Raw genomic sequence first — 56460 nt, forward strand, 5'->3', positions numbered from 1 at the left:
TCTTCCGCGTTCCGGAACCACTCCTCCTTGGCTTCCGCGTAGCCTTCGGTGGTTGCGTCGCCGGCATGCTCGGCGGCCAGCCGGCGCTTGAGGGCCAGATAACCGGCGGCGGCGCCGGCATCGGCGCGCAGCCAGTCCCGGAAGCACAGGGCGAACCGCCATCCGGGCGACCCCGCAGCCCGCACATGCAGGTTCACGTCGCGGCCGGGGTCGGCGCTGGCATGGAAACGCTTGTACCAGTCCTCCGGCCGCGGGTGGCCCGGTTTGGGGGCATCGGCGGAACTGCCCGGAACGAAGGGGAACCCGGCGGCCGACAGGAGCGGGGCAAGGGCGTCTGCCGCGGCCAGGTCAGGGACAGCGAGCTGGAGGTCGATGACGTCCTTGGCGTCGAGGCCCGGGACGGAGGTGGAACCGATGTGCTCCAGGCTGAGGCCGTTGAAGTCCACCGCGTCCTGGCGGGACAGGGCGGCACGGATCCGGGCCATGATGCGCCGTGCCTCCTGCGGCCATTCCGGGCGGGACGGGAGCAGGACGGGTCCACCTTGCCGGGCGGCGCGGACCCCCTGGGCGATGTTCAGCGCAAAGGGCTGCAGGCGTCCCTTCCAGAGCCGGTCCACCTGCTCCAGCAGTTCCGCGACGCTGCCCGAATTGTCCAGGACCACGTCCGCGGCGGCCAGCCTGTCCTCCCGGGACGCCTGGGCCTGGATGCGCGAGCGGGCGGCCTCCGCGGTCATCCCCCGGTGCTCAAGCATCCGCTGCACCCGCATGTCCTCCGGGGCGTCCACCACCAGGACCAGGTGGAAGTCGCTCCCCTGGCCCGTCTCCACCAGCAATGGAATGTCCTGCACCACCACGGCGTCGTCCGCAGCAGCTGCCACCATGGCCGCGGCGCGGGAACGGACAAGCGGGTGGACAATCCCGTTCAGGGCGGCAAGGCGTTCCGGCTGCCCGAATACCACCGCGCCGAGACGGGCACGGTCCAGCCGTCCGCCGTCGTCGAGCATCTCCGCACCGAACTCGGCCACGATCCTGGCCAGCCCCTCCGTACCGGGCTCCACAACTTCACGGGCCAGCGCGTCCGCGTCCACCAGCACGGCGCCCAGCTCCTTCAGCCGCTCGGCCACCAATGACTTCCCTGAGGCGATTCCGCCGGTCAACCCGATCTTCAGCACGGCTCCCACCCTATCTCGCCTGACTAGACTGGGGCGGGTGCATGAGCAAGAGAGCAGGGCGGCGTCCTACACCACCCTGGCCGCGGGTCCGGACTTCCGCCACGAGCTGGAGATCAAGCGTTCACGCTTCATCACCGTCCTCCGGCGGGCAGGCACCGAAGAGGATGCCCGTGACCTGGTGGCAGGCCTCCGCCGGGAGTTCCACGACGCACGGCACCACTGCTCCGCTTTCATCATCGGACCGGACCGGGACATACAGCGGTCAAACGACGACGGCGAGCCCTCCGGGACGGCCGGAATACCGATGCTGGAGGCCCTGTCCAAGAGGGAGACGGCACCCGGAGTGGCGGACCTCAGCGACGTCAGCGCCGTCGTCGTGCGCTATTTCGGGGGCGTGCTGCTCGGGACGGGAGGCCTGGTCCGTGCCTACTCAGAATCGGTCTCCTCAGCACTGTCGCTGGTGCCCCTGGTACGGCGCCGCCGGCTGCGCATCTGTTCCGCGGCGGTACCCCACGCGGCAGCGGGCAGGCTGGAAAACGACCTCCGCGCTGCCGGCTTCGTGATAGCCGAAACCAGCTATGGCGCCCGGGACACCGTCCTGCGCCTCGCCGTTGCCGATAATACGGATGCGATCGCCGCCGCCGCGGAACGGCTGCAGGTGCTGACTTCCGGCGGCGTTGGCCTGGCGCCCGAGGGAACGGAGTGGGTGGATGTCGCGCTTGCCTGACGTGTCCCTGGTGGACGTGGACGACGCCGTCATGGAGTCGCTCCTGGCGCTCGCCAAGCGGGACGCATCACCGGACGAGGTGGCTCCCCCGCTGGGCGGGCCCGGCTGGAACCCGGAACGCACCGCGTGGTTCCGCAGCTACCACCGGGCGGCGGCTGAAGGCCTGGACGGGAAGGCCGGCGAAAAATCCTGGGGCATCCTCTGCGGCGGGGACCTGGCCGGATCCATCCGGCTCCGCCGCCTTGCACCGGGCCACGGCGGGTCCGGCCCTGAAGACGGGGCTGTGGCTGAGACGGGCATCTGGCTGGGCAGAGGCTTCCGGTCCCGGGGAATCGGGAGTGCCGCGCTGCACCTGGTGCTGGCTGAGGCCCGGAAGGCAGGACTGTCCAGGGTGGTCGCCCGCACGCTGGCCGGCAACGGAGCGGCGCAGCATCTGCTTGCGTCGGCGGGCGGGCACCTGCAGCCCGAAAACGACGGAACCGTCCTCGCCGTCGTCGAACTTCAATCCGCCGGTTAACGCACAATGGGCCCCTGCTTCCGCAGGGGCCCATTGTGTCAGCCCGGAAATCCGGGCCGGCGGCAATTAGTTGCCGGTCAGCTTCTCGCGCAGGGCGGCAAGAGCCTCATCCGAAGCCAGGGTGCCGGCGCCGGTGTCGGCGGCAGCAGGCTCGGAGGAGTAGCTGGTGGCGCCGGAGTCGCTGTCACCGGACGTTGCAGCAGCGGCGTCATCGGCAGCGTGCTGGGCAACCTGCTTCTTGTGGGCCTCCCAACGGGTCTGGGCGTCAGCGTACTGCTGCTCCCAGGCGGCGCGCTGGTTCTCGTAGCCTTCAAGCCACTCGTTGGACTCGGGATCGAAGCCCTCGGGGTACTTGTAGTTGCCCTCTTCGTCGTACTCTGCAGCCATGCCGTACAGAGCGGGATCGAATTCGGTGCTGTCGGCGTCGACGCCCTCGTTGGCCTGCTTGAGGGACAGCGAGATGCGGCGGCGCTCGAGGTCGATGTCGATGACCTTGACGAACAGCTCGTCGCCAACGGAAACAACCTGCTCGGCCAGCTCAACGTGGCGGACAGCGAGCTCGGAGATGTGGACCAGGCCTTCGATGCCGTCTTCGACGCGGACGAACGCACCGAACGGAACGAGCTTGGTGACCTTACCCGGAACAACCTGGCCCAGGGCGTGGGTGCGGGCGAAGGTCTGCCACGGATCTTCCTGCGTAGCCTTGAGCGACAGGGAGACGCGCTCGCGGTCCAGGTCCACCTCGAGAACCTCGACGGTGACTTCCTGGCCAACCTCGACAACCTCGGACGGGTGGTCGATGTGCTTCCAGGACAGCTCGGAAACGTGAACCAGGCCGTCTACGCCGCCCAGGTCCACGAAGGCACCGAAGTTGACGATGGAGGAAACGACGCCGGGACGGACCTGGCCCTTTTCCAGCTTGTTGAGGAAGGTGGAGCGGACCTCGGACTGGGTCTGCTCGAGCCATGCACGGCGGGACAGAACAACGTTGTTGCGGTTCTTGTCCAGCTCGATGATCTTGGCTTCGATCTGCTGGCCGATGTACGGAGCCAGGTCGCGCACGCGGCGCATCTCGACGAGGGATGCGGGCAGGAAGCCGCGCAGGCCGATGTCGAGGATAAGACCACCCTTGACAACCTCGATGACGGTACCGGTGACAACACCGTCTTCTTCCTTGACCTTCTCGATGTCGCCCCAGGCACGCTCGTACTGAGCACGCTTCTTGGAGAGGATCAGACGGCCTTCTTTGTCTTCCTTGGTGAGCACCAGGGCTTCGACCTGATCGCCGACGGAGACAACTTCTCCCGGATCAACGTCGTGCTTGATGGACAGCTCGCGGGAGGGGATGACACCTTCGGTCTTGTAACCGATGTCGAGCAGTACTTCATCGCGGTCGACCTTGACGACGGTACCTTCGACGAGGTCTCCGTCGTTGAAGTACTTGATGGTCGCGTCGACTGCTGCGAGGAAGTCCTCAGCGGTACCGATGTCGTTAATGGCGACTACGGGGGTACCGGGCTTCTCGGTGGAGGTGATGGTCATGTAGTAGGGGCTCCGTTGTGGATAGTTAGTCGGTCAGGCAAACCGGCGCGCCCGCGTTATGGAACGCAGGCGCGATTCGCGGTGAATCCGACGGATCCTCCGGGTCATCCTGATTTTGTGGATTTTACAGAACGTGCACGTGGTACACGCCCGTTTATTCTAGTCGCCGCCGCCAACAAGGGCAAAAGCGGGCAGGTACCCCTCCCCTTTCAGAAGTGGGTAAGGCAGTGGGTGGCCCGCTCCACCGCGAACATCTGGCGGGCCTGCAACGCCGCGCCGGCAGTGTTTTCACGGATTTTCCCTGCCGCCGCCAAAGTCACCGGGCAGACACCGCCGAGGTAGATGGAGGAAAGCGCGGAGACGTCCAGTGCCAGGTCCGCGGGGATGCCTTCCGGGAGGCGTTCGACGGCGGCCCGGCCCCCCTCAACTGCCAGGGCCCAGGTTCCCGCGGTGAGCCCGAGCGGGTCATTGAGGTCCAGCACCAGCCTGCCGTCGGCCGGATACTGCCGGGCCTCGAGGGCCGCGGCGGCGTCCAGGACCCGGAGCCAGAGCATGTCCCTGCTGTCCGACGAGTCGATGCAGCGGGGGTCCGTGAGGGCCCAGGGCAGGGGGTCGTCCAGTGGAGCTTCGCCCCAGGTGACACGTTCCACCAGGTCGATCGCCGCCAGGAACTGCCAGAGTTCGAGGTAGGCATCGTTTGTGGCCGCCAGCAGGTCCACCACTTCCACTGTGTAGGGCTTGGTGTCCCAACCAAGGAACTTGTACGAGACGTAGCCGTCCACGTCACCGCCGGGCCCGTAGTGGAGCGCCACCTTGACGGCGGGGTCCTCTTTGCCGTCGTGTCCAAGTGACCCGGACGCCAACTGCCGGTACCACTCCTGCCGTCCGATGGACCCCGGGGTCAGTCGGTGCACGCGGGCGAACACCACCGGGGCCAGCTCCAGCAGGGCCTTGGGGTCGGCAACCTCCACGGAGCCGGTGGGCTGGTGCTCCAGGGTGAACCGGGTGGTGGTGTCAACCTTCAGGGAGCGCTCGAAGCTCGCCACCCCGTAGCCGAACCTTCCGTAAATGGACCCCTCGGAGGCAGTGAGTGCGGCCATCGCCACGCCGTCCTCCTTCGCGAGCCTGAGGTCCTCGCTCATCATCCGCCGCAGCAGACCCCGCCGGCGGTGCGAGGTACGCACCGTTACCGAGGTGACGAGTTGCGTCTCCAGTGTCCTTCCGAACCCGATGTTCAGGGTCTTCCGGAGCGTCGCGAACGTGGCCACGGGAACTTCTGCGGGCAGGGATCCAGGAGCCACGCCGCCGGTCTGGTAGGCGCCCGTCAGGACGCGGCCATCCACCTGGTAGGTGGCGAGGGCCTTTTCCACGTGCTCGGGCGCGCGGGTGGACTCGTGGAAACCGAATGACACCGCCCGGGACCACGTGGTGGCTTCCTCATAGCCGTCGTTGCCTTTTGAGACCGCGCCAAAGCGCCGGATTTCATAGTTGCCGCTCAGATCGCCCATTCGTCCGAGCCTAGCCAATTCATCCGGGGCCTGACCAGCGCAAACAGCCGGGCTGCACGTTCAGAGCGGGCGGACGGGCTGGCGCAGGATGGTCCGGAGTTTTTCCGGCGCCACTTTCCGGGGGTCGCTGAGGTAGATCTCGTGGTGCGGCCCGGCGAATCCGTACCCTTGGGAGGGCATGAATTCACTGTGCAGCCGGTGCAGGGCGGGCCCTTCATCGTCGTAGCTGCCAATGTGCAGGATCTGTACCGACAGGCCTTCGTCCAGGGTCTCCAGCCGCAATGCGTCCAGCCCGGCAACCCCCTTGGCAGCCGCCTTGGCCACGCCGGACTGCAGTTCGGCGGGGCCGATCCAGTCGGGCTGCGGAACCATCATGATCCACTTCCAGCTGTCCTTGTCACGGGTGGTGAAAGCCTGGGGGTCGTCCGCGGTCCACAGGCCTTCCAGCGGTCCCACCGCGTAGTCCCGGCCAGCGCTTTTGCTGGCGAACCTGATGGCGTAGGACACCGAGTACAGTGCTTCCAGCGCCGCAGCGTAGGCGGGAGCAGTGCCCGGGTTTCCCTGCCCGTCCACCATCAGGTACTGGAACGGCGGGACGGTGACCACCTCGAAATCACGGGTGCGGGGCGCGTACAGCTCCTTGAACTGCCTCCGGACGTCGTATTTGTCCATCGCCCCGCCCCCGTTCGACTCGCGCTGGCGGTCAGTGTCCGGCGTCGTACCAGCTGGGACCGACGCCGATCTGGACTTCCAGGGGCACGCTGAGGTCCGCCGCGGCAGCCATCTGCTCCGTGACCAGCCTCTCCACCGCCTCGCGTTCCCCGGTGGCGACTTCGAGGACCAGTTCGTCATGGACCTGCAGCAGCATGCGGGATTTGAGCCCCTGGGACTGCAGTCCGGCGTGGACTCCCAGCATGGCGCGCTTGATGATGTCCGCGGCCGAGCCCTGGATGGGGCTGTTGAGGGCGATGCGTTCCGCGTTTTCCCGCAGCTGCCGGTCGGTACTGGTGAGGTCCGGCAGGTAGCGCCGACGGCCTTCGATCGTGGCGGTGTACCCGTCCACGCGCGCCTGGTCCACCACGCCGCGGAGGTAGTCGCGGACCGCGCCGAACCGGTCGAAGTAGTCCTTCATCAGGGTGCGGGCCTCGTCCACGGAGATCTCCAGCTGCTTGGACAGGCCGAAGGAGGTGAGGCCGTACGCGAGCCCGTAGGACATGGCCTTGACCTTCGAGCGCATGGCGCTGGTGACCTCGCTGGTGGGCACGTGGAAGATGTTGGAGCCAACGAAGCGGTGCAGGTCCTCGCCGTCGCGGTACGCCTGGATCAGGCCCTCGTCGCCGGACAGGTGCGCCATGATCCGCATTTCGATCTGCGAGTAGTCGGCGGACAGCAGGCATTCGTAGCCGTCGCTGACCACGAAGATCCCGCGGACCCGGCGGCCCTCCTCGCTGCGGATGGGGATGTTCTGCAGGTTGGGGTTGTTGGAAGAGATGCGGCCGGTGGCGGCCACATTCTGGGCGTAGGTGGTGTGGATGCGTCCGTCCTCCGCCACCGACTTCTTTAGCGACTCAATCATCTGCCGGAGCTTGGCCGCCTCCCGGTGCGCCATGAGCTGGACCAGGAACTCGTGCCCGGTCTTCTCCAGCAGGTTCTTCAGCGACGCGGCGTCGGTGGTGTAGCCGGACTTGATTTTCTTCGTCTTGGGCAGCTGCAGTTCGTCGAACAGGACCGTCTGCAGCTGTTTGGGGGAACCGAGGTTGACCTCGTGGCCGATGGCTGCGAACGCCTGCTCCTGGGCCTGGTCGATGACCCGGGCGAGGTCAGCGAGCTGTTCGTCCATGCGGTCCATGTCGATCCGGATGCCGGCAAGCTCCATGTCCGCCAGGACCCGGCTGACGGGCAGCTCCAGGGTGGACAGCAGCTCCTCCGCCTTGCGCTCCTTGAGCTCGCTTTCGAAGTACCGGCTCAGGGAGAGTACGACGGCGGCTGCCTGGACGAGCGCGTCGGCGGCGGCGGTATCGTCCCCGTCAAACGACAGTTCCAGCTGGCCGGCTTTGGCGGTGGCCGCGGAAATTCCGACGTTCAGGTGGTGCTGGGCAAGTTCGTCCAGCTCGTAGGAGCGGCGGTCCGGCTGGATGAGGTACCCGGAAATCGAGGTGTCGTCCACCACGCCTTCCAGTTCCAGCCCGCGGGCAGTCAGCGCCTTCAGGGCGGCCTTGAAGCCGTGCATCACCTTGGGCGCTTCGGGGTCGCGCAGCCAGCGGGCCAGCACGTTCTCCGTTTCGGCATCCTGGCCGGAGAGGTCGATGTAGGCGGCCGCGCCGTCGCGGACGATGGCCACGGCTGCAGCATCCTCGCCGATCCGTCCCGGGATGAGGTCCACTGCGAGGGCCGAGCGCTGCCCTGCACCGGCCGCCAGGAACGCCTCCAGCTCGGCGGCGGTTGCGGGGGTGGTGTACTCCGGGGCGTCGATGCTTTCGCGTTCCGCGGCGGGCGCGTCCTCTTCACTGTAGAGAGCGAAGAGGCGGCTGCGGATGGTCTTGAACTCCAGCTGGTCGAACAGGTCTTCCAGGGCTGCCTGGTCCGGGCGGGGCTGGTACAGGTCGTCAAGCGTGACGGGAAGCTCCAGGTCCGTGTGGAGCTGATTGAGCATGCGGTTCCGCTTCACGTTTTCGACGTTCTCGCGCAGGGCGTCACCCACCTTCCCGCCGATGGAGTCCAGGTGTTCCAGGACACCTTCCAGTCCCCCGTAGAGGTTGATCCACTTGGCCGCGGTCTTCGGGCCGACGCCGGGCACGCCGGGAAGGTTGTCCGCCGTCTCCCCCACCAGGGCGGCAAGGTCCGAGTACCGGGACGGGCTGACGAAGTACTTGGCCTCGATGGCAGCGGCGTCCATCCGGGGGATGTCGCTGACGCCCTTCTTGGGATAAAGGACGAACACGTTGTCCGTGATGAGCTGGAACGCGTCCCGGTCGCCGGAGACCAGCAGCACCTCAAAGCCAGCCTTTTCGCCCATGGCGGCAAGGGTGGCGAGGATGTCGTCCGCCTCGTAACCCGGCAGCTTGATGGTCCTGATGCCCCAGGCCTCCACCACCTGCGCGATCAGGTCGATCTGGCCGCTCATCTCGCGGGGGGTCTCGTTCCGGCCGCCCTTGTATTCGCTGTACTGGGCCTTGCGGTGGGTGGTCTCATCGGAGACGTCAAAGGCCACGGCGATGTGCGTGGGCTGCTGCTCCTTGATCAGGTTGATCAGCATGGAGGTAAAGCCGTGGATGGCGTTGGTGTGCTGCCCATTCATGGTGGAGAACTTGTCCGCGGGCAGGGCGAAGAAGGCACGGAAAGCCATGGAGTGGCCGTCCAGGACCAGGAGTCGCGGCTGGCCTGTCATGGGGACCACGGGGGCTGCGGTGGCTGAAACCGACTCACCGGCGGGAGCAGGAATCTTGTCCTTCACGACGGTGCCGCCCTGGGCACTTCCGCCTTCCAGGGCAGGGTCCTGCGGAAGAACTTCGGACGGGAAAGGGGCCGGTTTGGTTGTTTCACTCACAGGTGCCAGCCTAGTTGGCATGATGGACAATTTCACGCCCGGCCCCTTCGCGGAGGAGCTGGCGGCGGCCGGCGTTCCGGACCACCTGCATGGCTGGCTGGGCCGGTACGGGATCGGCGCGCTGGTGGTGAAGATGGGGATCCGGTTCCTCGAGATGAGCCCTGAACGGACAGTGGCCACCATGCCGGTGGAAGGCAACACCCAGGTGGCCGGCATCCTGCACGGCGGTGCGCATGTTGTGCTGGCCGAGACACTGGGCTCGTTTTCCGCGGCCATGCATGCCGGCGATGGCCGGCACGCGGTGGGGATCGAGGTCAGTGCCACCCATCACCGTTCCATCTCAACAGGCATGGTGACCGGGACCTGCACCGCCATCCACCTGGGCGGGACCCTGGCAACGCACGAGATCGTCATGACGGACGGACAGGGCCGGCGGCTCTCGACCGCGCGGATCACGAACCTGATCAGGAAGAACGCGCCGGCAGGGCAGTAGCCGGGCGCCTGGCCAGCTCCGGCAGCGGGGAGCCGCTAGGAACTATCGCGGTTGAAGTGGTAGCGCAGCTCCACCACGCCCCTGCCCAGGGTGCGCGAGGCAGCCAACTCAAGGGGCGGCGTCGGGCCCGCCAGCGGAAGCAGCCGCTTGCCGTCGCCAAGGACCACCGGGATGACCGAGAGGATGATTTCGTCCAGCAGTCCGGCGTCGGCGAACTGGGCGGCCAGGTTTCCGCCGCCCACCACCCAGACGTTCCTGCCTGCAGCGTCACGCCGGAAGTCCTCGACGAACTCGCCCACGTCGCCCCGCACAAAGGTGATGTCCGCCCCCGAGGGTGCGGAATACTCGTGCCTGGTGAACACATAGCTCGGCGTCCCGGAATACGGCCACTTATCCGGTTCGTGCGCCATCAGCCAGGCGTAGGTTTCCCCACCCATGACGACGCAGCCCACGTCCGCCATGAACGCGTCGTAGCTTTCGGATCCGCCCTCGAAGCCGTCAAACTGCAGGAGCCAGCCGAGGTCGTCGGTGGACGTGGCGATGAAGCCGTCCAGCGAGGCCGCGACAAAGTACTGGAAGCGTGGCATGCGCCCAGCCTAGCCAAAGCCGCCCGGCGTGGACAGTGTTCCGAGCCCCCGTCCGGACTAGCCGGAGAAGTACGGGATGATCAGGTACAGCCCGAAGAGCACGGCCAGGCCGCACAGGCCGAAGCACACGTACGCAAACGACTTCTTGATGCCGGGCGATGCCTGCTGGGAGTCGGCAGCGATGGCGGTGAGCCGGACACCCAGCGAGTACAGGGTCACTACGGTAACTGCGGCTATCAGGGTGGCACCGGCCACGGTCACGAGTTCCAGCCACTTCATCGCCGGGGCTCCTTCGGGTTGGTGGCGTCGGCGTCGGCTTGTGCCTCGGCCTCTTGCTGTGCCTTGTGTGCCTGCGCCCTCGCACGGGCCATGGCCTTCTTCTTCCTGAAGCGGACAGCCTGGCCGGCTTCCTCCACTTCAATGGCGTTGTGGTGGCCCACGGCCGACTTGCGTGAGTAGAAGAACATGAAGAGTACGGCGGCGGTGCCGGCAACGGCCGCGATCAGCACGCCCACCACGCCGGTCTTGACCAGCAGGGCGGTGAGGGCACCCACGATGCCCGCGGCGGGCAAGGTGAAGAGCCAGCCGAGGGCGATCTTCCCCACCATGCTCCAGCGGACGCTGGTGCCCTTTCGGCCCATCCCGGAGCCGATCACGGATCCGGAGGCCACCTGGGTGGTGGACAGGGCGAAGCCAAGGTGGGAGGACGCCAGGATGGCGGACGCGGTGCTGGTTTCGGCGGCGAACCCCTGGGCGGGCTTGACCTCGGTCAGCCCGGCGCCCATGGTCCGGATGATGCGCCAGCCGCCGGCGTAGGTGCCGATGGCGATGGCGAACGCGCAGGCGGCGATGACCCAGAAGAGGGGGCCGGAGCCGGGCTCCTGGGTGCCGGCTGCAATCAGGACCAGCGTGATGATGCCCATCGTCTTCTGGGCGTCGTTGGTACCGTGGGCCAGCGCCACAAGGCTGGAGGTAAAAATCTGTCCGGTGCGGAAGCCGCCGCGCTTCTGGGTGAGCTTGCTGCCCGTCTCAGGATCGTGGCGGGACGTGAGGGCATAGGCGAGGCGGGTGCACACATACGCGACGATGCCGGCGATGAGGGGCGCGAAAATCGCGGGGAGGATGACCTTCTGCATGAGGCCCTCAAGGTTGATGGAGTGGAACCCGATGCCGGCAATCGCCGCGCCGATCAGGCCGCCGAACAATGCGTGGGAGGAACTGGACGGCAGGCCCTTGAGCCACGTGATCATGTTCCAGAGGATGGCACCCATCAGTCCGGCGAAAATAATGTCCGGCGTGATCTGGATGCCGTCCGAGCCCTCACGGATGATGCCGCCGGAGACCGTCTTGGCCACCTCGGTGGACAGGAAGGCGCCCACCAGGTTCAGGATGGCAGCCAGGGTTACCGCGGTTTTCGGCTTGATGGCACCGGTTGCAATGGGGGTGGCCATGGCGTTTGCGGTGTCGTGGAAGCCGTTCGTGAAGTCGAAAAATAGTGCCAGCGCAATGACCAGCGCCACCATGAAGGTGATATCCACCTGTTGCCCAATCTGCAGAGTCGACGTTCGGCAGTTTCTATCCCCCGGCTGCTGCCTTGGACAGCATAATTCACCGACTGTTCGTGTGGAATGAGTTGCGGCGTTTACCAAACCGGCGGGAAACCTTATCGATCGTACGCGTCCGGGCCATCAGGTCAAAACATCGGTTGGGTCAGGAACGTGCGGACCGCCGCCAGTTCAGCCGGTGAAATCCCCCGGCGCGGATGAGGCGAAACAAGGCGGATCCGCCTGCCCAGCAGCCGCGCCCACGCTTGCGCCTCCGCCTCGAAATCCAGCTGGTCATCGATCCAGGCCACCGCGTCCGGACCCGTCGCTTCCACATCGTCCTGGATGGCGCGCAGCTTCCACCAACCGGTTCCGCCCGACGGCCCGGTTGCCGAGAGATAGGGCCAGCTGCCGCCGTCGAGGCTGATGGCAGGGCACAGGTACTGCGGAGCAAGTTCCTCCCAGCTGGTGAGCCAAACACAGCGGACCCCGTCGGCCCGGGCCAGCAAATTCAGCCCGTCCACCAGTTCCCTCGCATAGGCAACGGGCAGGAGGCCGGCATCCACGTGGCACCACGCTGAACCCCATCCTGTGGTTCCCTCCGGGCCAAAAGGGCAGATGACGCCGTCGACGTCGATATAAAGCGTGCGGCCCACGCTGCCTGCCTCTCAGTTCCGGCGGAACTCCGAAGGCTCCCGGCCCGTTTCCAGCCCGGGAGCGATGCGCTTCTTCAGCGCGGCGACAGTCACCTCCGGCAGGACGATAAGGCCGTCCAGTTCGCGCCGCGCCCGCTTGTACGCTGCCTGGCGCTCGGCGGGGGTGGCGGCCTGGTTCTCCGCGATCATCAGCAGCTTCCGGGCGGTGGCCAGCCGCTCACGCTCGGGTCCCGTGAACTTGCTGTCCCTGATGCGCCGGGCTTCCCGCTCGGCCACATCCAATGCGACGGCGAAACTGTTAACAGCCTGCCGGTAGGCATCCAGCCGGACAGGTGAAGTGATCTCCGTTGCAGTTTTAGGCCGCTGGCCGTCGGCCTCCCGCTTCGCCCGCAGGAATGCCACGGTCAAGGGTTCCCGGACGTCGGTCATGAGCGGAAAATCGATGAGTTTGCCGACGTCCAGTTCATAGTCCAGCCAGCGCCGGTTGGTGGCGTCATGGGTTGCCATCAGGGCTTCCACTTCCGCCGTTGACGCCTGCTCCGCTGCCAGGTGCTGGTTGCGCAGCTTGTACAGTTCCACCCGGCGCTGGTGCCGGCGTTCACTGGCCTTGCGCCAACTGCTGGCCCAGTGTCCCGTAAAGGCAGCCAGCGGGAAGACCAGCCACCATTTGTCAGACAGGAACTCGAAAAGGGACTCCACCCGTCCATCGTCGCAGGCGCCGCAGCGCGCCTCAAGGAGGATTTCCGCCGGGACAACTTCCCCGGGGAATGATTCCACGGGGAGACAGTCCGGCCAGGATCAGGCCGGGCCGGTGGTGCCCTGGGCGGCGTTGACGTTAACCAGCCAACCGATGCCGTAGCGGTCCGTGCACATGCCGAACACATCACCCCACGGGGACTTCTCCATCGGGACGGTGACCGAGCCGCCGTCGCCGCTGAGCTTCTCGTAGTAGCCCCGCAGCTCTGTCTCGTCCTCGCCGCTGAGCGAGATGGAGATGGCGGACCCCTCACGGTATTCCATGCTGTTCGGGGTGTCGGCGCCCATGAGGACCAGCCCTTGCGGCGTGGTCAGCATGCCATGCATGATCTTGTCCGCCTCCGAGGGATCCTCGCTTGCCTGGTAATCCCCGAACGTGCTGACGCGGAGGTCGCCGCCGAACACGGACTGGTAGAAGTTCAGGGCCTCGCGGGCGTTGTCACGGAAGCTGAGGTAAGGGTTGAGGATGGTCGGCATGGTTGATCTCCTTAGTGGGGACTGACACGGTGAAACCAGACAACATCCTGCCCCAAAGAAGGGCGCGCTGGTAGGGGGTTTGGCGCCTTCGTGCAGGCACGGCCGGGTGCCACTAGGCTCGGGGCATGGCCAGATACTTCGATGTTCATCCCCAGGATCCCCAGCCCCGGGCCGTCACCCAGGCTGTGCGCATCATCCTCGACGGCGGGCTGATCGCCTACCCCACCGACTCCTGCTACGCGCTGGGCGCGCAGATGGGCAACAGGGACGCCCTCGACCGGATCCGCAGCATCCGGCAACTGGACGACAAACACCACTTCACCCTCGTCTGCCGTGACTTCGCCCAGTTGGGTCAGTTCGTGAACATCGGCAACGACGTGTTCCGGAGCATCAAGTCCGTCACCCCAGGGAGCTACACGTTCATCCTGCCCGCCACCCGGGAGGTTCCCAAGCGGCTGCTGCATCCCAAGAAGAAGACCGTTGGCGTCAGGATCCCGGACAACCGGGTGGTCCAGGCGCTGCTGGCCGAGCTGGGTGAGCCGCTGTTGTCCAGCACGCTCCTGCTGCCGGACGAGGAAGACCCGCTGACCCAGGGCTGGGACATCAAGGAACGGCTGGACCACCAGGTGGATGCGGTGATCGATGCCGGCGACTGCGGAGCCGAACCTACCACCGTGGTGGACTTCTCCAGCGGCCTGGCGGAAGTTGTCCGGCACGGCGCCGGAGACGCGTCCCGGTTCGAGTAGGTTCCGGTTGCGGTAGCGTACGACGGCGGCCTGCCGGGTCCGCGGCGCTGAACTTCTTCCGGTAGCTGGCGTGCGTCGATGTGACGGCGGGCCATCAGGGTCAGGCTGATAGGCTCCACGAGCGGCCGCTGGGGCCGCCAACTAAATGGGGGAATCGTCTCATGCGCACCAAACACCTGCTCCGCCTTTCAGCCTGTGGGGCCGTCGTCGCGGCCCTGGCAGTCGCCGCACCACTCCCGGCCCATGCGGCCAGCACCGAAGGCACGGAAACGACGTCCTCCAGCGAATGCACTGAACTAGCGCCCGGCGTCATCACGTGCCTGACCATGGAAGAGCGCCGGATCAAAGTGGTTACACCGTCGGGCACTGCAATCCTCCAGGGGTACCGGGAGTACTCGGATGCCACGACTTACCCTGGCGGCTCGTGGTCAAGTGATGGGGCACGGAGATACGTTGCCGTTTTCGGATCGTCGATAGTCGTTCCGGACGGAACCGTTTACTTTGACCCGAAGGTGACCAGGGTCGATGGTTGGGACATTCTGTCCTACTCAGATGGCCTGAATTGCGTACTGGACACAAATTACGTCGAGGTCAACGGCGCAAACGGCTACAACCACAGCACCGGGACTTGCACCACCAACTAAGCCAGGTTACTTGAGGCCCGCTCCGAGCGGAGCGGGCCTTGAGCATCCTGCGGTGAAGGAAACGACGTCGAGGCACGGATGGTTTTCCACATAGCGCTCTTGCCTGGACCGGATTGTCAGGGGTCGCTGGAAGACTTTGTTTATGGAAGCGGTTGGGGCGTCGGGAGAGGTAACGGCGGGGCGCGGCGGTGTCCCGACCATCGCGGATGTGCTTGCTCTGCTCGCTTGGGTGCCTGTCGCTACTGATGGTCCGGGGATGATTGACCAGCTGCGGCAGCTCGAGGACCTTAAGTCCCTGGCCGGCGCCCGGCAGGCCGATATCGCTGTTGCCTTTGACCTGTACCAGCGGCGGGAGCAGGCCGCGGCGGGTGTTCCGGCCGAGGAACTGGGAGTAGGTGTTGCTGCGCAGATTGCGCTGGCGCGGCCGGGAATCGCCACTCCGGGGCGGACGACTCCTTGGGATGGCGAAGGCGCTAACGGGGATGCCGCGGACGCTGGGCGTTCCGGTCCGGGCATTTGAACGAGTGGCGGACCACCCTGATCATAAAAGAGACAGCTTGCCTGACCGTGGAGGACCGGGCAGCGGTCGATGAGGAACTGGCCGCCGATACCGGCACTTTCGACGGGGCCGGGGACCGGGCCATCACCAGCGCCGTCCGCACCGCAGCGTACCGGCGTGACCCGCGTTCTGTTGCTAAGCGGCCAGCCCATGCTGTGACGGAGCGGAGGGTATCGCTGCGGCCGGCTCCGGACACGATGACGTACCTGACCGCGCTGCTGCCCGTCGCCCAGGGCGTGGCCGCCTACGCCGCGCTGGCCCAGGAGGCCGATGCTGCCCGGTCGGCCGGGGATGAACGGTCCCGCGGGCAGGTCATGGCCGACACCCTGGTCGAACGCGTCACCGGAACTCCGGGCGGGATCACCGGCATCGACCTTCAGGTCGTGATGACCGACCGGGCCCTGTTCCAGGGCGACAGCGAACCGGCCAGGATCCCCGGCTACGGCATCATCCCCGCCGAGACCGCCCGCACACTCCTCGTCAGCCCCGAACATTCCGGCGCCGACGCCCATGGCATGCGCGACCTGCCAACCTGGGTCCGTCGGCTTTTCACCGCACCCGGAACGGGAGAACTGGTCGCGATGGACTCACGGGCCAGGCTCTTCCCGGCAGGGCTCAAACGCTTCCTCCAGGTCCGGGATGACACCTGCCGCACACCGTACTGCGACGCGCCCATCCGCCACCACGACCACATCACCGCCTGGCACAACGGCGGAACCACCACCGCGAAGAACGGCCAAGGGCTCTGCGAAGCCTGCAACCACACCAAAGAAGCCCCCGGCTGGACAGCAAAACCGCTACTGACACCGCGCCTCCGGCACACAGTCCAAACCCGAACACCCACCGGGCATCTCTACCGATCTACAGCGCCGCCATTGCCTGGCGGCGGACCAGCAGCGGCCGCAGCTCCCGCAAGCGGCCGGTTGCGGGACAGACCTATCAAATGCGGCAACCCTACCCAATTAGGGGCACCAATCCTGGGACACGCTGCTGTGAAAAGCTCGGTCCAGGTGTTGGGCAGGGCAGGTCCCCCGGATTAGCGCGAACAGGGCTGCGGCGGGGTTCCCAGCAGGAGCTGTGGCGGTTAAGAATCAGTCCTGCTTCTTGGCCCGGCTTGGCTGTACCCGTGGCGGCTCGCCGGGCATCTTTGGGTAGTCCGGCGGGAAGGGCAGTTCACCGAGGCCGTCTTTGACGTCGCGTTCCCACCACTCCAGCAGGGTGTCGATGCTGCCGGGATTCCGGTGGAAATCGGCCCAGGGGTCGCCGGTGGTCCGCAGGCGCTCCGGAACAGTGAGGATGGTGAAGTTCTTCGGATCGGCGTTCCCCAGCTCATCCCAGGTGATGGGGCAGGAGACCGGCGCATGCGGCAAGGCGCGCGGGCTGTAGGCGCCGGCAATGGTGCGGTCCCGGTTGGCCTGGTTGAAGTCGAGGAAAATCCGCTGGCCCCGTTCCTCCTTCCACCAGGCCGTGGTCACTTTGTCCGGCATCCGGCGCTCCACTTCCCGCGCCGCGGCAATCACGGCGTGCCTGACATCCAGGAACTCGCGCACGGGCGCGATGGGCGCGTAAACATGGAGGCCCCGGTTTCCTGACGTCTTGATGAAGCAGTCCAGGCCCGCTTCCGCCAGCACTTCCTTGAGGACCAGCGCAGCCGGAACGGCGTCGTCGAAATCTGTTCCCGGCTGCGGGTCGAGGTCGATCCGCAACTGGTCCGGGTTGTCAGTGTTTTCTGTGCGGGACGGCCAGGGATGGAACACCACTGTGTTCATCTGGACTGCCCACACGGCCGCCGCAGGCTCATCCAGCACCAGCTGCGGATGGGAGCGTGCGCTGGGATAAACCACCTTGACCGAGCGGACGAAGTCCGGGGTGCCTTTAGGCGGGTTCTTGGAAAAGAACATTTCCCCGTTGATGTTGTCTGAGTACCTCTGCAGGGACACGGGCCGGTCGCCGTTCGCGGCAATGAAGGCCTCCCCCACATCGCAGATGTAGCGGGCCAGGTCCAGCTTGGTCAGTCCCAAGTCAGGCCAGAGGACCCGGCTGGGGCTGGAAATGCGCATCTCGCGTTCGCCGTGGGGACCCTGGACCGTGATGGTGGTCTGTTCGCTCGCCATGGGGACAACGTACACCCCGCCGTCCTGAAGGCGGCACATTTCAGCCGCCGCGGTCAGGCATGATGGAGTCATGCCCGATGCCGAAACACACCTTTCCCTTGACGTGGACGGGACCAAGGTTTCCGCGGCCTATGCCTGCCCCGAAGAGCACTGGGCTACGGTGGTGGTCGCCCACGGTGCCGGAGCCGGAATGGAACATCCTTTCCTCCGGGGCTTCACCGGGGCCCTTAATGCCCTGGGACTGGCTACCCTTCGGTTCAACTTCCCGTACCGTGAAGCCGGGCGCCGGTTTCCTGACCGGCCTCCCGCGGCCATCGCCACCTGGCGGGCCGCCATGGCGGAGGCTGTCGGTCAGGCTGCCGCGTATGGAGGCTCCGGCCCGTTCTGGGCTGCCGGGAAGTCGTTTGGCGGCCGGATGGCGTCCATGGCGGTGGCGGACGGGATGCCGGCCGACGGGCTCATCTACCTGGGGTATCCCCTGCACCCGCCGGGTAAACCAGAGAAACTGCGTGACGAGCACCTGTACGGGATCACCACCCCCATGCTGTTCCTGCAGGGCACCCGCGACACCTTTGCCACACCCGAAATCCTCGAGGGCGTAGTCTCCCGCATCGGGCCGTCAGCTGTACTTCAGTGGATGGAGGGCGGCGACCATTCCTTCGCCGTTGCTGGCCAGAAACGCCAGGCGGACGAGATAGGGGCTTCGCTGGGAGCGCCCGTCGCCGGGTTCATCCGCGCCAGCGGACACTAGGCCCCCCGGGGCAGCATCCGCTACGCGGCCTCCTCGTGCCACCAGCCCTCCCAGGCTGTGGAGGTGAGCTGTCCCTCGGGGAAATCCGTTTTTCCGGTGCTCCCGCTGGAAGACCAGGCGTCGTCGCTGCGCCGGCCGTCGAGCAAGAGGCTAAGGCTGTTCAAGAGAAACATCTTTACGTCCTTCCATAAGTTGAATGGACCACGCTGTCCATGTACCTGTGAGCCTAGCCAAGGCATGTTTCAGCACGTCGACGCAACGTTTCGATCTTGTATCGGACTTATCACCCGGCCGCACCAACGCAGACAGGAAGCAACTCGAAACGGCTACCTGCGCTGCTTTGTCCGGGCGGTGGCAGGCTCGCCCCAGGGGTCCTCCGGCCACGGATGCTTGGGGTAGCGGCCCCTCATCTCCGCCCGGACCTGGCCGTAGGGGCCGGACCAGAAGGAAGTGAGGTCGTCGGTCACCGCCAGCGGACGGCGGGCCGGGGACAGCAGATGGAAAAGCACAGGCACGGTGCCGCCGAGCAGCCGCGGCGACTCGGCGAGTCCGAAGCACTCCTGCAACTTCACGGCCACCACCGGGCGGGCGCCGTCCTCATCGTGGCCGGGATAGTCGATGGCGATCCGTGAGCCGCTGGGAACCTCCAGCCATTCCGGGGCAAGGTCGTCAAGCCTGGCGGCCTCGGGCCAGGGCAACAGCCGGCGCAGCGGCTGGGCGAGGTCCACGGACCCGACGGCGGCCCCTGCCGCAAGCGTTTCGAGCTCAGGTCCCAGCCACTCATCGAGGCACAGCAGGAGGCCCGCGTCCGAGACGTCCGGCCACGGCTCCCCCAGTTCCCGCCTCAGGAAGGCAAGACGGCGGCGCAAGCCCGCGGCCGCCGTCGACCATTCCAGGACAGCCAGACCCTCCTTGCGCAGGGCGCCGATAACTGCGGACCTGCCCTCCTCCGGTCCGGGGCGGACTGGCGTGTCAGCAAGCACGATCGCGCCGAGGCGGCGGACCTTACGGGCCGTCACCCGCCCCGGGCCGAACTGGGCCTCGACAGTCTCCGCGACCAGGCCGGACGCGGCCGCCAGGGCAAGTTCGCCGGTCAACGGTGCCGCCGCCCGGATGACGGCGCCGGTGCCGGCAGAGTCCCGTCCGTCGGCCCGGGACACCTCGGCCACGGCCAGCCATTCCTGCCCGGACAGGGCGCTTCCGGCAGGAAGTCCCGCCCGTGTCCCGGAGGAAAGCAGGTAGCGGGCCGGCCCGTCGCCCGGTACCAGGCGGGCCACCCGGTCGGGAAAGGCGAGGGCGACGACGGCCCCCACCGCCGCGCTGTCCGCGCCCTCGATGGATAGGGCCGGTTGCGGGGCGGAAGACATGTTCCGGGCCAGTCGTTCCAGCCGCCGGGCCTCTTCGGCCCAGCGCCGCCCGGCGGGGCCGGAGTCACTGCGGAGCCGGGACAGGAGGCCGGGCAGGTCGGCGCCCGGAGCCCGCTGGTCGCCGGCCACGGCCGCCACCACTTCGGCGGCTTCCCGGGCTCCGAGGGCTGCGGAACCGTCAAGCAGGGCGCGGGCAAGCCGCGGGTCAGCCGGAATCCCGGCCAGGATCCTGCCGGCGGACGTGGCATGCCCGTCGGCGGAAACCGCGCCGAGTTCCCGCAGCACCTCCACGGCGTCCTCGAGTGCCTGCCGCGGCGGTCTGTCAGGAAGGGCCAGGCCTTCACCGCCAGGGGACCCCCAGCAGGCAAGCGTCAAGGCAGCCCCCGTTAGGTCCGCCACTCTGATCTCCGGTGTTACGTGGGCAGGTGACGCCCCATACGCCTGCTGGCTGTAGCAGCGCACTACTCTTCCCGGGCCCTGGCGGGCAGCCCGTCCCGCACGCTGGTCTGCCGATGCCCGCGAGCAGGAAACCGTCATCAGGCCGCTCATCCCGCGGCCTGAGTCCCTGCGCGGTTCACGGGCCAGGCCGGAATCGACCACCAGCCGAACCCCCGGTACGGTCAGTGACGACTCGGCCAGGTCCGTCGAAACGATGATCCGCGGGCTCTCCCCCGGCCTGCGTCCCGACACCGCCCGGTCCTGCTCAGCGGCGCCCACCTGGCCATGCAGTTCCAGCACGTCCACGGCCGGTCCCAGCCGCCGCCGCAGCCCTGCCGCCACCTGCGAAACTTCCCGGGCACCGGGAACGAAAACCAGCGCGTCCACGCTGCTGTCTTCGGCCAGCACTTCCGAGTGCGCCAGTGCCGCGGTCTCCGCCAGGTGGTCCAGGAAGCCCTGCGCCACTCCCCTGCCGTCCAACCGCAGGCCGCCGCCCGGAACCCACGCCAATGCCAAGTGATGCAGCACCGAAGGGCACTCGACCACGGGAGCCGCGGGTCCGCCGTCGGGATCCCCCAGCAGGGAAGCGAAACGGGGCGCGTCCAGGGTGGCGGACATTGCGGCGACGGTGAGGTCACCGCGGAGCTGCCGCACTTCGGCCAGCATGCCCACCAGCAGGTCGGTCTCAAGGCCGCGCTCGTGCACTTCGTCCAGGACGACGGCGGCGGTGTCCTCAAGGCCCGGATCGGCCAGCAGGCGGCGCAGGAGAATGCCCGGGGTTACGAATTCAACGAGCGTTTCCGCTCCTGCCTGCCGTTCCCCGCGGACCGTGTAGCCCACCCGGCCGCCAAGCCGGGACCCGTCCAGGGCAGCGAGCCGCCGTGCCGCAGCACGCGCCGCAACACGCCGCGGCTGCGTCACCACCACCCGTCCAGCCGGGTGCACAAGGTTTGCCAGCAAGGGCGGAACAAGGGTGGTTTTACCGGTGCCGGGCGGCGCTTGTACTACTGCCGTGCCGTTGGCAAGCGCATCCTGCAACGCGCGAAGCGAGCCTGCGAATGCCAGCCCCGCACCGATGGCATCGAGGTCGAAGGCCGTAGCTTCGAGGGGCCGTTCCTGCCGGCTGGCTAAAGTCACCCGTCCATTTTGCCCGGTCGGGGGTGGTTACTGCTTGCCCTGGGCTTTGCCCTTCCCCTTGTTCTCCTTGGCCACCTCCGGGACCGCAGCGGGCGGTTCGGCCTGGTCTGCCGGTGGCAGCGGCGCAATGACCGGCTCATCCGGCACCTGCTGGACAGGTTGGGGCTGCGTGTCCGCTGCCTCAGACGGGACGGTTTCCTTGGTTCCCGGTGCGGCCGCTGCGCCCGCCTGGGACGCCTGCGAAGCCAAGTACCCGTCTATGTCTGTGCGGACAGCCGCCAGCGCTGTCTCAATGCCACGCAGCCGCGGTGCTGAAATCCGCCCATCGCGGGCCGCGGCATCCAGGTCGCTTTCCAGCGCCTGAAGGGCGGCCAGGGCTCCGTCCATCCGGTTCTCGGCGGCGGCCTGGCTGATGCTCAGGACCCTGATCTGGAAGCCCCGGAGCGTTGCTGTATCCGAATCGGACGGCCGGAAACCGGTGGTCGCCGCGAAGACAATGGCGGCCACGGCAAGCGCGGCCGCAAGCGCTGCGGCTGCTGTCCGCACCCGCCGCCCCGGCACCGGCCCCGCTGCCACTTGCCGGGCTTTTACTGACCTTGCTTTGACTGGACGTGCCGCTCCCGCAAGACCCTGCTGCCCGGCAGGCTGCAGGTCAGGCCGCATGCCGGCCCCGCAGGGGTGGAACCGCTGCGGGCCTGGGTGCCAGCACGGACACAGTGGCAAGCCGGACCTCGGGCGCCTCAGTTGCCGGGAGGGCGGACGCCGCAGCCGTCACCGCAGGGGTTGAACCGGCGCGGGAGCGGACCCGGCCGACAATCCTGCGAAGGCCGGACCGCAGCAGCATTGCCGCCAGGTGGCCGAGTCCTACGCCCAGCAGGACGTGGCCGGCGAGATACTGGCCACCCAGGCCTGCAGCGCCGCCGAAGGGGGCGCCTGCTGCCACCGCGGCTCCCCCGGCCGTCAGCGTGATTGACAAGGCAACCGCAAACACTGTGCCCATTACTCCTGCTTCCATCATCCGATTCATCAGCAAGCTTACTAGTAATGCTCAGCAAGCTTACTACCTAACTCAGGACGTGCAAGAAGGGAGTCTCAGCGAAAAGCCGCCGGCGCCTGCGCGGACCGGCGCGAAGAACACCCGCCGGCTCTGGACAGTAATAATCAGTAGGCTTAGCATTTTTCCAACGGTTCGGTCTTCGGATCCGCAGCTGGCAGCGGCTTTCCGCAGGGCCTTCCGGGAGGCAAAAAATCACACGAGGTATGGCATCAGGAGACAATCATGGCAACGGCACGGGAAATCATGACCGGCGGCGCGGAGTGCATCGGCGAGAACGAGACTCTGGAGGCGGCCGCCCGCAAAATGAAGGACCTCGACGTTGGGTCGCTCCCCATCTGTGGCGAGGACAACCGGCTCAAGGGCATGTTGACAGACCGGGACATCGTCATCAAATGCCTGGCGGAAGGTGGCGACCCACGGTCAGTTAAAGCCGGGGAATTGGGCCAGGGCAAGCCTGTGACCATCGGTGCCGACGATTCCATCGAAGAGGCGATCAGGACCATGCAGGACCACCAGGTGCGGCGCCTTCCGGTTATTGACGGGCACAACCTCGTCGGCGTCCTCAGCCAGGGCGATATCGCCAAGAACTACCCTGAGGACCGGGTGGGCGAGCTGGTGGCTTTCATCTCCTACTGATCACCAGGAACAGAAAGCTGCCGCAGCCATCCACGGCTGCGGCAGCTTTCTGTTCCTGACAGGCAGGTCAGCCGGCAGCCTCGAGGAGTCGCTCCGCCGGTGCCAGTCCTGCATATCGCCCCTTGAAGAACAGCAGCGGCTCGGCGTTCCGGCGGGCACGAAGGTGCCGCACGGCCGCCACCACGATGGTGTGGTCCCCGCCGTCGTATTCGGCGTGCAGTTCGCAATCAATCCAGGCAAGGGCGTCGTCAAGAATGGGGTTGCCCAGCGGCGATGTGCGGTGGCTGACCCCGGCAAACTTGTCCGAGCCGGACCGGGCGAACTGCGCGGCCAGGTGCTGGTGCTCTGCGGGAAGGATATTGACAGTGAAGGAGCCGGCCTTCCTCAACACCGGCCAGGTGCTTGATGTCCTCGCGGGGTTGAAGGTGACCAAGGCAGGTTCCAGGGACAAGGAGGCGAAGGACTGGCAGGTGAACCCGGCCGGCCCGTTCCCGGTGGAGCCTGTGATGACCGTCAGGCCGGTGGCAAAGGTGCCGAAAATGTCCCGTAGCCGGCGGGGTGCCAGGTCGGAGGTGAATGTCATGGGCGTGGCCTCTCACTTGGATCGTCACCTCACCAAACCAAAGGCCCGGCACCGTGATCAAGCGTCTTTGCAACGCTCCGACGCGTCCCGCAACGGGCCGTCATGGCGGGTCATTGCGCGACGCCGGCCGTCACACGCCGGCCAGTGTTACGCCCGGGATGCGGCGGTCTTACGCCGTCCGGTCGAGCGCGTCGAGGAGCCGCCGCACGGAGCCGCCCAGGTTCCAGTCCGCCGCCAGCCGCTCCAGCTCCGCGCGCGGGTTCCCGGTCACCGGCCGCAGTCGCGCGCCGGCCTCCTCAAGGCCAGGCAGTTCGAGGTTCCGCACCAGCCGGACGACGGCGGGAGCTACTTTGAGGTAGTCGGCGGCAGCGGTGAGCTTGGCCCGGACCGGACCGGCCAGTCCGCTGCCGTCGTCCTCTGCCGCCTCCAGCAGCCCCTCAAGGGTGCCGTACTTCAGGAGCAGGGAAGCCGCCGTCTTCTCCCCGATTCCGGCAACGCCAGGCAACCCGTCGGAGGCGTCGCCGCGGAGGGTGGCGTAGTCGGCGTACTGCTGCGGCAGCACCCGGTATTTGGCCACCACCGTTTCCTCGGTGACCACTTCGAGGTTCCGCATCCCGCGGGCGGTGTAGATGACGCGGACCTGCCGCCCGTCGTCGCACACCTGGAAAAGGTCGCGGTCGCCGGTGACGACGTCCACCGGGAAGGGCGCATTGCTCGCGTAGGTGCCCACGACGTCGTCGGCCTCATGCTCAGCGGCACCCACGATGGCGATGCGGGCGAGGCCCAGCACCTCGCGGATCATGGGAAGCTGTGCCTCGAGCGCGTCCGGGACAACCTCGACGTCCGGGGCGTCAACGACGGCCTCGGCCACCCGGTGCGACTTGTAGGTCGGAATGAGGTCCACGCGCCACTGGGGACGCCAGTCATCATCCCAGCAGGCCACAAGGTGCGTGGGCCGGTAGTCGGTGGCCAGCCTCGCGATCATGTCCAGCAGCCCGCGGACCGCGTTGACAGGTGTTCCGTCCTGCCGGCGGACCGTGTCGGGCATGCCGAAGAAGGCACGGAAATACAGGGAGGCAGTGTCCAGCAGCATCAGGCGGTCCGGCATACCTGCATCCTGACACGGATCTGCCGGGGTTTGCAGCCGCCCACGCGGGTCTGCCGCTGCCAGGCATAGGATGCAAGCAGGTCATACCGGGCCTGATGCGGAGCGCAACGGAGGGTGGCATGAATCTCGACGACCTGGTGTTCCATCCCTGGGCGGTGCAGGGGCCGCGAGACGTGCCGACGCTGGTGGGGGGCTCCGGAAGCCATGTCTTCGACGACGGCGGCCGGCGATACCTGGACTTCGGCTCGCAGCTGGTGTTCGCCAACCTCGGCCACCAGCATCCGCGCATCGTAGCGGCGATCAGGGAGCAGGCGGACCGGCTCTGCACGCTGGCACCCGGCTGGGCCTCCGATGTGCGGGGAGAAGCGGCGCGCCTGATCGTGGACGTGGCTCCGGAGGGCCTGGGCCATGTCCTTTTCACCAACAGCGGCACGGAGGCCATCGAGCATGCGGTGCGGATGGCACGGCTCTTCACAGGGCGGCCTAAGGTGCTCGCCGCCTACCGCTCGTACCACGGCTCGACGACGACGTCGATCCACCTTACGGGCGACCCCCGCCGCTGGCCCTCTGACACCGGAACGGCCGGCGCTGTCCACTTCTTTGGACCATTCCTGTACCGGTCGGCGTTCGGATCGACGACGCCAGAGGAAGAATGTGATCGCGCCCTGGCCCACCTGGAACAGGTGATCCTGCTCGAAGGCCCCGGAACCATTGCCGCGCTGGTCCTGGAATCGGTAACAGGCAGCTCCGGCGTCATCGTACCCCCGCCGGGATACCTGCGCGGGCTCCGCGAGCTCTGCGACCGGCACGGCATTGTCTATATTGCCGACGAGGTAATGGCCGGTTTTGGCCGCACGGGGGCCTGGTTCGGCGTGGACCATGCCGGTGTGGCACCGGACCTGATGGCGTTCGCAAAGGGTGTCAACTCCGGGTACGTGCCCTTGGGCGGGGTCCTGATCTCCGATGCTCTTTACGAGCTGTTCACCACCCGCCCCTACCCGGCGGGCCTCACGTACAGCGGCCACCCGCTGGCTTGCGCGGCTGCCGTGGGCGCCATTTCGGCGATGCGCGACGAGAACACCGTTGCAGCCGCTGCCCGCCTCGGTTCCGAGGTGCTGGGGCCCGGCCTGCGGGAGCTCGCCGGCAAGCACCGGGTTGTCGGGGACGTGCGCGGCATTGGCGGGCTGTGGAGCCTGGAGCTGGTGCGTGACCCGGTGACGCGGGAGCCGCTGGTGCCGCCGGGCGCCGTCGGCCCGACGAACGCGCCGATGGCTGCCGTGGCAAAGGGCTGCCTGGAGCGGGCCCTGCTGCCTCTGGTCCTGGGCAACCGGCTGCACGTCGCTCCCCCGCTGAATGTCAATGACGACGACGCCGCGGCGGGCCTGGCCATCCTGGACGAGGCGCTGTCCGCCGCGGATGCGTACGCAGCCTGATCCTCAGGCAGGCTTGGCGTAGGTGGCGGCGCTCATGAGCTCGTAGCCCACGAACGTCTCATCGCCCTCCACCCAGGCATCATGGCCGGCCGGGATCGAATAGGCGCCTCCGGCCGTGACCGTGGCCCGGGTGCCGTCCTCCATTTCCACCGTCAAGGTCCCGGCCGTGCAGAAGCCCAGGTGGTTGACCTGGCAGCTGTCGGTGTGGACCACCGTCTTCACCGTTTCCGACCAGCGCCAGCCGGGTTCGAAAGTCATCCTCGCCAGTGTGGTGTCTCCGAGGGTGACCACATCAACCTGCGTCTTCGGCGGCCGGCGCTTTTCGTCGGGCTCGTCGAAGGACTTTGACTCAAGGGCTTTGACCGTTACTGCGGTCATTTTCTGTTCCTCCTGGCGGAGAGTTGTGCTGCTGTTCGTCCGGAAACCGGCGAGGGGATCCGGGTAGCGGGACGTGGCACGGGCTGCGCGTCGTGGACGCCGCGGCCCGCGCACCCCATCGACTGCGCTTCCAGCGTGCTCTTGGCAACAGGCCCTGTCAATGCTCCCTGACCTGCGGAAAGAGACACACTGAATCCGGTTCGCCGCAGCTGTGCCGGAACCGTCCCGCATCAGGCACAATGTGGTTCATGGGGCGTTGGAGCGAGGACCGGGTTGTCAGCGCCGCGCCCGACGACGCCTCCCTCGCGGCCGCGCGCAGGCTGGCCCATCCGGGACCCTGGTCCGATACCGGCAGCAACGAGGACCTGGTCTGGGGAAAGTGCCAGGGAAGCGGAAAGACCCCGTACCAGGTAAGCGTGGACACCACGGCGCCCGCATACCGCTGCACCTGCCCGAGCAGGAAGTTCCCCTGCAAGCATGCCCTCGCCCTGCTGCTCCTGTGGGCCCGGGGCGAGGCCGCCGCGGCCGGCAGTGAGGCCGCCGGCTTTGCCCAGGAATGGGCAGCCAAACGGACCGGTCTCTCCGTTGCCCGCAACCAGCGCCAGGGTGCTGAGCCTGCGGATCCGGCGGCGCAGGCCAGGCGACTGGCAGACCGGATGGCGCTGATGGACACCGGTATTGACGACTTTGCCCGCTGGCTGGCAGACCTGGCGCGGACAGGGCTCGCCCCGGCACGCAACCAGCCGTACTCCTGGTGGGACGGGGTGGCGGCCCGGCTGGTTGATGCACAGCTTCCCGGCCTGGCCGACCAGGTGCGTGCCATGGGATCGGACGTCCATGCCCGCGCCGACTGGGCCGACCACCTGTTGCTCCATGCGGGCCGCTGGTGGGCCCTCACCAAGGCCTGGCGGCAGCGGGACCGGCTTGGGCCCTCAGAACTGGCTGACCTTCGCGCAGCAGTGGGATGGCCTACGCCCTCCGCTGAGGTGCAGGGGTCCGAGGCGCTGCCCGGACCCTGGCTGGTGCTGGGCGCCCACCGGAGCGACGACGGCCGCCTCCAGCAGCAGCGCACCTGGCTGCGCGGCCCGGACGGAACAGTGGTGGTGCTCCTCGACTTCGCCGCCCGGGGTGAGGCGTTTGCCATGCCGCAACTGGCAGGGGCCATGCTGGACGGAACCGTCGCACGCTATCCCGGCACCGCACCCCGGCGTGCCCTGTTCAACGCTCCGGCCGCGCCCCGGGGTGCGGCCGGAGGGCTCGGTCCGGGCTGCAGCATCCAGCAGGCCCTGGAAGCGGAGTCGGGCGCCGTCGCGGCCTCCCCCTGGCGGGACCGGCATCCGGTACTGCTTTCCGGCGTCCGGATCTGCCCCGTGGACCACGGGTGGGTGCAGGACGGGTCCGGCCAGGGACTGCCACTGGTTGACGCCCGCCTCGACTACCTGCTTGCGCTGACAGGCGGGCACGCCGTCGAACTTTTCGGGGAACTGGAGGACGGCCGCCTGCGTCCCCTGTCGGTTGTTGTTGGCGGGTCTGTGGTGGCCGCATGAGGTGGCTGGCGGAACTCCGCGCCTCTGCGCTCGTGGGCACGGGCCGCCACCCGGCCCCTGCGCCGCCGGCCCAACTAAACCTCGACGCTCCCGTCGGCCTCTCTGCCGAGGAATCGCTGCTTGAGCAGGCGGCCCTGGCGGATGTGGCAATGCGTGCGGCGCGGACCGCCGGGCAGGTTCCGGACGGCCACCTGCCGGCGGCGCCGCCTGATGACGCCCCGGCAGCCGACGGTGAAGCCGCCAGGCTTTTGGAACTGCTCCTTAACCAGCCCCCGGTCGGGGCTGAGTTGCGGACCCGCCTGGTGGCTGACTGGCTTCAGCTCGCGGAACGCGCAGGCCGTCGGGTGCCGCACCCGCTGTTGCCTTCCTTGTTCTCGCTGGCGGACTCGCAGCCGCGCGTCGCAGAACGGCTCCACCCGGCCATCGGGACGCGCGGCCGCTGGCTTCAGGACGTCCTGCGGCCAGGACGCACGGCCCCCTTGCCCGGCACTAGGCCGGTGGCGGAGGAAGCCGGTACCGCCGCCAACCTGGAACGGCTGCGGAGCACCGACCCGGCTGCCGCAGCCGGCAAGCTGGCCGCGGACTGGGACGGCCTTGGCGCCCGCGACCGCGCCACCCTCCTGGCGCTGCTTTCGACGAACCTCTCCGCGGCTGACGAGCCCCTGCTGGAACGGGCGCTGGATGACAAAGCAAAAAGCGTGCGGGAGGTTGCGGCCGGGCTCCTCGACCGGCTTCCGGACAGCGCCCGGGCAACCCGCATGGCCGCCCGCCTCCGCCCCCTGCTGGGCACCCGCGGCATGCTCCGCAAGCGGCTGGAGGTCGACCTGCCGCCCGATCCCGACGCTGCCGCCCTACGGGACGGGCTGCCCCCGGCGCCAGCCACTGGGGACCCGGACCGGTTCCGTTGGCTGGATGCGATCATCCGCGGCGCACCCTTGGCGGTATGGACGACGGCGGCAGGCCGGGACCCGGCAGGCACGCTCGCCCTGCTGGACGCGGAACCCCGCATTATCGGTGCGATCAGCGCCACCGCGGTCCTCAGGGACGAGCCGGAGTGGGCACGGGCCCTGCTGGGTGTCCGCACAGACCCGCGGCTCCTGTCCTGCCTGCCCCCTGAAGAACGCGAGCGGTGGCTGCTGCAGCACCTGCGGTCCGGCGGCATCCAGCCGGTGGCGCTGGTTCAGCTGCTCCGCGACCTTCCAACGCCCTGGGGTGCGCCGCTCGCCGGAGCTGTCCTTGAGGTCATCGCCCGCAAGGAGAACGGTTACATGGCGGGCATGCTGGCTTCCATCCTGCCCGGTGCGCTTCCGCCGGAGGCCGCCGACGAGTGCCGGCGCCTGCTCGCGCGTCCCGACGACGACGGTTCGCGGCGGCGTGTCCTGCGGGACGCCGTCCAGTACCTTTCATTCCGACAATCACTGACGGAGGCTTTTCCATGACCGATGCCCAGGCACCCGCCGACATTGTCCGCGCCCATGCCGAGGACGCCTACGCCAGGGAACTGCAGGCACTGGCCGCCGCCGACGACCGGCCCCGCCCGCCCAGCTGGCGGCTCTCCCCCTGGGCCGTCACCACGTACATCCTTGGCGGCACCCTGCCCAACGGGGTGGAGATCACGCCCAAGTACCTCGGTTCGTCCCGGCTGGTGGAGATCGCGGTGGCGTCCCTGGCCACCGACCGGGCACTGCTGTTGCTGGGCGTGCCGGGCACGGCGAAGACCTGGCTGGGCGAGCACCTCTCCGCGGCAATCTCCGGCTCCTCCACCCTGGTGGTGCAGGGAACCGCCGGGACGCCGGAGGAAGCACTGCGCTACGGCTGGAACTATGCGCGGCTGCTCGCCGACGGCCCGTCACGCGAGGCCCTTGTCCCCGGGCCCGTGATGCGGGGCATGGAGTCCGGAAGCCTGGTCCGGGTCGAGGAGCTGACCAGGATTCCCTCGGACGTGCAGGATTCATTGATCACGATTCTCAGCGAGAAGACGCTTCCCATTCCCGAGCTGGACGCCGAAGTGCAGGCGCGAAAGGGCTTCAACATCATTGCAACGGCCAACAACCGGGACAAGGGCGTCAACGACCTGTCCTCCGCGTTGCGCCGGCGGTTCAACACGGTGGTGCTTCCGCTTCCCGACACCATCGACCAGGAGGTGGAAATCGTCACCGCACGGGTCCGTGCCCTGGGCAGTGCGCTTGACCTGCCGGCGGACCTCGCGGAGCTCTCGGAGATCCGGAGGGTGGTTACGGTGATGCGGGAGCTCCGGGCCGGCGTGACGCAGGACCAGCGAACCACCATCAAGTCGCCGTCGGCCACCCTGTCCACGGCGGAAGCCATCTCTGTGATGACGAACGGCCTGTCCCTGGCTGCCCATTTCGGTGACGGCACCGTCCGGGCCGGGGACGTGGCTGCAAGCCTGGTAGGTGCCGTGATCAAGGATCCGGTGCAGGACCGGGTCATCTGGCAGGAGTACCTGGAAACAGTGGTCCGCAACCGCCCCGACTGGAAGGACCTTTACCGGGCCTGCCGCGACCTCGATTCCTCCAACTAGCCGATGACAGACGTCCACGTCTTGGGAATCCGGCACCACGGTCCGGGATCCGCCCGGTCCGTCGCCGAGGCCCTGGCCGAGCTACGGCCCGGCCTGGTCATGGTGGAGGGTCCCCCGGAACTTGACCAGGTCCTTCCCCTGCTCGCCGACCCTGACATGGTGCCGCCCGTAGCCGGGCTGATCTACGCCCAGGACGAGCCCCGGCTGGCGTCCTTCTACCCGCTGGCCGGCTTCTCCCCGGAATGGGTGGCCATCCGCTGGGCCCTGTCCACCGGGGCCCAGGTCCGGGCCATGGACCTCCCGGCGGCCATCACGTTCGCGCGCCGCATCGCGGATGTGCCCGAGGGCCCTCCGGGCGGCTCCGACGGCTCGTACCGGCCGGACGCGATCGCGATGCTGGCTGAGGCAGCCGGCTACAGCGATGCCGAACGGTGGTGGGAAGACGCGGTTGAGCACCGAAACGGCGGACCCCTTGACCGGTTCCTTGCCATCACTGATGCCATTGCGGAGATCCGCGCCGGGGATCCAAGGCCCGAGGGGCATCCGGATGTGGTGGAGAACAGCCTGCGCGAGGCCGCCATGCGGCGGGTGATGCGCGCCGCTATCCGCGAGGGGCATCAAAGCGTGGCGGTGGTGTGCGGCGCCTACCACGCGCCCGCGCTGGTGCCGGACAACTTCCCTCCGGCCACGGCAGACAACAAGCTCCTGTCCGGATTGCCCAGGGCCAAGGTCACTGCCACATGGGTGCCGTGGACCTCGGACCGCCTGAGCTTCCGCAGCGGATACGGTGCCGGGGTCACGGCCCCCGGCTGGTACCAGCACCTTTTCAACCACTGGATGGTCCGGGACGGGGGCACCGACGTGGCCACCACGTGGCTCGTTCGGGTGGCCCACGCCCTGCGCCGGGAAAACCTTGGCGCCTCCACCGCTTCGGTGGTGGAGGCAAGCCGGCTTGCCACTGCCCTGGCCGCCGTGCGGGGCCGGCCCAGCCCCGGTCTGGCCGAACTCGACGACGCCGCTCAGGCCGTGCTGTGCGACGGCTCGCCGGAGCCACTGTCCATCGTGCACCGCGAGCTCACGGTGGGACAGAAGCTCGGAAGTGTGCCGGATACCGTGCCGACCCTTCCGCTGGCTGCAGACCTCACTGCGTCCCAGCGCCGCCTGCGCTGGAAGCCGGCCGCCACTGAGGAAATCCTCGTCCTGGACCTCCGCAAGCCGAACCAGCTGGCCCGGTCCGTGCTGCTGCAACGGCTGCAGCTGCTGGGCGTGGACTGGGGGGTCCCCGCGGAAGCCGGGCGCACCACCGGCACCTTCAAGGAGGCGTGGACGCTCTGCTGGAAGCCGGAACTGAGCGTGGCAGTGGTGGAAGCCAGCCTGCACGGCACCACCGTAGCCGCAGCCGCTGCTGCAGCCGCCGCGGAGCAGGCGGCACACGCGGACAGCCTTGCGGACCTCAGTGAACTGCTGTCGCGGTGCCTGCTGGCCGATCTCCCCGACGGGGTCGCAACCGTAGTTTCGGCGCTCGCCGAGCGCACTGCCCGCCAGCAGGACGTCGCACCGCTGCTCGAAACGGTGGGGCCGCTGGCGCGCACATGCCGGTACGGCAACGTCCGTGGCGTGGACGTCAGCGGCGTCCGGAAGATCCTCGATGCCACGGTGGTGCGGGCCTGCGTGGGCCTGGCCACCGCCTGCGCCGGCCTGGATGATGAAGCCGCCGCGGCCATGCGCCACGCCATCGATGCAGCCAATGATGGCCTGTCGCTCCTGCCCGACCTGCCGCGCGATGACTGGCGGCAGGCGCTGTCCGCCGTGGCGGGTTCAGACCGCATCCATGGCGCGGTGGCCGGGCGCGCCACGCGGCTTCTCCTGGACGCAGGGCTGCTCGACGCCGCCCATGTGGCGGACAGCCTGAGCCGGCGCCTTTCGCTGGCCACCCCGGCGCCCGCTGCCGCCGCATGGCTGGACGGCCTGCTCTCCGGCGATGCGTCCCTCCTGGTGTACGACCCGCGGCTCTTCGCGATCGTCGACGGCTGGATCAGCGGGGTGGACGAGGAGGTGTTCGACGACGTCCTGCCGCTCCTGCGCAGGACCTTTTCGGCGTTCAGCAGGCCGGAGCGGCGCGAAATTGGCGAACAGGTCAGCCGGACAGGCGGCAGCCAGGCCGCTGCCGCACCCGACGGGCCGGATTTTGCGGCGGCTGCCCCGGCCCTCCGGACAATGGCGCGGTACCTGGGATGGGAGACAACAGGATGACGGCTGGAGAACCCGCACGTGACCGGCTTGGCCGCTGGCGCCTGGTGCTTGGCGGGCATGAGGCGGACGGGGTAACAACCGCCGATGGCAGCGCCGTGGGTCTTTCCGCCGACGATGCCCGCCGCGACCAGGCACTCGAACAGCTGTACGACACGGAACGGAACGGCCGTGGAGGCATGGGCGCGTCCAGCCCCCGTGTGGCACGGTGGCTCGGGGACATCCGCGGCTATTTCCCGTCCTCGGTGGTCCAGGTGATGCAGGCCGATGCCATGGACCGGCTGGGCCTGCGGCAGTTGCTGCTCGAACCGGAGATGCTGCGCACCGTGCAGCCCGACGTCGGACTCGTCAGCACCCTGCTCGGGCTGGGGAGGGTCATCCCGGAACACTCACGCGAGAGCGCCCGGGCGGTGGTGCGCCAGGTAACCGCGCAGCTCGAGGAACGGCTGCGGGCGCGGACGGTCCAGGCGGTCACCGGGGCGCTGAACCGGGCCGCCCGCACCCGGCGGCCGCGGCACCGGGACATCGACTGGAACCGGACCATCGCCGCGAACCTCAAGAACTACCAGCCGGCGTACCGCACGGTGGTGCCCGAGCGCCTGGTGGGCCACGCGCGGCGGAGTACCGAGATCCAGCGGGAAATCATCCTCTGTATTGACCAGTCGGGATCGATGGCGGAGTCGGTGGTGTATTCCAGCGTCTTCGGGGCCGTCCTCAGCTCCCTCCGGTCCGTCCGCACCCGGATGGTGGTGTTCGACACCGAGGTGGTCGACCTGACGGACGTGCTGCATGATCCCGTGGATCTCCTGTTCGGCGTCCAGCTGGGAGGCGGCACGGACATCAACCGGGCATTGGCCTACTGCCAGGGCCAGATTTCCCGCCCGGACGAAACCATCCTGGTGCTGATCAGCGACCTCTACGAAGGCGGGATAGCCGAGGAGATGCTGCGGCGGGCAGCCTCGATCGTGGGTTCGGGGGCCACAATGATCGCCCTGCTGGCACTGAGCGACAACGGGCATCCGACCTTCGACGCCGGCCATGCCGCTGCGCTCGCCGGCATAGGTGTCCCCGCGTTTGCCTGCACGCCCGATCTCTTCCCCGAGCTGATGGCCGCCGCGATCGAACGCCGGGATGTCAGCGAATGGGCAGCCTTCCACGACATCCCCACCAGCCATGCGGAATGAGCGCCGGTCCTTGTCACGTCCGGCTGGCGCCCGGCGGGCCGTCCAGCACGGTGGGAACGTATTCGAGTAGCTGGAGCCGGCCGTCGAAGGTCCTGCTCTGCACCAGCTGGAGCGCGACGTCGGGATAGCCGTCATAGATGCGTTCCCGCCCGGTACGCCCGGTGATCACCGGGAAGACCACCAGCCGGAAACGGTCCACCAGGCCCGCCGCCAGCAGCGACCGGCAGAGGCTGAGGCTGCCCAGCGTGCTCAGCGGCCGGTTTCCCGACTGCTTCATTGCCCGGACCGCCTCAACCGCGTACCCCCGGACCAGTTCCGAGTTCGGCCAGCTGAGCGGCTCCTGCAGCGTGGAAGAAAGACCACTTTGGGCACCGCGGCAAGCCCGGCCAGCGAGGCACCTTCCTCCGCGGAAAAATCGGAGCCGCCGGCCGCAGCCTCCCCCGGCATGCCCGACATCAGCCGGTAGGTGTTGGCTCCCAGGAGGAAGGTGTAGTTCTGCTCCGCTTCCTGGTCCAGCCACGCGAGGTACTCCGGCCCCTCCAACCCCCACCAGCCGGGCCACCCCTCGGCAGAGGCAGGTTATGCCCGGCCCGGTGGAGGTTCAAGAGCTAACCCCTTTTATCCGGGGCGTGCGAGGCGTAGCGTCATCCCATGGCCGGATGGAATGCGGACACAGCTGCCGGGCCTGTGGGGGCAGGAACCATCACCCTGGTTGAGGGTTCATCGTTTTGTATCTCGTCCGCCAACGGGGATATCCACCCCGAGCATCCCCACGGCACCTTCCATGAGGACACCCGCATCCTGTCGCGCTGGAACCTGACCGTGAACGGTCAGTCACTCGAGCCGCTGACGGCCGAGACGAAGGAACCCTACCGCGCCCTCTTCATCGGCCGCGTCCCCCGGTCTGACGGCTACGCGGACAGCCCCCTGATCGTGGAGCGACTCCGGGAGGTGGCCGCCGGGATCGTCGAGGAAATCACCATCAGGAACTACTCATCCGACCCGGCGGAATGCAGCGTGTCCATTGAGGTGGAGTCGGACTTCGCCGACCTTTTCGAGGTCAAGGAGGCGCGCGTCCAGCGCCGCTGGGAGGAATCCCGCACCACGGAGGGCGACCGCCTGACAGTCAGCTCCTCGTGGAACGATGTCCGGAAAACGGTTCTCATCAGCGGACACGGTGCCACCGCCACTGCCAGGGCCCTCACGTTCACGGCGGCGGTTCCGGCGCGCGGCCAGTGGAGCACACTGCTCAGTGTCGCCCCGGCCGGGGACGACGGTGCACCCGCGGCACCGCCCGTCCGCCCGGCCGCGCATGGGATGTCGCCGAGCGACCGCCGGCGCCAGGAATGGGTGGCCAAGATCCCCCGGCTCCATATGACGAACCGCTCCATCGAACGGACCCTGCGGCGCAGTTATGACGACTTGGGTGCCCTGCGGATCGAGGACCCCGCGCATCCGGAACGGATCGTCGTGGCGGCAGGCGCCCCCTGGTTCATGACGCTGTTCGGGCGGGACTCCCTGTGGGCCTCGGAAATGGCCCTTGCGGTGGACCCGTCCCTTGCTCTTGGCACGCTGCAGACGCTGGCAGACCGCCAGGGCCAAGTGGTGGATCCAATGAGCGAGGAGGAGCCCGGGAAGATCCTGCATGAAGTCAGGCTGGGCGTTTCCAGCGGGCTGGCCCTGGGCGGCAAGTCGGTCTACTACGGCAGCGTCGATGCCACACCCCAGTTCCTGATGGCGCTCGGCTCCGTCAGCCGGTGGGGCTTCGCGAAAGACACCATCGCCTCGCTCCTGCCCAACGCGGACCGGGCGCTGGACTGGATCAGGAATTTTGGGGACAAGGACGGCGACGGGTTCGTCGAGTACGCCAGGCTCAACGACCAGGGACTGATCAACCAGGGCTGGAAGGACTCCTGGGACGGCATCAACTTTGCGGACGGCACCATGGCCGAGCCGCCCATCGCCCTGTGCGAAGTCCAGGCGCTGGTCTACTCCGCGCTGCTGTCCCGGGCCTGGATGGCGTACGACGCCGGGGACGCGGCCCTGGCGGCGCAGCTCACCGGGGAAGCGGCACGGCTGAAGAAGAAGTTCAACGAGGAGTTCTGGCTTCCGGAGCGGGGCTACTACGCCGTCGCCCTGGATGGCCGGAAACGGCCCGTGGACGCCTGCGCATCGAACATGGGGCAATGCCTGTGGCATGGCATCATCGACGACGACAAAGCCCCCCTGGTAGCCGAACGGCTGATGTCCCCCGAGATGTTCAGCGGCTGGGGCGTCCGGACCCTTGCCTCGGACATGGGCGCCTACAACCCTGCCAGCTACCACAACGGGTCGGTCTGGCCGCACGACAACGCGATCATCGCGGCCGGCCTGATGCGCTACGGCCTCGTGGAGGAGGCCCAGCGGATTTCCACGGCACTGCTGGAAGCGGCGGAGTTCTCCAACGGCCGGCTGCCGGAACTCTTTTGCGGATTCAGCCGCGACCAGGTTGCCGAGCCGGTGCCGTACCCCACAGCCTGCTCACCCCAGGCCTGGGCGGCCACCACACCGATCATGCTGATCACCAGCCTTATGCGGTACGACGCCCACGTGTCCCAGGGCGGCTTCTGGATGGACCCGGTCCTGCCGGAGTCCTACGGCAACCTGCACATCACCAACGCGCCCATAGCCGGCGGCAGGATGACCATCGACATCGTCGGTTCCGAGCCCACCGTCCAGGGCCTGCCCGAGGGACTCGAGTTCCGGCGCGGGCACCGGCCCTGGCTGACCGAACTCCTGGCGGAGGCGGGCCTGGGCACCGAGGGGTAGATCTGCCGAGGTGTGGATCTAAAGATCCCAGTCGGAGCCGCCGTAGTAGCTGCGCACGTGGGCGCGGAGGTACTCGCCCACCACGGCGGCCCCCAGCCCGCCGACGTCGGGTGCGACCACCCGGCCGTCGATCCGGCGTGCCAGGCGCTGGATGAACCGTTCGAGCCCCGGATCGTCGCCGAGGCGGAAGAACGTCGCCTGCGCGCCGGCGCGTCCCAGGCGGTCGAGTTCGGTGACCGTGGCGCGGATGGTCTCCCTGTCCGGCGGCCAGTTGAACCAGGAATCGCCGTCGGCCAGCAGGTGCGCGGTGGGCTCACCGTCGGTCACCACCAGCAGCACGTGCTGCATGGACGGGTGCCGCCGGAAGAACCGGCCGGCCAGCAGCAGGCCGTGGTGGAGGTTGGTACCCTGCTCGCGCAACGCAGGCAGGGCCGTAAGCTGGGCTATATCCATGGACTGCGCGTACCGGCCGAACGTCACCAGCTGCAGCCGGTCACCGCGGAACCGGGTGGAGACAAGGTGGTGCAGCGCTAGTGCGGTGCGCTTCATCGGCACCCAGCGGCCCTCGGCCGCCATCGAGAAGGACACGTCCACCAGCAGGACGACGGCGGCCTGCGTCCGTGCCTCGGTCTCCGTCACCTCGATGTCCTCCACCCCCAGTCGGAAGCCCCGGCCCGGATCCCGGCCCTCGGCAACCGTGCGCCGGATGGCGTTGGTCATGGTGCGGGTGACATCCCACGGACCGGCGTCACCGAACTCCCACTGCCTGCTGGAGCCGGTCTGGTCACCGGACGCGCCCGCGGCACGCGTTTCCCGACGGCCCTGCCGGCCGGACAGCTGCTTCGCTGTGTCCCGCAGCAGCGACTTTCCCAGCCTGCGCATTGCCTGCGGGGACAGCCGGAGGTCCCCGTCTGCACCCCGGCGCAGGTAGCCGCCGTCGTGCATCGCCCGCTCGATCTCCGCAAGGGTCCGCGCGGTCACGGCGGCGTCCTGCCCCAACTGGCGGACCAGGGCATCCAGGTCCAGATCATCCAGCCGCGAACCGTTGTAGGACTGGGAGAGCTGTTCGGCCAAGCTGTCCAGTTCGGCAACATCCTGCAGCACACCTGTGCCGTCACCCAGCCCGAGCCCTTCCTGGCCCTCAAAGCGCTCTGTCCCCTGCCAGTCCTCCCCCGGCCGGAGGGCCCGCAGGCTGGCATCGAGCTGGTCGAGCTGTGCCATCAGTTCGGCCGACCCGAACGCCTGGGCGGACAGCCGCATCAGCTCTTCACGCTGTTCGGGTGACATGGATTGCAGGAGCCGCTGGGCCGCTGCCGCCCTTTTCGCCAGGGCGTCGATCAGCTCCTCGACCGACTGCGGATTCTCCGGAAAGAAGGAACCGTGCCGGGCCATGAACTCCCGGAAGTCGGCGTCGGTGTCCTCACCCCTGCGGTGCTTGTCCAGCAGTCCGTTGAGGTCGCGCAGCATCCCGTTCACGGCCTCGCGGTCCTCGTCGGTGGCGTTCTCGAGCGCCTGCTTCATCCCTGCGAAGCGCTGGTCCAGGACTTCCCGGCCCAGCAGGTCCTTGATCCGTTCATACGCTTCGCTTGCGGCACCGGACTGCCAGTCGTAGGAGGCCAGTTCGTTGACGGCAGCCGCGGTGGAGGCCGGGAGGTTCTGCAACTGCATTTCACGGAAGGCACGGTCCGTGTTGTCCATCATGGCGTCCCGGGCGAGCTGCTTGCGCTCCTCCAGCACGGCCGTGTCCAGCAGCTTGCGCACCTCGTTGAGGGTGCCGTCCAGCCGGTGCCGGCCCAGCAGGTCTTTCCGGCGCTGCTGGACACGGGCAGCGAGGTCGTCCAGCCCGTCCCGGTTCCGGCCGCCGCGGCGCAGGAACTCCTGGAGGGCGTGCCGGGGCGAGTAGCCGGCCATGACGTCCTCGGCCACCGCCTCCAGTGCCTCGGACAGGTCCACCGGCGGGGCAAGGGGGTCCGGTCCTCCGGCATACCTGCCGTACCGGGACCGGTGGTGCAGCACCATGATGCCTCCTGTGGCTAGCCGTAGACCGTTGCTTCGTCGTCGGACTCCTTGGAGATCCGGCGGGCAAGGTAGAGCCCCTCCAGCGCGAGTTCGACGGCGGCAGCCCGCTGGCCGTCGTTCTCCGCCCCCAGGCGGCCGCTGATTTCGTCGTAGAGGCCGGATCCGTTGAGTGAGGGCAGGTTCTGGAGGAATTCCCGTGCGGTGACCTGGTCTCCCGTGGTCACGGTGGTGTGGCCGTCCAGGGCCGCCACCAGCGGACCCATGTCGATGCCGTGGAAATGGGCCCGCACGGCTTCGGCTGTTGCCGTTCGGAGCAGATGGTCCAGGACGCCCTGTTCCCGGCCTTCCTCGCCCGACTCAAATTCGATCTTCCCGGTGAGGACCTCCGCTGCGGGTTCCAGGTCGATGATCCTGGCCACTGCATGCTCCTCACCGCGCACGCTTGCACGGCGCAGCGCGGCCGCGGCCACCGTCTCGGCACCTGCGATGGCGAACCGGGCGGACACTCCGGACGTCTGGTTGATGGCCGGAGACTGCCGCAGGGCCCGGGTGTAGCGGGCCAGGATCTCCAGGATGACGGGCGGGACGTCGGCCACCAGCCGGCCCTCCTGCCGGATGACGGCCACCTCGTCCTCCAGCTCGATGGGGTAATGGGTGCGGATCTCGGCGCCGAAGCGGTCCTTCAGCGGCGTGATGATCCGGCCGCGGTTTGTGTAGTCCTCCGGGTTGGCGGAGGCGACCACCAACACGTCCAGGGGCAGGCGCAGCACGTAACCGCGGATCTGGATGTCGCGTTCCTCCATCACGTTGAGCATGGCCACCTGGATGCGCTCGGCAAGGTCGGGCAGTTCATTGATGGCGATGATGCCCCGGTTGGAGCGCGGAACCAAGCCGTAGTGGATGGTCTCCGGGTCCCCGAGCCGGCGGCCCTCGGCAACGCGCATGGGGTCGACGTCGCCGATGAGGTCGGCGACGGAGGTGTCCGGCGTCGCCAGCTTCTCCACGTAGCGTTCGGAACGGTGACGCCATGCCACCCGCAGCCGGTCCCCCTCGGTAAGCGCCCGGGCGCGGGACTGCTCCGCAATGGGATGGTACGGATGTTCGTTGAGTTCGGACTCCTCGATGACCGGCGACCACTCATCCAGCAGCCCGGCCAGGGTGCGGAGCAGGCGCGTCTTGCCCTGTCCCCGTTCGCCGAGCAGGACAACGTCGTGTCCGGCAATCAGGGCCCGCTCCAGCTGGGGCAGGACCGTGCGGCTGAACCCGTACAACCCGGGCCATGGGTCCCGGCCGGCGGCGAGCGCCGCGAGCAGGTTGTCACGGATTTCATGCCGCAGGTCCTTGTGGACATGGCCGGCTGCGCGCAGCTCGCCGACAGTGAAAATATCGGGACGGTCACTCACCCCTCTACGGTAAGCCCGGCCATGCCGGAGATCGAGCAAACTCCCATAATCCATCCCGTCCCCGCACCGGCCTGGCGGAACAGCCTCGCCAGCGGCGGTGCGCGGTGGGATCATACAGCCATGGCATCCATCCAGCGTCTCCGGCCCCAGGGCCTCGTCTCAAGTCCCGCGTTCAGTCACGTCGCCGTCGTGCCGCCTGGTGCGACCACCATCTATGTTGGCGGCCAGAACGCCGTCGATGCCGCCGGCGCCCTCACTGGGGAGGGTGACGTGGCCGCCCAGTCGGAGCGGGCCCTTGAGAACGCCCGGACCGCGCTCGCCGCTGCCGGGGCCACCCTTGCGGACGTCGTGCAATGGACGGTGCTGTTCGTGGAAGGTGCCGATATCGCTGCCGGCTACGGCGCCATCGCCGCGCAGCTCGCGTCGGCAGAACCTGCCCTGGTGACGGCGGCGTTCGTCAGCGGGCTGGGCGTGCCCGGCGCGCTGGTCGAGATCAGCGCTGTAGCTGCTGTCATGCAGTAGCAGGCGTTTTAGAAGGTCATCCTGCCCGGCTACGGCCAGGCGCTGCACATGCCCCTGGATGCTGCGCTGGCGGCGCTGCGGAGTCAGCCCGGTTGTGCCGGCAACACCCGGTAGGTCACGTGGGTGACCTGGCTCGCCCCACGGGATGTCAACTGTTCCAGCTTCAGGGGCGGGACGCCGTCGAACAGCCTTGTGCCCGCACCCAGAGTCATCGGCACGATGTGCAGGCGCAGTTCGTCGATCAGCCCCGCTGCGAGGTACTGGTTGACGGTGGTGGCGCCGCCCTGGACCGCGACGTTCCCGGCGCCGGCCGCCGCGCGCGCCTGCGCCAGCGCCGATTCGATTCCGTCCGTGACGAAGTGGAACGTGGTGCCGCCCTCCATGGGCTGGGGATCGCGGGCATGGTGGGTGAGAACGTAAACCGGGGCGTGGAACGGAGGGTTGGTGCCCCACCAGCCATTCCACTGCCGGTCCCATCCGCCGCGCACCGGACCGAACATGTTGCGGCCCATGATGAACGCCTTGGCGGCACCGATCTGTTCGATCTCCGCCCGGTTCTCGTCCGGAGTTTCAAACATCCATGCGTGCAGCCGGTCCCCCGAACCGTCGCTGCCGTCATCACCGAAGGGGCGCTGCTCCGTTTGGTTGTGCCCGGCAGAATATCCGTCCGCCGTGACGGTGATGTCGCAGACCACCCGGCCGGCCGCTGTTGTCATGGCCCTGTCCTCTCGTGGCGGCCCGGCCGCCTTTCCCTGTGGGCTTGCCCGGCGGGCTTCAGCATACGGCCCTCCCGCTGTCCCGGCGAGCGCTGTAACGTCCGGATAACGTCACTGGAACTAGAGTCCGCGGCATGGGTGAGCAGAAGGATGTCCAAAGCCGCGGGTACGATCCAGGGTTCCTTGGCAACGAACTCGAGCCGCCCTCCATCGATGCCACGCTACTGGAGGACACCGTCCAACTCAACGGTTCAGCCGTCATCCCGTACACCCACTTCTCCCTGGCCGTCAGCAAGTCCCGGCGGTTTGCCCGCTGGGTCGCCTGGAATATCGACGGCGGCAGCATCAAGAGGTTGAGCCGGAAGGGCAGCGCGTTTATCAAGGACTCCCGGATTCCGGAGGAGTTCCAAAACGGCGACGAGCTATACAACGGCAACCGCCTGGACCGCGGGCACATCGCCCGCCGGGCGGACCTGCTCTGGGGTTCGCTGCCCGAGGCGAAGAAGGCAAACGACGATTCGTTCTTCTTCACCAACATCGCACCGCAAATGGACGACTTCAACCAAAGCGGCAAGAACGGCATCTGGGGACGGCTGGAGGAGGCCGTCTTTTCCGACGTCGACGTCCAGGACCTCAAGGCCACGGCGTTCGGCGGCCCCGTCTTCCGGGACAACGACCGGGAGTACCGGGGCGTACCGCTGCCGCGCGAATACTGGAAGATCCTCGCCTACATGGAGGAGGGCGGGTTCCGCAGCGCAGCGTTCCTCCTGACGCAGAACCTGAATCCCCTCGAAGCCCTGGACCTGAACGAATTCCGTGCCTTCCAGGTCAGCATTTCCGAACTGGAGGAACGCACCTCCCTGCGCTTCGCGGATCCGCTGCGCGGTGATGACGGCCGGACGTCACTGCGGGCAGCCGATGACCGGGCCCCGCTGGAAACCCTTGCGGACATCCGCTGGTGACAGCCGGCCGCCTAGAGGGGCAGCACCCGCGGGGTCACGCTGATCTGCAGGCCGGCCTTCCCGCCGAGCAGCGGCTTCATCACCTCAGGCACGTCAATGCGGCCGCTCCACCTGTTGGGTGTCCCGTCGCGGTCAAGCAGCCGGTCCTTCTCCTCCGGGTTCCAGTCGCGCAGGGCGGTGGGAATGGTGCTGTTCCATGCAGCCCAGGCCTTCGGCAGTGGTTGCCCGGCGGACGGTGGTTCAATGTCCACCACCAGCGTGTCCTGCCAGTCCTCCGTCTGTTCCATGTGGTCGTCGAAGAACAGGCGGCCCTGCTTCTCGGCGATGGACAGCAACCGCAGCTTCAGCGCGTGCCGCAGCCTGGGGACCACCCGTCCGCCCACCAGCGGCCGGGGCGCCTGGGACGAAAGGAACGTGGTGAGCAGCGGCTTAGGTGAATCGATGGGATCGCCTTCCCTCCAGCGCTCGATCTGCACCGGACAGAAATGCGCGGCACTTTGCTCATGGACCAGCACTGGCAGCCCGCGGATGGCCACGCCGACGTCCAGCTGGAACTCCACTTCATCCGGCGCGTCCCGGCCGACGGTGAAACCCACCAGCTCAATCTGGATTTTCAGGTCCCCGAAGAGGAACCGCTGGAGGTTCTGGTAGCCCTCTTCGGAGTTGACGATGCCGTACCGGCCGCTGTGGCTGCGGTGGACAATGGCAAGGGGGGCGCCCCGGACAGCGGCGTTGTCGATCTGGACCAGCCCGTCGCTGCGGGGACCGACAGCCCGGGAGGACAGTCCAAGGGCGACGTCGTAGTCCTCGGGGTTGGAACCGACCAGGCAGAAGAGCTCGGAAACCGGGAACCCGTCGTCGGGCATTTCGGTGCCTTTGAAGCTCTCGCGCCGCAGTGTCCGCCGTCGTGCCGCGGGAGTGAGGTAGTCATACATGCGGTCCGGCCCGAAGATGTCAGCGCCGTGGATGCCGGTGGCGTCCCTGATCCGCTCCAGCAGTCCGAATCCGACTGCGAAGTTGATGCCGCCATGCGGTGTGGCATAGGTAAAGACCCTGGCCACGTACTTTGCGCCGGCCGCGGGATCAATCATTCCGTCAGTCTCCGCGAGCTCCTCCGGAATGACACGCTGCAGCAAAGACCTGCAGACCAGCCCGCCCATGGAGTGCGCCACCAGGAAAACTTTGGGCGCCCCCGTCCTGTCGAGCACCAGCTTGATGAGCTTGAACAGGTCCCGGGCGGCCGTTTCAAAGGAGAAGCTTTCCGGGTCCTGGTCAAAGGTGTCCGCGGAGTCGTCGTAGAACCGGTGGATCCATACCGAGGCGGGATTGACGGACCTGGTGTCCACCCCCTGCAGGAACGCCCACTGGTCTCCGTGTACCGGGACCTCGTATTTGTGGTCCGAGATGAGCCGCAGCATGGGCGATTCGAACTGGTGGAACTGCGCCCTGCCGCTGCTGTCCGACCGGACATGGACTGATCCCTGGCTGAAGCCGTAGAACGGATCGTCCACCGCGCTGTTGATGGCACCTCCGTTCCCGGCGAACCCGCGGACATAGATGATGGGCAGCCTGCCGTCGCCACCTGGAGTGCCCACGTCCCGTCCCCTTTCCGATGGTTTGCTTCCGCGGCGCCGCGCCTATTGTCCCTGCGGGCATTTGAGCACGTCCGCCGTTACGACGGCGTTACCGGCACGGGCGTGCCCCGGTGGTATCCCGCGAGCAGTAATGCGGCAGTAACGGTGCCGCGCTCTACTGGATGCAGACCGTCCCGGTGTCCGTTGCCGGGAGCAGCGGTTGATCCGGGCAATTCGCGGCCCGCCAGCAAAGGAGCGCACACCATGACTACAGAGACTGTCCGGCCGCACTGCGACACCAGGCCGCAAAGCCGTCCCCTGCTCCGTCCCGACCTCGCACCCGGCAGGGAACGCCTCATTCGCCGGTTGCGGGGGAAATGGGTGAACGGCACGGTGCTCCACTACTGGTTCTTCCAGGGACCGGCCCCGCAAAAGGAGGCAGTGCGGAAGGCCTTCCAGGAATGGAAAGCACTGGGCATCGGCCTGGAGTTTTCCGAAGTGGCGGACAAAAGCGAGGCCGAGGTAAGGATCGCCTTTGACCAAAGGGACGGGTCCTGGTCCTACGTGGGGCGCGACGTCCTGGAAATCAACGCCACGGAACCAACCATGAACTTCGGCTGGGACCTCACCGACGAGTACGGCCGGACAACGGCGTTGCACGAGATAGGCCACACGCTGGGGATGCCGCACGAGCACCAGAACCCGTTCGCGGGCATCGTCTGGGACGAGCCGCGGGTCTACGAATACTTCGGCGGAGCGCCGAACCACTGGCCGCCGGAGCAGACGCTGCACAATGTGCTGCGGAAGATCGACCCCGGCGAGGTTGAAGGTTCCTCGTGGGACCCGGATTCTGTCATGGAATACTGGTTCCCCGCCGGACTCATCAAGGAACCTGCCAGGTTCCAGGCAGGCCTGAATCCTCCGGGCGGGCTGTCCGAAGCGGACAAGGAATGGGTGCTCAAGTTCTTTCCTGCCATCAAACCCGAACTCCCCCTGCTCGACCCGTTCAAATCCGTCCCGCTGTCCCTGAGCCCCGCGGAGCAGGCCGACTTCGCCCTGGAGCCCTCCGCCTCGCGGACTTACGAGATCGCCACCTTCGGGACAGCCGATACCGTACTGGTGCTGTTCGAGAACGTCGACGGCGAACTTCGCTTTGTCGCCGGCGATGACGACAGCGGCGAGGACCGCAACTCGCGTGTTTCGGCCAAGCTCTTCCAAGGACGGCATTACGTAGTGCGGGTGAGGCTCTACTGGGCAGGTGAGTCCGGGCAGACGGCCCTGATGTATTGGTGAGTCCACTCTCCATCCGCCGGGCCCGAATTCGTGCGCCGGCAATTGCGGCGGCGTGTTGCTCAAGTTTGTCCGAATCTTTGCTAAAGGCAGCGGGCTACCGGTTCTTCTGGGGCAGGATGGGAGCTGTTCGGCTCAGTGCCCTGCCAATCCAGGCAGCACCGCAGCCGGCAGGACGGGTTGCGGGCAGTCAAACCGTCACCTTGAACGGGGCTGGTCCCGGCGGAGAGTGGGGAGACGATGCGATCGGACGACGTGGGGGCAGAACCTGCCGGCGGGCAGGAAGCAATGCATGACGTTTCAGACGCCGGCACCCTGGTGATCCGCACCTGGCATGAACATGGCGGGCAGTCCCCCGCATTCCGGGCAAGGATCACGTACGGTCCTGCCCACGGCCGCGACCAGACAACGGTGTCCGCCGCCGACCCCGACCGGGTCCTACACGTTGTGCAGCAGTGGCTGTTGTCCCAAACCATTGCCCCAGGCGGGAACTAGCTGGTCCTTTGCCCCGTGCGCCTGGGGCTTTACGGCCTCGCTGATGAGGTGCTTAAGCGCCCCGGAGGGTTCTACACCCATATCCTGCAGCAGCTGGTCGTGGTACTTCTCGTACGCGACCAGGGCGGACGCGAGGTTTCCCTGGGCAAGTTCTGCCGCCACCAGGAACCGGACTGCGCTCTCGTACAACGGCTCGATATGGAGTGCCGCGGCCGCGGCTTCCGCAGCCGCCCCATGATCACCACGGCTGGAAAAGCCGTCGGCAAGGAGCGTCAGGACGCGGAGCTGGTCGTGCCGCAGCCGCCCTTGCTCGAACAGTACCCAATCCTCATACCAGCCGGGCAGGAATTCCAGGTCGCGCAGTTCCTGCAGGTTCGCTGCAAGCACTTCGCCGCCGGGGATGCCCGCTGCCTTCAGGACAGCCCGGATCTTGTGCAGGTCCACCACAACCCTGGCGTCCAATGACAATAAAGCTCCGTCCTTGACGAGCAAGCCGGGCAGTTGCCGTGTGACCAAATGAACTGTTACCCGAAGGCTTTCGAGGGCCTTGTCATCCGGATATTCGGGCCACAGCATACCGGCGAGGAAGGTGCGAAGGCTGGGACCGCGGACCGCCAGTGCCGCGATGAGCCGCTGCTGGCGTGCAGCAACGTGAACAACTTCCCCGCCCTGGCGGAGCTGCCAGGACCGCATGAGGTCCAGTTCAAAAATTCCATAGTCATCGTTGCCCATGGCTACCCGATCGGAACAGGTGTTGCTGCAGTGAATTGTAAGATTGAGCATCCTCATGTTGACAGGGAAAGTCAATCGACAAATCCCCCTAATTGCTTAGCGAGAGAAGCCTCTCAGGGGGTTCCGGGGCCCTACATTGGCGGGTCATTCAACGCTTCAGCGGGTGCGTCGAGGAAGGTGACGACGACGTCGCGCACCAGGTTGGTCCGTGCGAGCCCGAAGAAGTGCGTCGTGCCGGGAAACACCGCCAACTGCGAGGCGGGCACACCCTCGAAGTCGCCGTTCACGTCTCCGCCGCGCAGCTGGAGGAACTTCACCGCATGGTCGAGCCTGACCATATCGCAGTCGCCCACGGTGAAGAGCGTGGGGGCGGCGATGCCGCGGATCTCGTCGTCGCTCCAGCCGGTTTCGCCCGCGCCGTAGCGTCCAAGCTTGTCCAGCAGGCCCTGCAGGTGCTCCCGGTCCGGATGCGGGGACACGGCGAGGTAGCGTTCCTCCATCGGGGTTCCGGCGATCATGTCCACTGTCATCACCGCTACCGCTTCTGCGTTCCCGCCGCGGTCGCCGTCCGGACGGAAAGATACCGAGGACACGATGAGCTTGCGCACCAGCTCCGGCCGGTGGACCGCGAGATCCAGCGCCACCGCACCTCCTATGCTGAATCCGAAGACATCGACGTTCCCAACACCGAGGTGCTCGAGAAGCCCGGTGACGTCAGAGGCCAAGGAGGCAGTATCGAGCGGGCGGTCGATGTCGTTGGTACGTCCGTGCCCCTGGAAGTCCGTAGCAATCACCCGGCGCCCGGCCGACAGGCCGGGAATCAGCGCACCGAACTGCTGCTCAATGTCGAAGAGCCCGCCATGCAGGAGCAACAGCGGCACGCCGCCGCCGTCGCCGTCGCCGTGCAACTCGTAGTACATCTGAAGCCCGTTGACCGGCGCGTATCCGGTTTCGGGCGCGCCTGCTGTCCTATTGATCATCACGAGCCTCCTCTGGCCTCGGGTGTGTAGCCGTGTGCTCAATGGTGGCACCGGGCAGGTGCACCGGCCAGTGCCTGCCGGTCGGCCTGCTGTCAGACCCCGGCCGCCCGCGGGAGGAAGGCGCTGGGTTCCTGCCTGATCCTTGCCAGTGCGGACTCCACCGCTCCTTGGACAACGGCTTCGGCTCCCAGCGTGCTTGCCACAAGATCCGGAAGCGGGGCACCGGAATCGGCAGGGAGCAGGCTGCGTGCGTGTTCCAGGACGGGGTCAACGGCCCGTGAGATCGCGCCGGCTATGACCACCCGCTCAATATCGAGGAGGCTGGAAAGAACCACCGCAATTTTCGCCAGCCGGGCGCCGAGCCGGGCGATGATGTCCTTCCCCAGAGGATCCCCTTCACGGGCTGCCTCGAACACGTCCTCCGCCTTGATCTGCTCCTCGGGAATGGCCCGCAGCGTTGTCCGGCCCTCGTAGGAGTGGATGCCCGAACGGGCCCACTTCCGTGCGAGTGCCCCGAACCCGTCCGTGCTGCCTTGGCCGGGGAGGAACTTGTCATCGGTGAACGCGTCCAGGAACCGCATCTCGCCGGCTCCGCCCCGCGGTCCGCGCAGCAGGCGCCCATCGACGATCAGGCCGGCGCCAAACCGTTCGCCTGTCAACAGGGTGGCCACGTTGGCTGAGGGGTCCTGTGCCCGTTCGGCGATGGCGGCGAGGTTGGCGTCATTATCGACGACGACCCTGCCATGGAGGTGCGAGGCGAATCCGCTGTTCATCAGCTGCCAGAATTCCCCCTCCGCGGGGGACGCGCCGCCGGCGTCCACCGGCGCGGGTACGCCGACAACCGTGAGCAACACATCATCACCGGTGAGCCCGGCATCGGCAAGTGTCAGTCCGATCAATTTCCGGGCTTTTGCGCAGCGGCCGGCGCGCCCCAGGACGTGTGAATCAAGCCCCTCGCGGCGGCTGCCCAGTTCACGTCCCCGCAAATCCGCGACGACGGTTGTGAAGGACGTCTCGCCGGCATCCAGTCCCACAACCACGCCGACAGCTTCGCGCAGCCGGTAGCGGCGCGCCGGCCTTCCTTTGAGCGTGCGGCCGGTGGCGTCACCGCCGTCGTCAACCTCTTCCAGCCATCCCGCATCAACCAGCCCGTCACAAACTCCCAACACTGTGGCGCGGGTCAGCCCGGTTTCAGCCATCGCCTCGCCCGCGGTGAACACCTGTTCCTGCAAGGCGAAGCGCAACACCGCCTCCGAGTTGATCTGCCGTAACAGTTGGGTGGAGTTCGCCGTGGTTGCGTTCATCCCTTGACGATATCCCTTCCGTCCCCCATCCTCGTATAGGTCCTAAATATAAGATCCAAATAAATCTTCCGAGACCCACCAGGAGCCAATGTTGCCACCCTTGACGTCCGCCGGAACGCGAGTCTCTCGACGTACATTCCTCGCCGCAGCCGGAAGCGCGCTGGCCGCTTACGGCTTGGCAGGATGCAGCGCGTCGGGCACCCCGACCATCACATTCCACCAGTCAAAGCCGGAAGCCGTTCCCTATTTCCGCGACCTGGCAGCGAAGTTCACCGCGTCCCAGGACCAGTTCCGCGTTCTGCACGACATGGCCACAAATCTCTCCGCCGGATTCGTCCGGAGCAGTCCCCCTGACCTCGGTTGCCTCAATTACAACCTTGAGATGGCCCGGTTCATGGAGCGGGGTGCGTTGTCGGACCTTTCCGACCTGCCCGAGGCAGCCGCCATCCGCGAAGACGTGCTCGACCTGACGAACTGGTACCCCACCTATGCAGGCCGTACCAGCGTGATCCCCTACTCGGTGATGGCGGCGTCCGTCATCTATAACCGCCGGATTTTTCAGGACAACGGCCTGGCCCTCCCGACAACCTGGGACGAACTTATCGAGGTATGCGAACGGCTCAAGGCTGCCGGCATCACCCCGATCTACGGCACATTCCGCGATCCCTGGACCATCGCCCAGGGCCTGTTCGACTACGCGGTGGGCGGCATGGTGGACGTACGCGCGTTCTACCAGGCGATGCACGGCACCGGAGAAAAGGTTGGACCGGATTCCGAAGTGTCGTTCCAGAAAACCATGCTGGAACCGGTGCAGCGCATGGTCCAGCTGACGAAGTACGTCAATGCGGACGCCTCCAGCCGCGGCTACGGTGACGGCAACACGGCCATGGCACAGGGGCAGGCGGCAATGTACTTCCAGGGGCCGTGGGCCTTTGGAGAGATTGAAAAGGCCGGCACCGATGTGGACCTCGGCACCTTCCCGCTGCCCATGACCGATAACCCCGCAGACCTCAAGGTCCGGGTCAACATCGACCTCTCGCTCTGGGTCCCCGAGGTGGCCAACGGGCAGCAGGGAGCCCGCGCCTTCCTTCAGTACCTCATGCAGCCGGAGATCCAGAACCCCTACAACGCCCAGTTCCTGGGGTTCGGCACGGTCAAGGACGCACCGGCGGTCACCGACCCCCGCATCGTGGACATGCAGAAGTACTACGACGGGGGCCGCTTCTACATGGGCGCCTCGCAGTTCATCCCCAACACGATTCCCGCCGCGAACTACTTCCAGTCGATCGTCTCCGGAGCGGACGCTGAGAGCACCCTGCGCCGCATGGATGCCGACTGGGCCCGCCTGGCCTTCCGCGCGTAGGCGCATCCCCGAACCCCTGCACGAAACGAGGACCACCCATGTCATCAATGACGAGACCTTCCACCAGGCCGGTGGTGACCGCCCCACCAGCGGCCACGCCGGCAAGAGTAAGCAGAAGCCGGGTCGACCCGCTCTACTATCTTTTCCTGTTGCCGTCGCTGGCGATCTTCACGCTCGCCGTCACACTCCCTGCGGTACTCGGCTTCATCTACAGCTTCACGAACTCTGTTGGCTTCGGCGACTTCGAATTCATCGGCCTCCGTAACTTCATCGCTGCCTTCCGCGATGAAGGGATCCTCGGCGCCTATGGATTCACGCTCGCCTTTTCGCTCGTGACCGTCGTCGTCGTGAACGTCCTGGCCTTCCTGCTGGCCCTGGGCCTTACGTCCCGTGTCCGCTTCCGCACCGCGCTGCGGACTGTCTTCGTTATCCCGATGGTGATCTCCGGCATCGTCATTGCCTTTGTGTTCCAGTACCTCTTCTCCAATTCGCTGCCGCTGGCAGGCCAGAGCCTGGGAATCGAACCGCTCACCACGAGCATCCTCGCCAACCCGGACCTCGCCTGGCTGGCGATCGTCTTCGTCACGGCATGGCAGTCGGTTCCGAGTGCGATGCTGATTTACATCGCAGGCCTGCTGACCGTGCCCGCCGAGGTGTACGAGGCGAGCTCCATCGACGGCGCGAAGCCCTGGCACAACCTGCGGCACATTACGTTGCCGCTCGTGGCCGGGTATGCCGTGATCAACACCGTGCTGGGCTTCAAGAACTACCTCAACGCCTACGACATCATCGTCGGCCTTACCGACGGCGGCCCCGGGGTCGCCACCCGGAGCGTAGCGATGGCAATCTTCCGCGGCTTCGAAGGCGGCGACTACGCCTACCAGATGGCCAACGCCGTGATCTTCTTCCTCATCAGCGTCGCCATCGCACTCATCCAACTCCGCTTCACACGTGGCAAAGGAGGGATCGCAGCATGAGCAACGCGACCCGTACCATCCCCGCACAACCAGTGACCCCTGCCACGCGCCGCATCCGCGTTGGCCAGGAGCGCACCAACTGGCCCGCCACCGCCGTCTTGATCGTTTGCACCCTTGGCGTGCTTGTCCCGCTGTACGTCACGGTCAGCATGGCACTCAAGACCACTGGCCAGGCGGTGGACGGCAATGCCTTCTCCTTGCCGAGCCCCCTGACCTTCGATGGTTTCACCCAGGCATGGACGCTCACGAACTTTCCCCGCGGCTTCGCGATCTCCGTGTTCGTCTCCGTCATCGCGGTCATCGGGGAGATCGTGGTGTCGGCGCTCGCAGCCTATGCGATCGTCCGCAACTGGGACCGCCGGCTCTTCCGCTGGTCCTTCTTCTACCTGCTGGCGGCGATGTTCATCCCGTTCCCGGTGGTGGCGCTCCCCCAGATCCAGCTGACCGGCATGGTCGGACTCGACAATCCGCTCGGCGTCGCGATCCTGCACATCGTGTTTGCCCTGGCCTTCAACACGATGCTGTTTACCGCGTTCCTGCGCTCGATTCCGCTGGAGCTGGAGGAAAGCATGCGGATGGACGGCGCCGGGACGTGGCAGGTGTTCTGGCGGCTCATCTTTCCCCTGCTCGGGCCAATGAGCGCAACAGTGGGCATCTTCGCCTTCATCGCGTCCTGGAACGACTTCATGATGCCGTCACTGATCATTTCCGACCCGGAACTGCAAACAATTCCCGTGCTGCAAAAGATGTTCCAAACCCAGTTCAGCAACAGCTACAACGTAGCGTTCGCCTCGTACCTGATGGCGATGGCACCCGCGATCGTCGTCTACCTGTTCACACAGCGTTGGGTCATGTCCGGCCTGACCCAGGGCGCCGTCAAATAGTTCCTGCGAAGAGGGGTGCCTTCCGACCCCACGCGCGCGTTGGAAGGCGCCCCTTAGAGTGCGGGCCTGGTCAAGGACCGGCGGATACCGGCTATCCTGACGGCAACTCCCAGCAGCACCAAAGCGATACCGAATGCCATGAGAATCCAGACGGGCGCCGCCGCGGCTTCGATGTTCCGGTAGCACTCCGGCGCGAGCGCCGTGATGTGCAGTTGGGCATCGGCCATTTCAGCTGCCTGGCTTTCCGGCAGCAGCGGACTGCCGCAGAGCGGCCCCGCGGGCCTTAAACCGATGACGATACTGAGGATGTGGACGGCCAGCCCCACGGCGATGACCAGTAACCAGCCGCGCCGTTGGCTCAGTTCCTGGTTGATGGACCTGGTGGGATTTTCCGCAGAATCTTGAACCGCCATGATCCGAGCATAATGAGGGCCGGAGTGTTTTGCAGTGTTCGTGCGCTTACCGGCAGCCGCTGAGGATGCCGGCGATCGCATCATGCTCAGCCTGCGTTACCCATAGTTTGTACTTGGCCTTAACGGCCGTCTGCCGGATGACATACTCGCACCGGAATGCCCTGTTCGGCGGCAGCCAGGTGGCAGCGTCCTTGTCACCCTTGGCGCCGTTGGTGGGTCCATCTGCGGCCATGAGGTTCAGCGGGTCGTTGGCCAGGTCCTTGCGCTCGTCAGCAGTGAGTTGTTGCGCGCCCTTTTGCCAGGCGTCGCTAAGTGCTACGAGGTGGTCGATCTGGACGGCGGAACTGGTGTCCTGCCCGCGCACGAAATCGATGGTTGTGCCGGTGTATTTGTCGGCCAAGGTGCCGGTCACAACAACGCAGTCATTGGTACTGGGCTTAAAGGTTTCGTCGGTGAGGTCCCGGGCCAGGATGTCATTGCGGGTGTCGCAGCCGTTCCGGTCAACGTCAGCCCAGGCCGGACCAAACTCATCGCGGGAATAGCCGGTCTTCGGCGCACGGCCCTTCACCGGAATGGTCTGCAGCTGGTTGAGGGCGTTGCCGGCAGCAGCCGGATCTGCCGGAGCGGGATCACTGGCGGCGCTGCGCGGAGCGGATTCGATGGCCTCCAGCGCATTAGCGGCGGCATCACAACCGGCAAGTGAACCAGCCAGCAGAACTGCAGTGACGGCGGCAAGGGACTTGGTGGCAAAGCGGGAAATCTTCATGGTCCTTCGGGGGGCAGCGGGCTTTCAACGCTAACCTCCGCTGCTGCTCCTGGGCGGAAGGATGAACTATGGCGCCTGTCACACCGGACCCCTCCCCCGGTCCTTGCAAGACAAATTTCCAGGCGGCCGGTGTCAGCCGCGCATCGCTTCGTGGACCTGCAGCGCCAGCCACAACTGCGCAAGCGTGGACGTCTCACCCATATCCAGGCCTGTCAGCTCACCGATCTTCCGGATTCGATACATGATGGTCTGCCTGTGCGTAAACAGAGCTGCGGCGGTCTTTTGCCATGAACGCTGCAAGTCCAGGTACGCCTTCAGGGTGACCATCAGGTCCCCGTCCTGTCGTTGCTCATAGTCGAAAACAGGACCCAGGAGGCGGCGCACCAGGGCCGCCCCCTCCTCCACTCCCGTCAGGCCCGGCCAGCTCGGGCCCTCCGCATACCGGGCCAGCCGGACCTTGTTCGCCTTGGCCGAGCCCAGCGCCCACAGCGACTCCTGCAGGGCATGCTGCAGGCCTGCAACCGATGCCCGCGAACTGATCCCCATGGTGGTTTCCGGGCCGGCACAGTGGACCAGCAACTCGTCCGCCACGTCGGCGGCGAGCACCACATGCAGCCGGTTGTTCCGCCGGAGGGAGGCCGCGGAAACTCCGTGCCGCCACAGTTCGATGTGGACGTTCGCCAGCGCGTCGCCGTCGTCCGCTGACAGTGAGGCGAGGACAAATGACTGGTCCGGAACCCCGAACGCAGCGATCCGCCGTTCCATCTCGGCCCGCCCCAGACGGCCGTCGAGTGCCTGCAGCAGGAATTCGCCGGCCAGCCGGTGCCGGCCTTCCAGGGACAGGACAATCCGTCCCAGTTGAAGCTCCAGCACTGTTGCGGCGTGAAGCAGGACGACGGCGTCAGGGTGCGGTTCGCTGCGGGGCAGCACCACCATGAGCGCGTTGGCGTGGGTGGGAATGTCCATGGTCAGCACGTGCCTGCCCCGGACCCTGTGCCACTGGAAATTCTTGCCCGCAACGGAAACCTTGCCGGGACGCGGAGACCATTCATCCGCCAGGAAGCCGGGAAGCGGCTGGCCGTCGGGATGCCAGGCGTGGAGGCACCGGCGGTCCACCACGAACAGTTCCGCATCCAGCTCCGTGGCCAGCCTCAGGACGAGGCTCTGCCAGTGGTCCTCGGACGCGCCGGCTGTGCGGAGGAGGTCGTAGACCCGTGCAGTCTGCCGGAGCCGCCGGATCCACCGGGCGTGTTCCTCAACGACCACACCCGCGCTCTCCTGGGCTAATAAGAAATACGCCATGCCCGCCCGGACGGTTTCCGGGCGGGCGTGGCTTTGCCGGTATGTACCGACCGGTGCGGCGGAACCGTCAGCGTCCGATCCCGGTTGATCCCGACCATGACCGGGAGATGCTGATGATGAGGATTGCCCCGATGATGTCGAAGCTGAAGCCGCCCAGTGCCGGCACGAACGGATCCACTCCCGTGGCGACACACAGTGGTATGACGATGGGCACCACGACGGCGGCCGAGGCTGTGTTGCTCGTCGTTTCGGAGATCAGGATCGCCAGGAGTGCGGAGAACATGGTGATGGCGACGACGCTTGTCACTCGCAGGTTGTCAGCGGCGGCCTTGCCGGTGGTTTCGGCCAGACCGGTCGATGCCAGCATGGCGCCGAACCTCGTCCAGCCGGTCACCCAGGAAGGTGTAGACGTCCGAGTCCCGGTCGCCAATCAGCTTCCGGGTATCCACTCAAACTCCTAGGGATCAGCCGCTCATCCGCCACCGTGCTGGCCGCGGGGAACGAAAACGCCAACAACGCGCGCCGCCTGAAGCCGTAGATAGCCTGCGCCTATCAGCTGCCCTCAGCACGGCCGGCGGCCCCGGTTGCCACGGTTAACCAAGATCCCGGCGCAGTACCCCAGGTGCATCATCTCTCCCCAGTGTCTGCCTTGGCTGCATATGCGGTGGCCTTGTCACGCACTTGGCGGATGTAGGTGTCGGACTGGTTGTAGGCGTAGATGGCGGCGGTCCATCCTTCCGACGTGGTGAGGTCACGGCCGTCGGCGCATAGATAGGCTGCCGCGCTGAGGGCAGCGTCGTCGATGTTGGACGGGTCCGCCGTTCCGTCCCCATTCCCGTCGCGCGCTACGAGCCGCCAGGTGGAGGGGATGAATTGCATCGGTCCCACAGCGCGATCCCAGCGCGCGTCCCCGTCCAGGGTTCCAGCGTCCGTGTCGGCGATCGCGGCGAATCCGGCACCGTCAAGCACCGGGCCCACAATCGGGCGGCTCTCTTCCCCCTCGGCGGTGAGAATGCCGCCCCCGTACGTTCCGTGTGCTGTTTCGACGAAACCGACGGCCGCCAAAGTGTTCCACCCTAGCCCGCATGCCGGAACGGAATCATTGACGGTTACCGCCGCGGCAACGTATGCGCGCAACGCTCGGTCGGGGATGCCGGTCTGCCCGGCCGCCCGGACAACCCAGTCGGCATCCGGGCTCCTGGTGACGTTCACCGCGGTGCTCATACCAGAGGACAGAGTTTCGAGCCCGGCCCCGCCCGGGGCGGCGGAGCAACGACCTGCCGCGCATCGACGCCGGCTTGCCCACGCAGCCAGAACAAGGAAGCGGTCGAGACACAGACCGCAAACACGATAAGAACCACGAGACGCCTAAGACCAAGCACGGACCAAGCACGGACCAATCAAACCTTGTGCGGCTGATCCTCCTTGTCGACTCCCCTAGCGCGCGTTATCACCCTTGACACTTTTTCTGACCATACTCATAATTGAGCGTAATCAACAAGAAAGGCGCCTCAAGATGAAAGCGTTTGTCATCAACAGGTACAAGGCTGGCCTGCAGCTGACCGAGGTCGCGGAGCCGGTGGTCGGTGACCAGGATGTCCTGGTCCGGGTGGAGGCGGCCGGGCTTAACCCGCTGGACGAAAAGATCCGACTCGGAGAGTTCAAACAGATCCTCCCTTACGCTTTGCCGCTGGTCCTCGGAAATGACCTTGCCGGAACAGTCCTCCAGGTCGGGACGAAGGTGCGCGGCTTCAAGCCCGGCGATGAGGTTTTTGCCAGGCCGGACAAGGCCCGCATCGGCACTTTTGCCCAGCGCATCGCCGTGGCGGAAGCGGATCTGGCGCTGAAGCCCGCGACGATCAGCATGGCCGAGGCCGGGTCGCTTCCGCTGGTGGCCCTGACGGCGTGGCAGGCACTGGTGGAACGCGGCAAGGTGCAGCGGGGGCAGAA

Annotated in this window: 52 protein-coding genes and 2 pseudogenes (2 of these 54 only partly in view); 22 read left to right on the forward strand and 32 right to left on the reverse strand. The window is 67.0% G+C overall.

All coding sequences use genetic code 11. From position 1 onward, the window contains the following. A protein-coding gene (coaE, locus tag AC5RUO_RS09440; protein ID WP_494103332.1) for a dephospho-CoA kinase crosses the window boundary here: on the reverse strand, nt 1–1172 show its 5' portion. Its footprint begins 58 nt before the window's first position; 1172 of the gene's 1230 nt are visible here — the first part of the coding sequence; the start codon lies at nt 1170–1172; its stop codon lies off the left edge, out of view. Between the two features lie 37 nt (nt 1173–1209). Here coaE and AC5RUO_RS09445 point away from each other — a divergent pair, with 37 nt between their 5' ends. Beyond that, nucleotides 1210–1899, forward strand: a complete 690-nt coding sequence (locus AC5RUO_RS09445) for an IMPACT family protein (protein ID WP_494103333.1) — start codon at nt 1210–1212, stop codon at nt 1897–1899. Next, nucleotides 1883–2416 carry a GNAT family N-acetyltransferase gene (locus AC5RUO_RS09450; RefSeq protein ID WP_494103334.1) on the forward strand — a complete coding sequence of 178 codons (534 nt, stop codon included), beginning with the start codon at nt 1883–1885 and terminating at the stop codon, nt 2414–2416. Before AC5RUO_RS09445 ends, AC5RUO_RS09450 begins: the two co-directional genes overlap by 17 nt. Before the next feature lie 66 nt (nt 2417–2482). On the opposite strand, the gene rpsA is transcribed toward AC5RUO_RS09450, so the two are convergent. From rpsA to polA, 4 genes are all read right to left on the reverse strand, one after another. Further along, complete coding sequence (rpsA, locus tag AC5RUO_RS09455) at nt 2483–3958, reverse strand: 30S ribosomal protein S1 (RefSeq protein ID WP_009357636.1); 1476 nt, start codon at nt 3956–3958, stop codon at nt 2483–2485. 209 nt (nt 3959–4167) lie between these two features. Further along, nucleotides 4168–5466, reverse strand: a complete 1299-nt coding sequence (locus AC5RUO_RS09460; RefSeq protein ID WP_494009054.1) for a GNAT family N-acetyltransferase — start codon at nt 5464–5466, stop codon at nt 4168–4170. Nucleotides 5467–5526: 60 nt separating this feature from the next. Beyond that, a complete protein-coding gene (locus AC5RUO_RS09465; RefSeq protein WP_494103335.1) occupies nt 5527–6138 on the reverse strand; it encodes a GyrI-like domain-containing protein in 612 nt (203 codons plus the stop codon). A 31-nt stretch (nt 6139–6169) separates the two neighbouring features. Further along, the gene (gene polA, locus AC5RUO_RS09470) at nt 6170–8812 is read right to left on the reverse strand and encodes a DNA polymerase I (protein WP_494103400.1); all 2643 of its coding nucleotides are present in this window, start codon (nt 8810–8812) and stop codon (nt 6170–6172) included. 220 nt (nt 8813–9032) lie between these two features. Between polA and AC5RUO_RS09475 the strand changes: the two genes are divergently transcribed. After that, nucleotides 9033–9506 (forward strand): hotdog fold thioesterase, encoded by a 474-nt coding sequence (locus tag AC5RUO_RS09475; protein ID WP_494103336.1) that lies wholly within the window; start codon nt 9033–9035, stop codon nt 9504–9506. Between the two features lie 35 nt (nt 9507–9541). Here AC5RUO_RS09475 and AC5RUO_RS09480 read toward each other — a convergent pair whose 3' ends face one another. From AC5RUO_RS09480 to AC5RUO_RS09505, 6 genes are all read right to left on the reverse strand, one after another. Next, nucleotides 9542–10093, reverse strand: coding sequence for a dihydrofolate reductase family protein (locus AC5RUO_RS09480; protein ID WP_494103337.1), 552 nt, complete (start codon nt 10091–10093; stop codon nt 9542–9544). A 57-nt stretch (nt 10094–10150) separates the two neighbouring features. Then, nucleotides 10151–10372 (reverse strand): hypothetical protein, encoded by a 222-nt coding sequence (locus AC5RUO_RS09485; RefSeq protein ID WP_009357630.1) that lies wholly within the window; start codon nt 10370–10372, stop codon nt 10151–10153. Then, nucleotides 10369–11631 (reverse strand): inorganic phosphate transporter, encoded by a 1263-nt coding sequence (locus AC5RUO_RS09490; protein WP_494009050.1) that lies wholly within the window; start codon nt 11629–11631, stop codon nt 10369–10371. Before AC5RUO_RS09490 ends, AC5RUO_RS09485 begins: the two co-directional genes overlap by 4 nt. Nucleotides 11632–11786: 155 nt before the next feature. Continuing rightward, complete coding sequence (locus AC5RUO_RS09495; protein ID WP_494009049.1) at nt 11787–12293, reverse strand: HAD domain-containing protein; 507 nt, start codon at nt 12291–12293, stop codon at nt 11787–11789. Nucleotides 12294–12305: 12 nt separating this feature from the next. After that, nucleotides 12306–12992, reverse strand: coding sequence for a hypothetical protein (locus AC5RUO_RS09500; protein ID WP_494009441.1), 687 nt, complete (start codon nt 12990–12992; stop codon nt 12306–12308). A gap of 99 nt (nt 12993–13091) precedes the next feature. Beyond that, nucleotides 13092–13526: a VOC family protein gene (locus AC5RUO_RS09505; RefSeq protein WP_494009048.1), complete on the reverse strand. Its 435-nt coding sequence runs from the start codon at nt 13524–13526 to the stop codon at nt 13092–13094. 125 nt (nt 13527–13651) lie between these two features. Between AC5RUO_RS09505 and AC5RUO_RS09510 the strand changes: the two genes are divergently transcribed. The 3 genes and pseudogenes from AC5RUO_RS09510 (at nt 13652) to AC5RUO_RS09520 (ending at nt 16515) form a co-directional block, all read left to right on the forward strand. Continuing rightward, nucleotides 13652–14272: an L-threonylcarbamoyladenylate synthase gene (locus AC5RUO_RS09510; RefSeq protein ID WP_494009047.1), complete on the forward strand. Its 621-nt coding sequence runs from the start codon at nt 13652–13654 to the stop codon at nt 14270–14272. Nucleotides 14273–14433: 161 nt separating this feature from the next. Further along, the gene (locus tag AC5RUO_RS09515; protein WP_494009046.1) at nt 14434–14916 is read left to right on the forward strand and encodes a hypothetical protein; all 483 of its coding nucleotides are present in this window, start codon (nt 14434–14436) and stop codon (nt 14914–14916) included. A 142-nt stretch (nt 14917–15058) separates the two neighbouring features. Next, a pseudogene (locus tag AC5RUO_RS09520) lies at nt 15059–16515 on the forward strand (HNH endonuclease). A 51-nt stretch (nt 16516–16566) separates the two neighbouring features. On the opposite strand, the gene ligD reads toward AC5RUO_RS09520, so the two are convergent. Beyond that, the gene (ligD, locus tag AC5RUO_RS09525) at nt 16567–17589 is read right to left on the reverse strand and encodes a non-homologous end-joining DNA ligase (protein ID WP_133346893.1); all 1023 of its coding nucleotides are present in this window, start codon (nt 17587–17589) and stop codon (nt 16567–16569) included. 70 nt (nt 17590–17659) lie between these two features. On the opposite strand from ligD, the gene AC5RUO_RS09530 reads away from it, so the two are divergent. Further along, the gene (locus AC5RUO_RS09530; RefSeq protein WP_494103338.1) at nt 17660–18340 is read left to right on the forward strand and encodes an alpha/beta hydrolase family protein; all 681 of its coding nucleotides are present in this window, start codon (nt 17660–17662) and stop codon (nt 18338–18340) included. A 20-nt stretch (nt 18341–18360) separates the two neighbouring features. Here the strand turns inward: AC5RUO_RS09530 and AC5RUO_RS09535 are convergent, their stop codons facing one another. The 4 genes from AC5RUO_RS09535 to AC5RUO_RS09550 all read right to left on the reverse strand — a co-directional run bounded on the left by AC5RUO_RS09535 (nt 18361) and on the right by AC5RUO_RS09550 (nt 22282). Further along, nucleotides 18361–18513, reverse strand: coding sequence for a hypothetical protein (locus AC5RUO_RS09535; protein ID WP_494103339.1), 153 nt, complete (start codon nt 18511–18513; stop codon nt 18361–18363). 153 nt (nt 18514–18666) lie between these two features. Next, nucleotides 18667–21282 (reverse strand): ATP-dependent helicase HrpB, encoded by a 2616-nt coding sequence (hrpB, locus tag AC5RUO_RS09540; RefSeq protein ID WP_494103340.1) that lies wholly within the window; start codon nt 21280–21282, stop codon nt 18667–18669. A gap of 27 nt (nt 21283–21309) precedes the next feature. Beyond that, a complete protein-coding gene (locus AC5RUO_RS09545; protein WP_494009042.1) occupies nt 21310–21828 on the reverse strand; it encodes a hypothetical protein in 519 nt (172 codons plus the stop codon). Nucleotides 21829–21934: 106 nt separating this feature from the next. Next, a complete protein-coding gene (locus AC5RUO_RS09550) occupies nt 21935–22282 on the reverse strand; it encodes a hypothetical protein (RefSeq protein WP_494103341.1) in 348 nt (115 codons plus the stop codon). A 279-nt stretch (nt 22283–22561) separates the two neighbouring features. Here AC5RUO_RS09550 and AC5RUO_RS09555 point away from each other — a divergent pair, with 279 nt between their 5' ends. Then, a complete protein-coding gene (locus tag AC5RUO_RS09555) occupies nt 22562–22975 on the forward strand; it encodes a CBS domain-containing protein (RefSeq protein ID WP_494009040.1) in 414 nt (137 codons plus the stop codon). 67 nt (nt 22976–23042) lie between these two features. Here the strand turns inward: AC5RUO_RS09555 and AC5RUO_RS09560 are convergent, their stop codons facing one another. Continuing rightward, nucleotides 23043–23558, reverse strand: a complete 516-nt coding sequence (locus AC5RUO_RS09560; protein ID WP_494103342.1) for a flavin reductase family protein — start codon at nt 23556–23558, stop codon at nt 23043–23045. A gap of 169 nt (nt 23559–23727) precedes the next feature. After that, on the reverse strand, nt 23728–24666 hold the full coding sequence (locus tag AC5RUO_RS09565; protein WP_494103343.1) for a 5'-3' exonuclease: 939 nt from the start codon (nt 24664–24666) through the stop codon (nt 23728–23730). Between the two features lie 119 nt (nt 24667–24785). Between AC5RUO_RS09565 and AC5RUO_RS09570 the strand changes: the two genes are divergently transcribed. Then, the gene (locus AC5RUO_RS09570; protein ID WP_494009037.1) at nt 24786–26099 is read left to right on the forward strand and encodes an aspartate aminotransferase family protein; all 1314 of its coding nucleotides are present in this window, start codon (nt 24786–24788) and stop codon (nt 26097–26099) included. A gap of 3 nt (nt 26100–26102) precedes the next feature. On the opposite strand, the gene AC5RUO_RS09575 is transcribed toward AC5RUO_RS09570, so the two are convergent. After that, the gene (locus AC5RUO_RS09575; protein ID WP_133346879.1) at nt 26103–26477 is read right to left on the reverse strand and encodes a cupin domain-containing protein; all 375 of its coding nucleotides are present in this window, start codon (nt 26475–26477) and stop codon (nt 26103–26105) included. Nucleotides 26478–26725: 248 nt separating this feature from the next. Between AC5RUO_RS09575 and AC5RUO_RS09580 the strand changes: the two genes are divergently transcribed. From AC5RUO_RS09580 to AC5RUO_RS09600, 5 genes are read left to right on the forward strand one after another with little or no spacing between them, the layout of a single operon-like run. Then, nucleotides 26726–28024, forward strand: a complete 1299-nt coding sequence (locus AC5RUO_RS09580; protein ID WP_494103344.1) for an SWIM zinc finger family protein — start codon at nt 26726–26728, stop codon at nt 28022–28024. Further along, nucleotides 28021–29463, forward strand: a complete 1443-nt coding sequence (locus AC5RUO_RS09585) for a DUF5691 domain-containing protein (RefSeq protein ID WP_494103345.1) — start codon at nt 28021–28023, stop codon at nt 29461–29463. Before AC5RUO_RS09580 ends, AC5RUO_RS09585 begins: the two co-directional genes overlap by 4 nt. Then, nucleotides 29460–30566, forward strand: coding sequence for an ATP-binding protein (locus AC5RUO_RS09590; protein ID WP_494009034.1), 1107 nt, complete (start codon nt 29460–29462; stop codon nt 30564–30566). Before AC5RUO_RS09585 ends, AC5RUO_RS09590 begins: the two co-directional genes overlap by 4 nt. Before the next feature lie 3 nt (nt 30567–30569). Continuing rightward, a complete protein-coding gene (locus AC5RUO_RS09595; RefSeq protein WP_494103346.1) occupies nt 30570–32819 on the forward strand; it encodes a DUF5682 family protein in 2250 nt (749 codons plus the stop codon). Continuing rightward, nucleotides 32816–34000, forward strand: a complete 1185-nt coding sequence (locus tag AC5RUO_RS09600; RefSeq protein WP_494009032.1) for a VWA domain-containing protein — start codon at nt 32816–32818, stop codon at nt 33998–34000. Before AC5RUO_RS09595 ends, AC5RUO_RS09600 begins: the two co-directional genes overlap by 4 nt. 13 nt (nt 34001–34013) lie before the next feature. Here the strand turns inward: AC5RUO_RS09600 and AC5RUO_RS09605 are convergent. After that, nucleotides 34014–34543 (reverse strand): annotated as a pseudogene (locus AC5RUO_RS09605) (dihydrofolate reductase family protein). A 108-nt stretch (nt 34544–34651) separates the two neighbouring features. On the opposite strand from AC5RUO_RS09605, the gene AC5RUO_RS09610 reads away from it, so the two are divergent. Further along, nucleotides 34652–36808 (forward strand): amylo-alpha-1,6-glucosidase, encoded by a 2157-nt coding sequence (locus tag AC5RUO_RS09610; RefSeq protein ID WP_494103347.1) that lies wholly within the window; start codon nt 34652–34654, stop codon nt 36806–36808. 18 nt (nt 36809–36826) lie between these two features. Here AC5RUO_RS09610 and AC5RUO_RS09615 read toward each other — a convergent pair whose 3' ends face one another. Next, entirely contained in the window at nt 36827–38827 is a 2001-nt protein-coding gene (locus AC5RUO_RS09615) for a vWA domain-containing protein (RefSeq protein ID WP_494103348.1), read from the reverse strand. Nucleotides 38828–38841: 14 nt separating this feature from the next. After that, the gene (locus AC5RUO_RS09620) at nt 38842–40230 is read right to left on the reverse strand and encodes a sigma 54-interacting transcriptional regulator (RefSeq protein WP_494009029.1); all 1389 of its coding nucleotides are present in this window, start codon (nt 40228–40230) and stop codon (nt 38842–38844) included. 120 nt (nt 40231–40350) lie between these two features. On the opposite strand from AC5RUO_RS09620, the gene AC5RUO_RS09625 reads away from it, so the two are divergent. Beyond that, nucleotides 40351–40752: a RidA family protein gene (locus AC5RUO_RS09625; protein ID WP_494009028.1), complete on the forward strand. Its 402-nt coding sequence runs from the start codon at nt 40351–40353 to the stop codon at nt 40750–40752. An 83-nt stretch (nt 40753–40835) separates the two neighbouring features. Here AC5RUO_RS09625 and AC5RUO_RS09630 read toward each other — a convergent pair whose 3' ends face one another. Next, nucleotides 40836–41468, reverse strand: coding sequence for a dihydrofolate reductase family protein (locus tag AC5RUO_RS09630; protein WP_494009027.1), 633 nt, complete (start codon nt 41466–41468; stop codon nt 40836–40838). Between the two features lie 134 nt (nt 41469–41602). Between AC5RUO_RS09630 and AC5RUO_RS09635 the strand changes: the two genes are divergently transcribed. Then, nucleotides 41603–42430: a DNA/RNA non-specific endonuclease gene (locus tag AC5RUO_RS09635; RefSeq protein WP_494009026.1), complete on the forward strand. Its 828-nt coding sequence runs from the start codon at nt 41603–41605 to the stop codon at nt 42428–42430. A gap of 11 nt (nt 42431–42441) precedes the next feature. Here AC5RUO_RS09635 and AC5RUO_RS09640 read toward each other — a convergent pair whose 3' ends face one another. Next, nucleotides 42442–44025 (reverse strand): esterase/lipase family protein, encoded by a 1584-nt coding sequence (locus AC5RUO_RS09640; protein WP_494009025.1) that lies wholly within the window; start codon nt 44023–44025, stop codon nt 42442–42444. A gap of 243 nt (nt 44026–44268) precedes the next feature. On the opposite strand from AC5RUO_RS09640, the gene AC5RUO_RS09645 reads away from it, so the two are divergent. Beyond that, complete coding sequence (locus AC5RUO_RS09645) at nt 44269–45297, forward strand: M12 family metallopeptidase (RefSeq protein WP_494103349.1); 1029 nt, start codon at nt 44269–44271, stop codon at nt 45295–45297. Between the two features lie 435 nt (nt 45298–45732). Here the strand turns inward: AC5RUO_RS09645 and AC5RUO_RS09650 are convergent, their stop codons facing one another. The 3 genes from AC5RUO_RS09650 to AC5RUO_RS09660 all read right to left on the reverse strand — a co-directional run bounded on the left by AC5RUO_RS09650 (nt 45733) and on the right by AC5RUO_RS09660 (nt 48805). Then, the gene (locus AC5RUO_RS09650; RefSeq protein ID WP_494009023.1) at nt 45733–46521 is read right to left on the reverse strand and encodes an AfsR/SARP family transcriptional regulator; all 789 of its coding nucleotides are present in this window, start codon (nt 46519–46521) and stop codon (nt 45733–45735) included. A 131-nt stretch (nt 46522–46652) separates the two neighbouring features. Further along, on the reverse strand, nt 46653–47501 hold the full coding sequence (locus AC5RUO_RS09655) for an alpha/beta fold hydrolase (RefSeq protein WP_494009022.1): 849 nt from the start codon (nt 47499–47501) through the stop codon (nt 46653–46655). Nucleotides 47502–47593: 92 nt separating this feature from the next. Continuing rightward, nucleotides 47594–48805, reverse strand: a complete 1212-nt coding sequence (locus tag AC5RUO_RS09660; protein ID WP_494009021.1) for an ROK family protein — start codon at nt 48803–48805, stop codon at nt 47594–47596. A gap of 88 nt (nt 48806–48893) precedes the next feature. On the opposite strand from AC5RUO_RS09660, the gene AC5RUO_RS09665 reads away from it, so the two are divergent. From AC5RUO_RS09665 to AC5RUO_RS09675, 3 genes are read left to right on the forward strand one after another with little or no spacing between them, the layout of a single operon-like run. Further along, nucleotides 48894–50168 carry an ABC transporter substrate-binding protein gene (locus AC5RUO_RS09665; RefSeq protein WP_494009020.1) on the forward strand — a complete coding sequence of 425 codons (1275 nt, stop codon included), beginning with the start codon at nt 48894–48896 and terminating at the stop codon, nt 50166–50168. Between the two features lie 38 nt (nt 50169–50206). Beyond that, nucleotides 50207–51145, forward strand: a complete 939-nt coding sequence (locus tag AC5RUO_RS09670) for a carbohydrate ABC transporter permease (protein WP_494009019.1) — start codon at nt 50207–50209, stop codon at nt 51143–51145. Further along, nucleotides 51142–52029, forward strand: coding sequence for a carbohydrate ABC transporter permease (locus tag AC5RUO_RS09675; protein WP_494052215.1), 888 nt, complete (start codon nt 51142–51144; stop codon nt 52027–52029). Before AC5RUO_RS09670 ends, AC5RUO_RS09675 begins: the two co-directional genes overlap by 4 nt. Before the next feature lie 53 nt (nt 52030–52082). Here the strand turns inward: AC5RUO_RS09675 and AC5RUO_RS09680 are convergent, their stop codons facing one another. From AC5RUO_RS09680 to AC5RUO_RS09700, 5 genes are all read right to left on the reverse strand, one after another. After that, nucleotides 52083–52442, reverse strand: coding sequence for a hypothetical protein (locus AC5RUO_RS09680; RefSeq protein WP_494009017.1), 360 nt, complete (start codon nt 52440–52442; stop codon nt 52083–52085). A 46-nt stretch (nt 52443–52488) separates the two neighbouring features. Continuing rightward, entirely contained in the window at nt 52489–53208 is a 720-nt protein-coding gene (locus AC5RUO_RS09685; protein WP_494103350.1) for an HNH endonuclease family protein, read from the reverse strand. Nucleotides 53209–53340: 132 nt separating this feature from the next. Further along, nucleotides 53341–54474 carry a PucR family transcriptional regulator gene (locus AC5RUO_RS09690; RefSeq protein ID WP_494009015.1) on the reverse strand — a complete coding sequence of 378 codons (1134 nt, stop codon included), beginning with the start codon at nt 54472–54474 and terminating at the stop codon, nt 53341–53343. A 103-nt stretch (nt 54475–54577) separates the two neighbouring features. After that, nucleotides 54578–54904 (reverse strand): hypothetical protein, encoded by a 327-nt coding sequence (locus AC5RUO_RS09695; RefSeq protein ID WP_494009014.1) that lies wholly within the window; start codon nt 54902–54904, stop codon nt 54578–54580. A 233-nt stretch (nt 54905–55137) separates the two neighbouring features. Beyond that, the gene (locus AC5RUO_RS09700) at nt 55138–55734 is read right to left on the reverse strand and encodes a lytic transglycosylase domain-containing protein (protein WP_494103351.1); all 597 of its coding nucleotides are present in this window, start codon (nt 55732–55734) and stop codon (nt 55138–55140) included. Nucleotides 55735–56026: 292 nt separating this feature from the next. Here AC5RUO_RS09700 and AC5RUO_RS09705 point away from each other — a divergent pair, with 292 nt between their 5' ends. Beyond that, on the forward strand, nt 56027–56460 hold the beginning of the coding sequence (locus tag AC5RUO_RS09705) for an NADP-dependent oxidoreductase (protein ID WP_494103352.1). 628 nt of this gene lie beyond the right edge of the window; the window shows 434 of its 1062 coding nt (coding positions 1–434); it begins with the start codon at nt 56027–56029; the stop codon falls past the right edge of the window.

Source organism: Arthrobacter sp. Y3221087 (assembly GCF_059089905.1).

Coding starts and splice junctions, on each gene's coding strand:
- AC5RUO_RS09450 (WP_494103334.1), top strand. CDS start 1,883: ATGTCGCGCTTGCCTGACGTGTCCCTGGTGGACGTGGACGACGCCGTC.
- rpsA (WP_009357636.1), bottom strand. CDS start 3,958: ATGACCATCACCTCCACCGAGAAGCCCGGTACCCCCGTAGTCGCCATT.
- AC5RUO_RS09460 (WP_494009054.1), bottom strand. CDS start 5,466: ATGGGCGATCTGAGCGGCAACTATGAAATCCGGCGCTTTGGCGCGGTC.
- AC5RUO_RS09465 (WP_494103335.1), bottom strand. CDS start 6,138: ATGGACAAATACGACGTCCGGAGGCAGTTCAAGGAGCTGTACGCGCCC.
- polA (WP_494103400.1), bottom strand. CDS start 8,812: ATGGCTTTCCGTGCCTTCTTCGCCCTGCCCGCGGACAAGTTCTCCACC.
- AC5RUO_RS09475 (WP_494103336.1), top strand. CDS start 9,033: ATGATGGACAATTTCACGCCCGGCCCCTTCGCGGAGGAGCTGGCGGCG.
- AC5RUO_RS09480 (WP_494103337.1), bottom strand. CDS start 10,093: ATGCCACGCTTCCAGTACTTTGTCGCGGCCTCGCTGGACGGCTTCATC.
- AC5RUO_RS09485 (WP_009357630.1), bottom strand. CDS start 10,372: ATGAAGTGGCTGGAACTCGTGACCGTGGCCGGTGCCACCCTGATAGCC.
- AC5RUO_RS09505 (WP_494009048.1), bottom strand. CDS start 13,526: ATGCCGACCATCCTCAACCCTTACCTCAGCTTCCGTGACAACGCCCGC.
- AC5RUO_RS09510 (WP_494009047.1), top strand. CDS start 13,652: ATGGCCAGATACTTCGATGTTCATCCCCAGGATCCCCAGCCCCGGGCC.
- AC5RUO_RS09515 (WP_494009046.1), top strand. CDS start 14,434: ATGCGCACCAAACACCTGCTCCGCCTTTCAGCCTGTGGGGCCGTCGTC.
- ligD (WP_133346893.1), bottom strand. CDS start 17,589: ATGGCGAGCGAACAGACCACCATCACGGTCCAGGGTCCCCACGGCGAA.
- AC5RUO_RS09530 (WP_494103338.1), top strand. CDS start 17,660: ATGCCCGATGCCGAAACACACCTTTCCCTTGACGTGGACGGGACCAAG.
- AC5RUO_RS09535 (WP_494103339.1), bottom strand. CDS start 18,513: ATGTTTCTCTTGAACAGCCTTAGCCTCTTGCTCGACGGCCGGCGCAGC.
- AC5RUO_RS09550 (WP_494103341.1), bottom strand. CDS start 22,282: ATGGGCACAGTGTTTGCGGTTGCCTTGTCAATCACGCTGACGGCCGGG.
- AC5RUO_RS09555 (WP_494009040.1), top strand. CDS start 22,562: ATGGCAACGGCACGGGAAATCATGACCGGCGGCGCGGAGTGCATCGGC.
- AC5RUO_RS09560 (WP_494103342.1), bottom strand. CDS start 23,558: ATGACATTCACCTCCGACCTGGCACCCCGCCGGCTACGGGACATTTTC.
- AC5RUO_RS09565 (WP_494103343.1), bottom strand. CDS start 24,666: ATGCCGGACCGCCTGATGCTGCTGGACACTGCCTCCCTGTATTTCCGT.
- AC5RUO_RS09570 (WP_494009037.1), top strand. CDS start 24,786: ATGAATCTCGACGACCTGGTGTTCCATCCCTGGGCGGTGCAGGGGCCG.
- AC5RUO_RS09575 (WP_133346879.1), bottom strand. CDS start 26,477: ATGACCGCAGTAACGGTCAAAGCCCTTGAGTCAAAGTCCTTCGACGAG.
- AC5RUO_RS09580 (WP_494103344.1), top strand. CDS start 26,726: ATGGGGCGTTGGAGCGAGGACCGGGTTGTCAGCGCCGCGCCCGACGAC.
- AC5RUO_RS09585 (WP_494103345.1), top strand. CDS start 28,021: ATGAGGTGGCTGGCGGAACTCCGCGCCTCTGCGCTCGTGGGCACGGGC.
- AC5RUO_RS09590 (WP_494009034.1), top strand. CDS start 29,460: ATGACCGATGCCCAGGCACCCGCCGACATTGTCCGCGCCCATGCCGAG.
- AC5RUO_RS09595 (WP_494103346.1), top strand. CDS start 30,570: ATGACAGACGTCCACGTCTTGGGAATCCGGCACCACGGTCCGGGATCC.
- AC5RUO_RS09600 (WP_494009032.1), top strand. CDS start 32,816: ATGACGGCTGGAGAACCCGCACGTGACCGGCTTGGCCGCTGGCGCCTG.
- AC5RUO_RS09610 (WP_494103347.1), top strand. CDS start 34,652: ATGGCCGGATGGAATGCGGACACAGCTGCCGGGCCTGTGGGGGCAGGA.
- AC5RUO_RS09615 (WP_494103348.1), bottom strand. CDS start 38,827: ATGGTGCTGCACCACCGGTCCCGGTACGGCAGGTATGCCGGAGGACCG.
- AC5RUO_RS09625 (WP_494009028.1), top strand. CDS start 40,351: ATGGCATCCATCCAGCGTCTCCGGCCCCAGGGCCTCGTCTCAAGTCCC.
- AC5RUO_RS09630 (WP_494009027.1), bottom strand. CDS start 41,468: ATGACAACAGCGGCCGGCCGGGTGGTCTGCGACATCACCGTCACGGCG.
- AC5RUO_RS09635 (WP_494009026.1), top strand. CDS start 41,603: ATGGGTGAGCAGAAGGATGTCCAAAGCCGCGGGTACGATCCAGGGTTC.
- AC5RUO_RS09645 (WP_494103349.1), top strand. CDS start 44,269: ATGACTACAGAGACTGTCCGGCCGCACTGCGACACCAGGCCGCAAAGC.
- AC5RUO_RS09650 (WP_494009023.1), bottom strand. CDS start 46,521: ATGGGCAACGATGACTATGGAATTTTTGAACTGGACCTCATGCGGTCC.
- AC5RUO_RS09655 (WP_494009022.1), bottom strand. CDS start 47,501: ATGATCAATAGGACAGCAGGCGCGCCCGAAACCGGATACGCGCCGGTC.
- AC5RUO_RS09660 (WP_494009021.1), bottom strand. CDS start 48,805: ATGAACGCAACCACGGCGAACTCCACCCAACTGTTACGGCAGATCAAC.
- AC5RUO_RS09665 (WP_494009020.1), top strand. CDS start 48,894: ATGTTGCCACCCTTGACGTCCGCCGGAACGCGAGTCTCTCGACGTACA.
- AC5RUO_RS09670 (WP_494009019.1), top strand. CDS start 50,207: ATGTCATCAATGACGAGACCTTCCACCAGGCCGGTGGTGACCGCCCCA.
- AC5RUO_RS09675 (WP_494052215.1), top strand. CDS start 51,142: ATGAGCAACGCGACCCGTACCATCCCCGCACAACCAGTGACCCCTGCC.
- AC5RUO_RS09680 (WP_494009017.1), bottom strand. CDS start 52,442: ATGGCGGTTCAAGATTCTGCGGAAAATCCCACCAGGTCCATCAACCAG.
- AC5RUO_RS09685 (WP_494103350.1), bottom strand. CDS start 53,208: ATGAAGATTTCCCGCTTTGCCACCAAGTCCCTTGCCGCCGTCACTGCA.
- AC5RUO_RS09700 (WP_494103351.1), bottom strand. CDS start 55,734: ATGAGCACCGCGGTGAACGTCACCAGGAGCCCGGATGCCGACTGGGTT.